This window comes from Pseudomonas sp. WS 5010 (assembly GCF_012985565.1).
In the GTDB taxonomy this organism is placed as follows: Bacteria; Pseudomonadota; Gammaproteobacteria; order Pseudomonadales; family Pseudomonadaceae; genus Aquipseudomonas.
Genome location: NZ_JAAQWQ010000005.1, coordinates 227,716 through 284,926, shown reverse-complemented (window position 1 = coordinate 284,926; position 57,211 = coordinate 227,716). Strand labels below are relative to the sequence as shown.

The window sequence follows — 57,211 nt, the reverse complement described above, 5'->3', positions numbered from 1 at the left end:
AATAGCGCGGGCGCTTGGGTTCGTCTTCATGCCATTTTTTCGCCACCGGGACGCCGGAAATCATCACATGCTCAATGCGATTGTCGGCCATGGCCTTGAGCAGCTTGTCCATGCCAGCTGTCTCCTGGAAGAAGTCGACGTAATGCAGGTGCGCGTCGCTGTAGGCATAGTCGCGGGCCTGTACGGCAAGGCTGCTGGCGGCAAGCAACAGGACGAGGGGCAGGCGGGTCAAGGGCACGGTAAAACCTCAACAGGGGATAAGTGCGGTAGACCTGCGACGGCGTGCCGGGGTTCATCCGATAAAAAACGCGGAACACTCAGGTGCCAGCATGCTCTATAACTGCATGACCTTCATCCTGCCACCTAGTGAGGCTTGCCATGCCTGTTATCGTCAATACGCTGAACACCGAGAATTTTCGCCATAGCGTCAACATCAATAACCATGAGCTGTTTACCGACCTGCCCAAGACCCTGGGTGGCGACGACTCGGCGCCCTCGCCCCACGATTACTTCGACGCGGCGCTGGCCTCGTGCAAGGCGCTGACCGTCAAGCTGTATGCGCAGAAAAAGGACATCCCCCTGACCGGTGTGACCGTGGAAGTCACCCACGACAGCACCGAGGAGCAAAAGGGCAAGTACAAACTCAACGTCAAGCTGACCCTCAAGGGCGTGCTCACCGATGAGCAGCGCGCCGAGCTGCATCGCGTGGCCGACAAGTGCCCGGTGCATAAACTGATGACCACCGCCGAGATCGGCATCGAGACCCGGCTTGCCGAAGGCGCGTTCAGCCAATAACACCGATTCCCTGTCTGGCGGGTTATGCTCAAGCCCTACAAACCCGCTCAGACAGGGACGCTCCATGACCACCGTGACCGTGATTCGCCCGCGCGCCGAAGATGTCGAAGGCCAACCGATCCTGCGCCCGCTGCCCTCGCGGGAATGCCGCAGCGTCGGGCCTTTCGTGTTTTTCGACCATATGCTCCGAACCCGCTACGCCCCCGGCAGTGGCATGAATATCCGCCAGCATCCGCATATCGGCTTGTCCACTCTCACCTACCTGTTTGAAGGCGAACTGCTGCACAAAGACAGCCTCGGCTCCGATCAAGTGGTGCAGGCCGGTGATGTCAGCTGGATGACCGCCGGCAGCGCCATTGCCCACGTCGAACGCACACCCGACGCGCTCAAGGCCAAGGGGTTCGAGCTGCATGGCCTGCAGGTGTGGCTGGCCTCGCCCAAGGCACACGAGCAAGGGCCGGGGCATTACAGCCATCACCCTGCCAACAGCTTGCCGGTCAGTGACAACCTCGGCGTGGCGATCCGCATGATCGCCGGCAATGGCTTTTGCCTGGAATCACCGGTGCCGGTGCTGTCGCCGACGCTGTATGCCGAGGCTCATATGCAGACCGCCACCACCCTGCTGATTCCTGATGAGCATGAGGAACGGGCGGTGTATGTGCTCGACGGTGATGCGCAGTTGGATGGCGAACCTTTGGCAGTCCATAGCTTGGTGGTGTTGCCGGCGGGCCAGAGCATGACGCTGTTTGCCGAAACCGACTGCCATCTGGTGATCTTCGGCGGCGCGCCGCTGGATGGGCCTCGGCGGATCAACTGGAACTTTGTCGCCAGTGATCCGGCGTTGATCGAACAGGCTCGCCAGCGCTGGGCGGCTGGGGATTGGCCGACGGTGCCAGGGGAGACAGGGAGAATTGAGTTGCCTCTGAGATAGCTATCGCGGGCAGCCCGCTCCCACACTTGGAATGCATTCCAAAATGTGGGAGCGGGCTGCCCGCGATGGGGCCAACTCAGGCGCTAAATATTCAGCCCTTGAACACTTCATCCAACAAATTATGCATCGCCTGGAACGCCCGCCCGGCAGTCTTGGCGTCGTACATCATCTTGCCCGGCACATTCGCCTGCGGGTCAGTGAACGAATGCACCGCGCCACCGTAGCTCAGCAATTGCCAATCCACCCCGGCCGCGTTCATCTCATCTTCAAAGGCAGGCAACTGCTCCCTGGGCACCAACGGGTCAGACGCTCCATGCAGCACCAGCACCGAACCCTTGATGCGCTTGGCATCCGCCGGGTTTGGCGTATCGAGGGTGCCATGGAACGACACCGCTGCCTTCAGCGGCGCCCCGGTACGTGCCAGCTCCAGTGAACAGCAACCGCCAAAACAGAAGCCAAAGGTCGCCAGCTTCGAGGTATCGACCGCGGCTTCGGCCTGACCTTGCAGTTGCGCAAAAGCCGCCTGCATGCGCTTGTTCAGCAAGCCACGGTCATTTTTCAACGGCATCATCGCGGCGCCAGCTTCATCGCCATTGGACGGGCGCACCTGTTGCCCGTACAGATCGGCGATCAACACCACATAGCCCTTGCCGGCCACGGCCTTGGCGATCTCTTCGGCGCCTGCGCTGACGCCCATCCAGTTCGGCGCCATCAACAGGCCCGGCAGCGGGTCCGTGTGGCTGGCATCGAAGGCCAGGCGGCTTTCATAAGACTGGCCATCAATCTGATAGACCACGGAACGCACGGTGACTTGGCTCATCATTTTCTCCAGTTGATATGCACGAGAACGAAAAACCCCGCCGAAGCGGGGTTTTCTTGCAGCGTTGTTAAACCGACAGTTCAACCAACAGCTTGTTCAGTCGGCGCACGTAGGCGGCCGGGTCTTTCAAGCTGTCCCCTGCGGCCAGGGCCGCCTGGTCGAAGAGGATGTGCGACAGGTCGCCAAAACGCTCTTCACTCTGCTCGCCGTCAAGTTTCTCGATCAGCGGGTGAGCCGGGTTGAATTCGAAGATCGGCTTGGAATCCGGCACCTTCTGCCCGCTGGCTTCAAGGATCTGGCGCATCTGCATGCCCAGGTCCTGCTCGCCGATGGCCAGGATCGCCGGGGAGTCGGTCAGACGGTGAGAAACCCGCACTTCGCTGACGGCATCGCCCAGGGCGGTCTTGATGCGCTCAACCAGGCCTTCTTTGGCCTTGGCCACTTCTTCGGCTTCTTTCTTCTCTTCTTCGGAGTCCAGGTTACCCAGGTCCAGGTCACCACGGGCCACGTCGACGAAGGACTTACCGTCGAACTCGCTGAGGTAGCTCATCAGCCACTCGTCGATACGGTCGGTGAGCAGCAGCACTTCGATGCCTTTCTTGCGGAAGACTTCCAGGTGCGGGCTGTTCTTGACCTGGGCGTAGGTTTCGCCGGTCAGGTAGTAGATCTTGTCCTGGCCTTCCTTGGCGCGCGCCAGGTACTCGGCCAGGGACACCACCTGCTCGCCGTCTTCGCCTTGAGTCGAGGCAAAACGCAGCAGGCCGGCGATTTTTTCCTTGTTGGCGAAATCTTCTGCCGGGCCTTCTTTCATGACCTGGCCGAAGTTTTTCCAGAAGCCCTTGTATTGCTCAGGCTCGTTCTTCGCCAGTTTTTCCAGCATGTCCAGCACACGCTTGGTCAGCGCCGACTTCATGGAATCGATGATCGGGTCTTTCTGCAGGATTTCCCGCGACACGTTCAGCGACAGGTCGTTGGAGTCGACCACGCCCTTGATAAAGCGCAGGTACAGCGGCAGGAAGGATTCCGCCTGATCCATCACGAATACGCGCTGCACATACAGCTTCAGGCCTTTCGGCGCTTCGCGCTGGTACAGGTCGAACGGAGCGCGGGCCGGGACGTACAGCAGCGAGCTGTATTCCAGCTTGCCTTCGACCTTGTTGTGGCTCCAGCTCAGCGGATTTTCGTAGTCATGGGCGATGTGCTTGTAGAACTCCTGGTACTCCTCGTCCTTGACCTCGGTACGCGGACGGGTCCACAGGGCGCTGGCGCGGTTGACCACTTCCCATTCCTGGGCAGGAGCCTCTTCGCCTTCGGCCGCCGCTTGTTCTTTCGGCAGTTCGATGGGCAGCGCGATGTGGTCGGAGTACTTCTTGATGATGTTGCGCAGGCGCCAGCCATCGGCGAATTCGTCTTCACCGGACTTCAGGTGCAGCACGATGCGGGTACCGCGATCAGCCTTATCGACGGTGGCGATTTCAAATTCGCCCTCGCCTTTGGAAGACCAGTGCACGCCTTCGCTGGCGTCGAGACCGGCGCGGCGGCTGAACACTTCAACTTTGTCGGCGACGATAAAGGCCGAGTAGAAGCCCACGCCGAACTGGCCGATCAGGTGCGAATCTTTCTTCTGATCGCCCGAGAGGTTCTTCATGAAGTCGGCGGTGCCGGATTTGGCGATGGTGCCCAAATGGGTAATCGCGTCTTCACGGCTCATGCCGATGCCGTTGTCTTCGAGCGTGACGGTCTTGGCGTCCTTGTCGAAGCTCACACGGATTTTCAGTTCTGCGCCACCTTCCAGCAACTCAGGCTTGGACAGGGCTTCGAAACGTAATTTGTCGACAGCGTCAGAGGCGTTCGAGATCAATTCGCGAAGGAAGATTTCCTTGTTGGAATACAGCGAATGGATCATGAGGTGCAGCAGTTGCTTCACCTCGGTCTGGAAGCCCAGGGTTTCCTTTTGAGTTTCCACACTCATGGTCATCAAACTCCAATTGGATGGCAGTGGCCGCGCCCTAGAGGGTTGGCGGCGGGTTGTCATCAAAGTTGGGGGCTAAGACCAGGATTTCAAGGGTGGCCCTGCTCCTGAATCTTGAAATGCGCGCGAGCGGTAGCGATGGGCTCGGCAGGGGTGCTCTGCCAGGCAGTGATCGCCACATTGGCCACCCGCCGTCCCTGGCGCCACACCTGGCAGGTTGCGTAGGTGTCGCGAAACTGCCCGGCCCGCAAGTAATCCAGGGAAAAATCGACGATCTTCGGCAGGCCTGTTTCAACCCGTGGGGTGCCTGTAGCCACCCATAGATGAAAGGCCGCCGACAACTCCATAAACCCTGCGATCACCCCGCCATGGATGGCCGGCAATATCGGGTTACCAATATTGTCCTTGTTCGCCGGCATGCGGAACAACAACTCATCCCCCAGTCGCGTGCACTCGACGCCGATCAGGCGGGCATAGGGAATCAACTCGAGCAACGCCTTATAGTCGCCGCGTTGGTGGGCCTGCTGCATCCGGGTCTTGAATTGATGGGTCATGCCTGTTCTCCCTTGATGCTACTGCCCAGCCCCTTGGTGCCCTTCAATCGCTTGCCCATGCGCATGAACGTGCCCACTACATGGGCAATCGGCTGCTGGGGATCGTCCTGGTAAGCAAAGCCCCGGGTGAAAATCACATCGGTGGTCACCCGATAACATTGGGCAAAGCCAAACACCGTCTTGTGCGGCTCGGCCGGGTGCATGTAGTCAATGCGCAGATCCAGGGTCGGGCAGACCTCGAACTCCGGCAGCACGCACAGGGTGGCCATGCCACAGGCGGTGTCCATCAGCGAGGTCAAGGCGCCGCCATGGATGATCCCGGTTTGCGGATCGCCGACGATCTGCGGGCTGTAGGGCAGGTACAAGGTCATGCCCTCGGTGTTTGCATCATGTACCTGGATCCCCAGCACCTGACAGTGGCGCAGGGCTGAGACAAAACGTGCGGCACGCTCTAAAAGGGGGCTATCGGTCATTGGATAAAGACTCTTATTAGTAGTGATCCGGCGAAACAAATACCCCGGAAGAAAGTTCCTTGGCAAAACGGCTTATATATCTGTGGGATTAAAGGAACTAATGCGTGCACCCCATGCTCGAAAGGCCAGTAGATATCTTCAATAAGGAGAAACACCCCATGCGCAAGACTTTCGCTGTTTCCTTGATGTTGGCTGCCGCCCTTGGCCTCGCTGCCTGCGATAAAAAATCCGAGGACAAAGCTCAGGATGCCAACCAGCATGCTGAACAAGCTCAGGAAAAAATGAGCGAAGCTCAGGATAAAGTGAACGACGCTGCAAAAGAAAACGCCGAAGCCGCCAAAGCCCAAGCTGAATCTGACGCTGCCGCCGCTAAAGAAGCTGCACCCGCTACACCTGCAACCGGTTCCTGATACCGCGGTTTAAATACCATGTTGCAAAAGAAAGCCCGCTTAATAGCGGGCTTTACTTTGCGCGAGACTTTTATCAGATCAGCAAAGTGCGAAATGTCGGACTAAGCATCAACAACAGCGAACACAGCAACCCCACCAGCCACACCAGGCTGCGTTGCCACGCCAAGTCCGCCCAATAACACGCAAGATAGACTACCCGCGCAATCACAAAGATGATCGCCAGCCAGTCAATCAGGTAGCCCTGAGTCTGGGTGGTATGGGCCATCAATACCCCCACCGCAAACAAAATAAACGCTTCAAAACTGTTTTGATGAGCAGCCACCGCCCGCGCGCCAAAGCCGGTCAGTTGTGCCTGTTGATGGCGAGGCAGATGGTTGTCATACCCGCCCTGCTCTTTCATGGCCTTGCCCACCGGCATGCGCGCCACGAAAATCAGCAACGCGCTGATAAACACACACCAGAACGGAATACTCACGATGTTGCCTCCTTGTTCGCTTCAGGCATCGGTGCCTCTGTAGGGGTATAGACCATGACTTCCAGAACGTCGGAATGAAATTCACGCCGATACAACACCAGCACCACCCCGCTGCTCATCAGCATGAACAGCCAGGGGCTGACAAACCAGGCGAGCATGGTCATCCCGAAGTAATAGGAACGCAGGCCGAAGTTGAACTGGTTGGCGGCCATGGAGATCACCCGCGCCGCCCGCGAGGCAAACGCCTTGCGCTCCTGCTCGGAGACGTGGCGTTCACCGACCATCGGCGCTGAGCCAATCAGGATGGCGGCGAAGTTGTACTGGCGCATGCACCAACTGAAGGTAAAGAAGGCATAGACAAACACCAGGGCCAGGCACAGCAGCTTGATCTCCGACATGCCCTGGGATGCCTGCTGCACCATGGGAATGTCCGCCAGCAGCGACACCGCGCGCTCCGAGGCTCCCAGCACGGTGAGGATACCGGCGAGGATGATCAGGGTGCTGGAGGCAAAGAACGAGGCGTTGCGCTCCAGGTTGCCGATCACGCTGGCATCGGCGATGCGGTTGTCGCGCAGGAGCATGCGGCGCATCCAGTCTTCGCGATACAGGTGCAACACACTGGCGAGGCAGGCAGTGTCACGGGCTTTCCAACTGGCGTAGCGGGTGTATCCGCCCCAGCAGATGACAAACCACAGCGCAGCAAGCAGGTGGATCAGGTTGGCTTCGACAAATGACATGCGGGTCCTCTAAACAATAGGGCTGGCTCACTCGGACAATGTAGGGCTTGCCTGCTCCCACACTGACCGTGTTCCTGATCTGGAAAACTCATAACCCCTTCGACGTTAGCCCGCAAAAAAAGACACCGCCGAGCGCCCATAAAAAATGCCCCGGATCGATAGATACGGGGCATTTCGATGTCAGCGTGTAACGAACGCTTTAAGCGATGGCTTCGCTGCGCTTGCCGAGCATGCGGTCGACCCCGAATGCAGCCACCAGGGTGATCACACAAGGCACCAGCCAGGCCAGGCCTTGTTCGCTCAATGGCAGGTTCGCCATTTGAGTGGGCATCCAGCCAGCCAGGCCTGCGCCCTTGAGTGCGTCAATGGTGCCGAAGATGAACGAAACCAGCATCACAGGGCCAAGGATACGGCCATGCTCATGCCAGAAATCCTTGCAGAAACTCAGGGCGACCAGAACGATGCACGGCGGGTAGATCGCGGTCAGGACCGGGATCGAGAACGCGATCAGCTTGGTCAGGCCCAGGTTGGACACCAGCAGCGAGAATGCAGCGAGGATCACCACCAGGGTCTTGTAGGACAGTGGCAACACACGGCTGAAGTACTCGGCGCAGGCACAAGTCAGGCCCACGGCTGTTACCAGGCACGCCAGGGAGATCAGCACCGCGAGGAAGCCGCTGCCCAGGGAGCCGAAGGTATGTTGTACGTAGGCGTGCAGTACCGCTGCGCCGTTGGCTGCACCGGCGGCCACTTCATGGCTGCCCGAACCGAGGCGGAACAGGCTGATGTACACCAGCGCCAGGCCGAGGCCGGCAATCAGTCCGGCAATGATCGCGTAACGGGTGATCAGCTGTGGCGATTCGACGCCACGGGAGCGGATAGCGTTGACAATCACGATGCCAAACACCAGTGCGCCCAGGGTATCCATGGTCAGGTAACCATTGATAAAGCCCTGGGAGAACGGTGCGGCGACGTACTCTGGCGTAGCAACGCCAATATCACCCGCAGGCAGGGCAAAGGCCGCGATGCCCAAGACCGCCAGCGCGATGATCTTCAGCGGCGCGAGGAAGCGGCCGACGGTATCCAAAAGGCGCCCTGGGTACAGGGAGATGAAGAACACCAGCAGGAAGTACACCGAGCTGTAGAGGAACAGTGCCAGCGGGCTTTCGCCGGTCAGTGGCGCCAGGCCGACTTCAAAGGAGACTGTTGCGGTACGTGGCGTGGCGAACAGCGGGCCGACTGCCAGGTAGCACGCTGCAGCCAGGATGCCACCGGCGACCTTGCCGATAGGGCTGCTCAATGCGTCCATGCCACCGCCGACCTTGGCCAGGGCGATGACCGTGACCACCGGCAGGCCGACTGCAGTGATCAGGAAGCCCAGCGCTGCCATCCAGACATGAGGCCCGGACTGCAAACCAACGATAGGCGGGAAGATGATGTTACCGGCGCCCACGAACAGCGCAAAAGTCATAAAGCCCAACGCCAGGATATCCTGGCCTTTCAACACTTTCATTTGAGGAAATACCACACTACTGAATCGGAATTTAGAGGGGGATTCCCTATGGATGAGGGAAATACTGCCGGCCCTTATGGGGACCGACCGGTCTAGCACGCGGCTTCCTTTTGGGATGCGGGCGCATAAAGAGGCGGCAAGAGTACCGAATTTGTCTGACAAACGCACTGTTGCAGGGCGGACTGTCCGATAAGCGACACTTTGATGTCGCGTTTTCATACTTAACTTGGTAATAGAAACAAATGTGGGAGCGGGCTTGCTCGCGAATGCGGTGGGTCAGCACCGAATGTATCAACTGATACACCGCATTCGCGAGCAAGCCCGCTCCCACATTTTGATCTTCAGCAACCTGCAGAATGCACAAAGGCCGCCCGAAGGTGGCCTTTGTGTGGTGAAGCGTCAGTTAAGCGCGAGGCTTACTTGATCGCCCAGCCAGTCAGCTCGGACAAAGCCTTGCCGATGTCTGCCAGCGAACGCACGGTTTTTACGCCTGCGTCTTCCAGGGCAGCAAACTTCTCGTCTGCAGTGCCTTTGCCGCCAGAGATGATTGCGCCAGCATGGCCCATGCGCTTGCCCGCAGGGGCAGTCACACCAGCGATGTAGGAAACAACCGGCTTGGTCACGTGTGCCTTGATGTAGGCAGCCGCTTCTTCTTCAGCCGAACCGCCGATCTCACCGATCATTACGATCGCTTCGGTCTTCGGGTCTTCCTGGAACAGTTTCAGGATGTCGATGAAGTTCGAGCCTGGGATCGGGTCACCGCCGATGCCAACGCAAGTCGACTGACCGAAACCGGCGTCAGTGGTCTGCTTCACAGCTTCGTAGGTCAGGGTGCCGGAACGGGAAACGATACCGACTTTACCTGGCAAGTGAATGTGACCTGGCATGATGCCGATCTTGCATTCGCCTGGAGTGATCACGCCTGGGCAGTTAGGGCCGATCAGGGTAACACCCAGCTCGTCGCACTTAACTTTAGCGTCCAGCATGTCCAGGGTAGGAATGCCTTCGGTGATGCAAACGATCAGCTTGATGCCGCCGAATGCTGCTTCCAGGATGGAATCCTTGCAGAAAGGAGCTGGAACGTAGATCACGCTGGCGGTGGCGCCAGTTTGAGCAACAGCTTCTTTCACGGTGTTGAACACTGGCAGGCCCAGGTGCTCGGTGCCGCCTTTGCCCGGAGTTACGCCACCGACCATCTTGGTGCCGTATTCGAGGGCTTGCTGGGTGTGGAAGCTACCTTGCGAACCGGTAATACCCTGGCAGATAACTTTGGTGTCTTTATTGATCAGGACGCTCATTATTTGCCCTCCGCAGCTTTGACAACTTGTTGAGCAGCGTCGGTCAGGCTGGTTGCAGCGATGATGTTCAAACCGCTTTCTGCCAGTACTTTAGCGCCCAGTTCAGCGTTGTTACCTTCAAGGCGTACAACAACCGGGATTTTCACGCCGACTTCTTTCACTGCACCGATGATGCCTTCGGCAATCATGTCGCAACGAACGATGCCGCCGAAGATGTTGACCAGTACTGCAGCGACGTTGGAGTCGGACAGGATGATCTTGAACGCTTCGGTAACGCGTTCTTTGGTAGCACCGCCGCCTACGTCGAGGAAGTTGGCTGGCTTGCCGCCATGCAGGTTGACGATGTCCATGGTACCCATGGCCAGGCCAGCACCGTTGACCATGCAACCGATGTTACCTTCCAGGGCTACGTAGTTCAGTTCGAACTTGGCAGCGTGCGCTTCGCGCGGATCGTCTTGCGACGGATCGTGGAAAGTCTTCAGCTTAGGCTGACGGTACATGGCGTTGGCGTCGATGTTGATCTTGGCATCGAGGCAATGCAGATCGCCGTCAGCCTTGATCACCAGCGGGTTCACTTCCAGCAGGGCCAGATCGTGATCCTGGAACAGTTTGGCCAGACCTACGAAGATCTTGGCGAACTGGGCAACTTGCTTGCCTTCCAGGCCCAGCTGGAAAGCCAGCTCGCGACCCTGGAATGGCTGAGCGCCAACCAGTGGATCGATAGTGGCTTTCAGAATTTTTTCTGGGGTTTCGTGAGCGATCTTCTCGATGTCCACGCCACCTTCGGTGGAAGCCATGAACACGATGCGACGGCTCGAACGGTCAACGACAGCGCCCAGGTACAGCTCTTTAGCGATATCAGTGCACGATTCAACCAGGATCTTGGTGACTGGCTGGCCATTGGCGTCAGTCTGGTAAGTCACCAGACGCTTGCCCAGCCACTGCTGTGCGAAGGCCTTGGCGTCTTCTTTGCTGCGAACCAGCTTAACGCCGCCCGCTTTACCGCGACCACCAGCGTGGACCTGGGCTTTGACAACCCATTCAGTGCCGCCGATTTTGTCGCAAGCTTCTGCTGCTGCTTCCGGGGTGTCTACTGCGTAGCCCTTGGAAACTGGCAGGCCGTACTCAGCGAACAGCTGCTTACCCTGATACTCGTGAAGATTCATGCTTTTTACCGTCTTCGTTAGGTACTGCGCATTCGGCGCTGCGCTCATTATGAGTGCCGCGCCACCTGTGACTGCTGCTTGCCCAACTTCGCCGCCCTAAGGCCGGCAAAGCTGCGCAAGACTGCGTCCAGCGGATATTCCGCGGTGAGTCTTGCGCGCAAGGCTCACGACGGGCAACCGCCGTGGTTTCTTATTATCTCGCTTAGCGCTTCTTCTTGTTGGCAATGTGGATGGCATGGCCATTCACTGCCAACGCGGCTTCGTGCAGCGCTTCAGACAGGGTCGGATGGGAGAAAACCATCATGCCGATGTCTTCGGCGCTGGTGCCGAATTCCATACCGATAGCGCCCTGCTGAACCAGTTCTGCTGCGCCTGGGCCAATTACGTGGACACCCAGTACGCGGTCAGTCTTGGCATCAGCGATGACTTTGACAAAACCGCCAGTGTCGTTCGCTGCCATGGCACGGCCAGAAGCGGCAAACGGGAAGGTGCCGACGTTAACTTCAACGCCTTCAGCTTTCAACTGCTGTTCGTTCTTGCCGACCCATGCAATTTCCGGGTGGGTGTAGATAACCGAAGGGATCAGGTCGTAGTTCATCTGGGTCTTGTGACCCTTGATCCGCTCAACCACCATGATGCCTTCTTCGGATGCCTTGTGTGCCAGCATCATGCCGCGAACCACGTCACCGATGGCATAGACGCCAGGCACGGTGGTAGCGCAGTGATCGTCGACGTGGACAAAACCACGCTCGTCGATGGTCACGCCGCTGTCAGAGGCCAGCAGATCAGCGGTCACTGGACGGCGACCAACGGCAACGATCAGCTTGTCGAAAGTGATGGTCTGTTCGCCATCCTTGTCGGTGTAGGTCACGACAACTTCTTCGCCGTTGACTTTCGAACCGGTCACGCGTGCGCCCAGCTTGATGTCCAGACCTTGTTTGGTCAGGGTTTTCAGCGCTTCTTTGGACACCGCGGTGTCGGCAGCCAGCAGGAACGTGTCCAGGGCTTCCAGCACGGTCACTTGCGAACCCAGGCGGGACCAGACCGAACCCAGCTCCAGGCCGATTACGCCAGCGCCAATCACGCCCAGGCGTTTCGGTACCGATTGGAATTCCAGGGCGCCGGTCGAATCGACGATCACGTTCTGATCAACAGGAGCCGGTGGAATGTCGATTGGACGCGAACCTGGAGCCAGGATCACGTTCTCGGCTTCGATGATTTCGGTCGAACCGTCTGGCTTGGTGATTTCAACTTTCTTGCCGGCCAGCAGTTTGCCATGACCTTGCAGGGAAGTGACGCCATTGGCCTTGAACAGGGTAGCAACGCCAGAGGTCAGGCCTTTGACGATGTTGGCCTTGCGGCCGACCATTGCTGGCACGTCCATGGTCACGCCAGCGTGGTTGATGCCGTGGATGGCAAAACCGTCCTGGGCTTCGTGGAATTTCCAGGAGCTGTCCAGCAGCGCCTTGGAAGGAATGCAACCGACGTTCAGGCAGGTACCGCCCAGGGCCAGTTTGCCTTCCTTGTCAGTGTATTTTTCGATGCACGCAGTCGAGAAGCCCAGTTGTGCGGCCTTGATGGCGGCCACGTAGCCGCCAGGGCCCGCACCGATCACTACAACGTCAAATTTCTGTGTCATGAAAATAGATCCTCTATTTGCGACAAGCTTTTAGCTCCAAGCTGCAAGCCAAGCTGATTTTTCCTACAGCTTGTAGCCCGCAACTTGAAGCTGCTTCTATCAGATATCCAGGAGCAGGCGAGCCGGGTCTTCCAGCAGATTCTTGATGGTCACCAGGAACGTAACGGCTTCCTTACCATCGATCAGGCGGTGATCGTAGGACAGCGCCAGGTACATCATCGGACGGATCACGACCTGGCCGTTGATGGCCATCGGACGCTGGATGATGTTGTGCATGCCCAGGATCGCAGCTTGCGGCGGGTTGACGATCGGGGTCGACATCATCGAGCCGAAAGTACCACCGTTAGTGATCGTGAAGGTACCGCCGGTCATCTCGTCGATGGTCAGCTTGCCGTCACGGGCTTTCTTGCCGAAGCCAGCGATGCCGCCTTCGATTTCAGCCAGGCTCATCAGTTCGGCGTTACGCAGGACCGGTACCACCAGGCCACGGTCGCTGGAGACGGCAACGCCGACGTCTGCATAACCGTGGTAAACGATGTCGCTGCCGTCGATGGAAGCGTTGACTGCCGGGAAACGCTTCAGCGCTTCGGTGGCCGCTTTCACGAAGAACGACATGAAGCCCAGGCGCACGCCGTTGTGGGACTTCTCGAACAGATCCTTGTACTTCGAACGCAGGGCCATGACTTCAGTCATGTCGACTTCGTTGAAAGTGGTCAGCATCGCCATGTTCGACTGTGCTTCAACCAGGCGCTTGGCCACGGTGGCACGCACACGGGTCATTGGCACGCGCTTCTCGGTGCGGTCGCCAGCGGCGAACACAGGCGCTGCGGCAGCCGGGGCAGCAGCCTTGGCAGGTGCGGCAGCCGGAGCGTTTTTCTTGGCTTCAACAGCAGCAACCACGTCTTCCTTGGTCACACGGCCGTCTTTGCCAGTGCCTTTGATGGAAGCCAGGTTGATGCCGTTTTCTTCAGCCAGCTGACGCGCAGCCGGTGCAGCGATTGGATCTTCACCACCAGCAGCCGGAGCGGCAGCAGCAGGTGCAGCAGCAGGTGCAGCAGCCGGAGCAGCAGCAGCGGCGGCTGGAGCGGCGGCGGCAGCGCTGCCCGCTTCGATCGAGCCCAGTACCTGGTTGGACAGGACGGTTGCACCTTCTTCGGCAACGATGGCGCCCAGGACGCCGTCGGCTTCGGCCAACACTTCCAGGACGACTTTGTCAGTCTCGATGTCGACGATCAGGTCGTCACGCTTGACGGCCTCGCCTGGTTTCTTGTGCCAGGTGGCAACGGTGCCATCGGCAACCGATTCCGGGAATGACGGGGCTTTGATTTCGATAGCCATTATCTGTGGGTCCTTAAAATTCGGTTTCAGTCAGCGCGAAGGCGTTAAACAGTGAAAGCATCTTGCAGCAGTTTTTCCTGCTGCTCGGCGTGCATCGACGCATAACCACACGCAGGTGCAGCAGAAGCATCACGACCGGCATACTCCAGGCCCAGGGCCTTGTTGTGGTTGCCGATGCTGCGACGCAGGTGATGCTGGCTGCTGTACCACGCGCCCTGGTTCATCGGTTCTTCCTGACACCACACCACATGGGTGAGGTTGGTGTAAGGCGCAATGGCCTCCATCAGGTCATCTTCCGGGAACGGGTAAAGCTGCTCGATACGCACGATGGCGATGTCTTCGCGGCCTTCGGCACGACGTTTTTCCAGCAAGTCGTAGTAAACCTTGCCGCTGCACAGGATCAGGCGAGTGACCTTGGCTGCATCCAGGGTGTCGATTTCCGGAATAACGGTCTGGAACGAACCATCGGCCAGATCTTCCAGGGTCGAGATGGCCAATTTGTGACGCAACAGCGATTTCGGAGTCAGCACTACCAGCGGCTTGCGCAGCGGGCGGATCACCTGGCGACGCAGCAAGTGGTAGATCTGGGCCGGGGTAGTCGGCACGCACACCTGGATATTGTGCTCGGCGCACAACTGCAGGTAACGCTCCAGACGGGCCGAGGAGTGCTCAGGACCCTGACCTTCATAACCGTGTGGCAGCAACATGGTCAGACCGCACAGACGGCCCCACTTGTGCTCGCCGCTGGTGATGAACTGGTCGATAACCACCTGGGCACCGTTGGCGAAGTCGCCGAACTGGGCTTCCCAGATCACCAGCGCGTTAGGCGTGGTGGTCGAGTAACCGTATTCGAACGCCAGTACGGCTTCTTCGGACAGGAACGAATCGTACAGGTCGAAACGTGGCTGGCCTTCATACAAGTGCTGCAACGGGATGTAGGTGCCCGCGTCTTTCTGGTTGTGCAATACCGCGTGACGGTGCGAGAACGTACCACGGCCGATGTCCTGGCCGGTCATGCGAATCGGGTGACCTTCGAACGCCAGGGTCGCGTACGCCATGGTTTCAGCGTAACCCCAGTTGATCGGCAGGCCGCCGGCTTGCATCTTCTGACGGTCTTCGTAGATCTTCGCAACCTGGCGCTGTACCACGAAGCCTTCCGGGATTTCCAGCAGCTTGGCGGACAGTTCCTGCAGGGTTTTCAGATCGAACGAAGTGTCGTGGCGCGCAGTCCAGGCGTGGCCCAGGTATGGACGCCAGTCCACGAACAGCTCTTTGTTCGGCTCTTTGACCAGGCTTTTTACTACATGCAGACCGTTGTCCAGCGCGTTGCGGTATTCATCGATTTTCGCCTGAACACGCGCTTCATCCAGCACGCCGGCCTTGGTCAGGCTTTCGGCGTACAGCTCACGGGTGGTGCGCTGCTTGGAGATCTGCTGGTACATCAACGGCTGGGTGCCGCTAGGCTCATCCGCTTCGTTGTGACCGCGACGGCGGTAGCAAACCAGGTCGATGACCACGTCACGCTTGAACTGCATGCGGTAGTCAATGGCCAGTTGGGTCACGAACAATACGGCTTCCGGATCATCCCCATTCACATGGAGGATCGGCGCCTGGATCATCTTGGCAACGTCGGTCGCGTACTCGGTAGAGCGTGCGTCCAGCGGGTTGCTGATGGTGAAACCCACCTGGTTGTTGATGACGATGTGAATGGTACCGCCGGTCTTGAAGCCGCGAGTCTGCGACATCTGGAACGTTTCCAGGACCACGCCTTGACCGGCGAATGCCGCGTCACCGTGGATGGAAATCGGCAGAACCTTCTCACCGGTGGAGTCGTTGCGACGATCCTGGCGAGCACGTACCGAACCCTCGACCACTGGAGAAACGATTTCCAGGTGGGATGGGTTGAACGCCATGGCCAGGTGGACTTCACCACCGGTGGTCATCACGTTGGACGAGAAGCCCTGGTGGTATTTAACGTCACCGGAACCCAGCTCGACCTTCTTCTTGCCTTCGAACTCGTCGAACAGCTCGCGCGGGTTCTTGCCGAAGGTGTTGACCAACACGTTCAGGCGACCACGGTGAGCCATGCCGATCACGATTTCCTTGGTGCCGTAGGAACCGGAACGCTGGATCAGCTCGTCAAGCATCGGAATCAGGCTCTCGCCGCCTTCCAGACCGAAACGCTTGGTGCCCGGGTATTTGGTGCCCAGGTATTTTTCAAGGCCTTCGGCAGCGGTGACGCGCTCAAGCAGGTGGCCACGCACATCGGCAGACAGCACCGGACGGCCACGCACGCCTTCCAGGCGATGCTGGAACCAGTGGCGCTGCTCGGAATCGGTGATGTGCGTAAATTCAGCGCCGATGGTGCGGCAATATGTCTGCTGCAACGCTTCGTGAATTTCGCGTAGGCTCGCTTCCTCTTTGCCGATGAACAGGTCGCCGGCACGGAAAATCGTATCAAGATCGGCATTGGTCAAGCCGTAGTGATTGATCGACAGGTCTGCAGGTGCAGGACGCTGCCACAGCCCCAGCGGATCAAGCTGGGCTGCCTGGTGGCCACGCATACGGTAGGCCTGGATCAGTCGCAATACTTCAACTTGCTTCTTCTCGTGCTCACTGCTCACGCTCCCGGCGGAAACCGGTTGGGCGCGGCGCTGGTTCTTTGCCAGCAGCACAAATTGATCGCGAATTGTTGCATGCGATACATCGGTGGCAGCGTTGCCGTCTGAAGACAACGTCTGAAATTTGGTGCGCCATTCTTCTGGCACAGCGTTAGGGTCGTGCAGGTAGAGCTCATAAAGCTCTTCCACATAGGCAGCGTTACCACCTGAAAGATAGCCGCTGTTCCACATGCGCTGCATCACGCTTTCTTGCATGCTTGGTCACCCTCGATTTGGGGACACCACCGGCGAAAACACCGAGTTTGCTTGCAAAAGGCCAAGTGCAGCGACCAAAACAAGCCACTTAGGATCACGCTGATAGTTCGGGTACCAACCCGAATGCCCCTGCTTGTCTCATTTCTTCAAAATAAGAGCTGCGGCTTTGTAAGTCGCTGCTCAAGTTAAAACTACGGCGCCGGTTGAAGCCTGCGCCGTAGCATTTACGGGCACAACGGTCCTGCTTTTACTACAACGTCTTACACGCCGCTTTGCAGCAGCATGTTACGGATGTGACCAATGGCCTTAGTCGGGTTCAGGCCTTTGGGACATACGTTGACGCAGTTCATGATCCCGCGGCAGCGGAATACGCTGAACGGGTCATCCAGTGAAGCCAGACGCTCGGACGTCTTGGTGTCACGGCTGTCTGCCAGGAAGCGATAGGCTTGCAGCAGTGCAGCTGGACCCAGGAACTTGTCCGGGTTCCACCAGAAGGACGGGCAAGAAGTCGAGCAGCAAGCGCACAGGATGCACTCGTACAGACCATCGAGCTTCTCGCGCTCTTCCGGGGACTGCAGACGCTCGATGGCCGGAGCCGGCGTGTCGTTCTGCAGGAATGGCTTCACCTTCTCGTATTGCTTGTAGAAGATGCTCATATCGACGACCAGGTCACGGATAACCGGCAAACCTGGCAGTGGACGTACAACAAGCTTGTTCTTCTTGACCACGGCCGACAGCGGCGTGACACAAGCCAGGCCGTTTTTGCCGTTGATGTTCATGCCGTCGGAGCCGCAGACACCTTCACGGCAAGAGCGACGATAGGAGAAACCTTCGTCCTGCTCTTTGATCAGGGCCAGCACATCCAGCACCATCAGGTCTTTACCACCGGTATCGACCTCAAATTCCTGCATGAACGGCGCAGCGTCCTGATCAGGGTTGTAGCGATAAACACTGACTTTCAACATGGCAGCCACCCTTAGTAAGTCCGAATCTTCGGTTCAAACGTCGGAACCGTCTTCGGCGAGAAGTTCACAGCACGCTTGGTTACGCGCTTGTCACCCGGGAAGTACAAGGTGTGGCACAACCAGTTTTCGTCATCGCGATCTTCAAAGTCTTCACGAGCGTGGGCACCACGGGATTCTTTACGAACCTCGGCGGCAATCGCAGTCGCTTCAGCCACTTCCAGCAGGTTTTGCAGCTCAAGGGCTTCGATACGAGCGGTGTTGAACGCCTGGCTCTTATCGTTGATCTTGACGTTGGCGATCCGCTTGCGCAGGTCAGCCAGCTGGGCAATACCCTTCTGCATGTATTCGCCAGTACGGAATACACCGAAGTAGTTCTGCATGCAGCTTTGCAGCTCGCGACGCAGGGTTGCTACGTCTTCGCCATCAGTGCGCTCGTTCAGCGCGTTCAGGCGTGCCAGGGCAGCTTCGATATTGGCGTCGGTCGCGTCATCGTATTCGATGCCGTCGGTCAGGGCTTTTTCCAGGTGCAGGCCGGCAGCGCGGCCGAATACCACCAGGTCGAGCAGCGAGTTGCCGCCCAGACGGTTGGCACCGTGAACCGATACGCAAGCCACTTCGCCTACAGCGAACAGACCATGGATGATCTCGTCCACGCCTTCGGCGTTCTGGGTGATCGCCTGGCCATGAATGTTGGTCGGCACGCCGCCCATCATATAGTGGCAAGTTGGAACTACTGGTACTGGAGCAACTACCGGGTCAACGTGTGCGAAAGTCTTGGACAGTTCGCAGATACCTGGCAGACGGCTGTGCAGCACTTCTTCGCCCAGGTGATCGAGCTTGAGCATCACGTGGTCGCCGTTCGGGCCGCAACCGTTGCCGGCGATGATTTCTTTAACCATCGAACGGGCAACCACATCACGACCGGCAAGGTCCTTGGCGTTCGGAGCATAACGCTCCATGAAACGCTCGCCGTGCTTGTTGATCAGGTAACCGCCTTCACCACGGCAGCCTTCTGTAACCAGTACACCGGCGCCGGCGATGCCGGTTGGGTGGAACTGCCACATTTCGATGTCTTGTACCGGAACGCCTGCACGCAGGGCCATGCCAACGCCGTCGCCGGTGTTGATCAGGGCGTTGGTGGTCGAAGCATAGATACGACCTGCACCGCCAGTCGCCAGAACGGTAGCCTTGGCGCGGATGTAGGTGGTTTCACCGGTTTCGATGCAGATAGCGATCACGCCGACGAATGCGCCGTCCTGGTTCTTCACCAGGTCAACTGCGTAGTACTCGTTCAGGAACGTGGTGCCGGCTTTCAGGTTGCCCTGATAAAGGGTGTGCAGCAGTGCGTGACCGGTACGGTCGGATGCCGCGCAGGTACGGGCAGCCTGGCCGCCTTTACCGTAATCCTTGGACTGGCCGCCGAACGGACGCTGGTAGATACGCCCCTGTTCGGTGCGGGAGAACGGCAGACCCATGTGGTCCAGCTCGAATACCGCAGCCGGGCCTTCCTGACACATGTACTCGATAGCGTCCTGGTCACCGATATAGTCGGAGCCCTTGACGGTATCGTACATGTGCCAGCGCCAGTCATCGTTCGGATCCGCAGAAGCGATGGCGCAGGTGATGCCACCCTGGGCCGATACGGTGTGGGAACGGGTCGGGAACACCTTGGTGATCACGGCTGTCTTGTGACCGCCCTGGGCCAGCTGCAGTGCAGCGCGCATGCCGGCGCCGCCACCACCAATAATGATGGCGTCAAAAGAAATCGTTGGAATGTTAGCCATGAATCAGATACCCCAGAGAATCTGCACACCCCAGACGAAGTAAGCGAACATCGCGACGCCGCATACTGCCTGGAAAAGGAAACGTACTGCAGTCGCGGACTTGCCCAGCGCCATCGGCGTCAGGTAGTCGGTCGCGATGGTCCACATGCCGACCCAGGCGTGAGCGCCCAGGGCCACAAGGGCGAGCAGACTGAAGATACGCATCCCGTTGTGGGAGAACAGACCGTGCCATTGGGCGTAGCCAATGCCAGGGTTTGCAACGAGGTACCCGATCAGGAAAATGAAATAAGCCGCGAGAACGACCGCAGACACTCGTTGTGCCATCCAGTCATAGAGGCCCGAACGCGAAAGGTTCGTAACGCTGGTTACCATATCCAAACTCCTGCCAGAACGATCAGCACCACGGAAATGGCGATGATGATTTTCGAGCCCAGGCGGCCGCCTTCCAGCGTCTCACCGATGCCCATGTCCATGATCAAGTGGCGCACACCGGCTACCAGGTGATACAGCAGAGCGGACAGGAGGCCCCATGCTACGAACTTGGCCAGCGGGCTGGTCAAGCATGCCTTCACCTCGGCGTATCCTTCCTCGGAACCCAGGGATTTGCTCAATGCATAAAGCATGATGCCCAAGCCCAGGAACAGGATGATGCCGGAAACACGGTGCAGGAACGACGTAACGCCGGTGATGGGGAGTTTGATGGTCCTTAGGTCTAGGTTTACAGGTCGTTGGCTATTCACGGCTTTTTTTCACACTGAAGAGCCCCTAACAATCAGGGCAAAGTTGTTGGGGAGTGCACTGGTCAGGTAAGCACCACCCAGGGAGTGCGACCCCCAATGAAAGCAAGCCCAAAAGCCCTTGGCGGTCGGTGGCCGAGTATAGACAGTTAGGCTACTAATGACAACGCGCGCTCCTCACCCTAATAGCTGATTGCGCTGACGGGATAAAAGGCGTAAACGGCAGGCAATTTCGAGGAAAAAGTACGGTTAAAGCCTTCTGGGGCAAGACTTTAGGCAAATTGACATCTGGATTTATATCAATATAGTGGTGCGGGCCCTGCGTGGGGGGTCTGTCTGATGATTTGAAGCATAAATAGGAGGCCACATGGCTGACAAAAAAGCGCAGTTGATCATCGAGGGCGCAGCCCCCGTCGAGCTGCCCATTTTAACCGGCACCGTTGGTCCCGATGTTATCGACGTACGGGGCCTGACGGCCACGGGCCGTTTCACTTTCGACCCAGGCTTCATGTCGACCGCTTCTTGCGAGTCGAAGATTACCTATATCGATGGCGATAATGGCATTTTGCTACATCGCGGCTACCCGATCGAACAACTGGCCGAGAAATCGGACTACCTGGAAACCTGCTACCTGCTGCTAAATGGCGAATTGCCAACAGCCGAGCAAAAGGCCCAGTTTGTCAGCACCGTGAAGAACCACACCATGGTTCACGAGCAGTTGAAGACCTTCTTCAACGGCTTCCGTCGCGACGCCCACCCGATGGCCGTCATGTGCGGTGTAGTCGGCGCCCTGTCGGCCTTCTATCACGACTCCCTGGACATCAATAACCCGCAGCATCGCGAAATCTCCGCGATCCGCCTGGTTGCGAAGATGCCCACCCTGGCCGCAATGGTTTACAAGTACTCCATGGGCCAGCCCATGATGTACCCGCGCAACGACCTGACGTACGCGGAAAACTTCCTGCACATGATGTTCAACACCCCGTGCGAGATCAAACCGATCAGCCCGGTGCTGGCCAAGGCCATGGACCGGATCTTCATCCTCCATGCCGACCACGAACAGAACGCCTCGACGTCCACCGTGCGCCTGGCAGGCTCCTCGGGTGCCAATCCGTTCGCCTGTATCGCCGCCGGCATCGCCGCACTGTGGGGCCCTGCCCACGGCGGTGCGAACGAAGCCGTATTGACCATGCTCGATGAAATCGGCGATGTGTCCAACATCGACAAGTTCATCGCCAAGGCCAAGGACAAGAACGATCCGTTCAAGCTGATGGGCTTCGGCCACCGGGTCTACAAGAACCGCGACCCGCGCGCCACCGTCATGAAGCAGACCTGCGACGAAGTGCTGAAGGAACTGGGCATCAACAACGATCCGCAACTCGAACTGGCCATGCGCCTGGAAGAGATCGCGCTGACCGACCCGTACTTCATCGAGCGCTCGCTGTACCCGAACGTCGACTTCTACTCGGGGATCATCCTCAAGGCGATCGGCATTCCAACCAGCATGTTCACCGTGATCTTCGCCCTGGCGCGGACCGTGGGCTGGATCTCCCACTGGAAAGAAATGCTCTCCAGCCCGTACAAGATTGGCCGCCCGCGCCAGCTGTACACCGGCTACGAGTCGCGTGACATTACCAAGCTGGAAGACCGCAAGTAAGCATTCAACTGCTTAGCTGCATTGAGAACGGCCTCCCTTAGTGGAGGCCGTTTTTGTTTGTGCTGCCTGACAGACCGCTTTCGCGAGTAAGCCCGCTCCCACAGTTGACCACATTTCAAAGGATGAACGCGGTCAACTGTGGGAGCGGGCTTGCTCGCGAAAGCAATAGCCCAGGCAACACAGAACCCCAGGCAAAAAAATACCCCGGCCTTTCGACCGGGGCATTTCTTATTGAGCTACAAGCTTAGTGGTTAACCGCCCCGCTCGCCCCCAGGCCAGTCTGCGAACGCACAAACTGCGGGAAGTACAGCGCACGCTCTTTCACCGCCGCCGCCGACTTGTCGGTGATGGAGAAGAACCAGATACCCACGAACGCGATGATCATCGAGAACAGCGCCGGGTATTCGTACGGGAAGATCGCTTTTTCATGGTGCAGGATCGAGACCCAGATGGTTGGACCCAGGATCATCAAGCCAACAGCGCTGACCAGGCCCAGCCAGCCGCCAATCATCGCGCCACGGGTGGTGAGGTTCTTCCAGTACATGGAAAGCAGCAACACCGGGAAGTTACAGCTGGCAGCAATGGAGAACGCCAGGCCGACCATGAACGCAATGTTCTGGCTTTCGAACAGGATACCCAAGCCAATCGCCAGGACTGCCAGGGCGATAGTGGTGATCTTCGACACGCGAATCTCATCCTTCTCGTTGGCCTTGCCCTTCTTGATCACGCTGGCATACAGGTCATGGGACACCGCCGAAGCACCGGCCAGGGTCAAGCCGGCAACCACCGCGAGGATGGTGGCAAACGCCACGGCCGAGATGAAGCCCAGGAAGATACTGCCGCCCACCGCATTGGCCAGGTGCACCGCCGCCATGTTGTTACCACCGAGCAAGGCGCCTGCTGCATCCTTGAACGCCGGGTTGGTGCTGACCAGCAGAATCGCGCCGAAGCCGATGATAAAGGTCAGGATATAGAAGTAGCCGATGAAACCTGTGGCATACAGCACGCTCTTGCGGGCTTCTTTAGCGTCACTCACGGTGAAGAAGCGCATCAGGATATGTGGCAGGCCAGCGGTACCGAACATCAGGGCCAGGCCCAGGGAGAACGCCGAGATCGGATCTTTCACCAGGCCGCCAGGACTCATGATCGCCTCACCTTTAGGGTGAACCTTGATCGCCTCGGAGAACAGCATGTTGAAGTCGAAGTTGACGTGCTTCATCACCATCAGCGCCATGAAAGAGGCACCGGACAGCAGCAGCACTGCCTTGATGATCTGCACCCAGGTGGTGGCCAGCATGCCGCCGAACAACACATAAAGGCACATCAAGATACCCACCAGGATCACCGCCACATGGTAATCAAGGCCGAACAGCAGTTGGATCAGCTTGCCCGCGCCGACCATCTGCGCGATCAGGTAGAACGCCACCACCACCAGCGAACCGCAAGCCGACAGGCTGCGAATCTGGGTTTGCCCGAGGCGGTAGGACGCCACGTCGGCAAAGGTGTACTTGCCCAGGTTACGCAGGCGCTCGGCGATCAGGAACAGAATGATCGGCCAGCCCACCAGGAAGCCGATCGAGTAGATCAGGCCATCGTAGCCAGAGGTGAACACCAGCGCGGAAATCCCCAGGAAGGACGCCGCCGACATGTAGTCGCCAGCGATCGCCAGGCCGTTCTGGAAACCGGTGATCTTGCCACCAGCGGCATAGTAGTCGGCCGCCGAGTTGTTACGTTTGGACGCCCAGTAGGTAATGCACAATGTTGCGCCGACGAAGGCGACAAACATCAGGATCGCCGCAATGTTCAGCGGTTGCTTGTGCACTTCACCGGTCAATGCGTCCGCCGCCCAAACGGCAGGAGCAAAAAGCGAAGCGCCGAATACAGCCAATAGACGACGGATCATTGCGCAGCCTCCTTGAGAATCGCATTGTTCAGGTCGTCGAATTCGCCATTGGCGCGTCGCACGTAGATGCCTGTGAGAACGAAGGCCGAGACAATCAGCCCGACCCCGATAGGGATTCCCCAGGTTATGGACGATTCAGGACTGATCTTGGCCCCCAGGACTTGCGGTCCATAGGCGATCAACAGGATGAATCCGGAGTACAGCCCAAGCATGATCGCCGAGAGAATCCAGGCGAACTTTTCCCTTTTTCTCACCAGCTCCTTGAAGCGCGGGCTGTTTTGAATCGAGAGGTAAATGCTGTCGTTCATTGTTTTTATCCTCGCAGCACAGCTTTTTTATTATTGGAACGTATCCACTGTATGCGGCTGCAGGACAGGTTCCAGACGACCTTAGTCTTAGAACCAGTGTAGCGAGGGTTTGGCAGGGGCCAGAAACAATTGCGCGAGCGAGCTTATGTGGCAGCGGGCTTGCCCGCGATGGCGGTGAATCAGTCAGGTATCCATCAACTGACCCACCGTAATCGCGGGCAAGCCCGCTCCTACACAAAGTGCGTTCCCACCGTTTTTGGGGGTGTTACGGAGCGGTCCACTCGGCCACACGCTCAGGGTGTTTGGCCACCCAATCCTTGGCCGCCACATCAGGCTTGGCACCTTCCTGGATGGCCAGCATGACTTCGCCGATTTCATCCTTGGAGGCCCACTGGAATTTCTTCAGGAACGCCGCGACTTCCGGGGCTTTCTTTTCCAGGCCCTTGCTGCCGATGCTATTAACCGTCTCGGCGGCGCCATAGATGCCTTTGGGATCATCAAGAAAGCGCAGTTTCCACTTGGCGAACATCCAGTGCGGCACCCAGCCGGTCACTGCGATGGAGTCTTGCTTGTCTTCGGCACGGGTCAATTCGGCGATCATTGCCGCCCCGGAACTGGCTTGCAGCTTGTAGTCCAGGCCGTATTGCTTGATGGCTTCGTCGGTCTTGAGCATCACGCCTGAACCGGCATCGATGCCCACGATCTTGTTTTTGAAGGTGGTGTCGGTCTTCAAGTCCTCGATGGACTTGGCCTTGACGTACTCCGGCACGATCAAGCCGATCTTCGCATCCTTGAAGTTGGGGCCGTAGTCGACCACCTTGTCCTTGTTCTTGGTCCAGTACTCACCATGGGTCACCGGCAGCCAGGCCGAAAGCATGGCGTCGAGCTTGCCGGTGGCCACGCCCTGCCACATGATCCCGGTGGCAACTGCCTGCAGTTTCACGTCATAGCCGAGCTTTTGCTTGATCACTTCAGCCGCCACGTGGGTGGTGGCGACACTGTCCGACCAGCCGTCCACATAGCCGATGCTCAGGGTCTTGCTGTCGGCGCTGGCCAGTGTGGAACCCATCGCAACTACCAACGTGGCAGCTGCGCCCAAGAGTCGTCGCATCTTCATAGTGCTTCCCCGAAAGTGCTGCGCCCGGCGGATGCCGAGCGACGTCAACCTGTTGTCAGGTGGTGCCTTTGGATCATCAACCTGCCGCCCCTGCGGACCTGCTCTGACTACGACCTCAGCGGAGCAAGAAACGACATCACAAAGCCAGCAGGACAATTTGTAGGAACTCGCGTCAAAATCCCGCTCGAACTTTGCATGTCAAAATTATGCGGCTCCACTGAAAACCGGCAAATGCAGGTAAGATGCGCGCCTTTGCTCCTACACGGCCTGACCATGACCGCGACCGCCCGCTTCCCCTTCCTGCCTTATATATTTGCCTTGCTGCTCGGCCTGTTCGCACTCGGTGGCTACTGGTATGGCCTCGGCCAGCCAGTGGTACTGCCGGATGTGGCCAGCGCCAGCCACAAGCTGCAATGCGCGTCCTACACGCCCTTCGACAAGGACCAATCGCCGTTCGACCAGCCGTTCAAACTGCGCCCCGAGCGCATGGACGCCGACCTGGCACTGCTGGCCACGCGCTTTGAGTGCATCCGCACCTACTCCATGACCGGCCTCGAAGCCCTGCCGGACCTGGCGCGCAAACACGGCCTGAAGTTGATGATCGGGGCCTGGATCAACAGCAACCCGGTGGACAATGCCAAGGAAGTCGACCTGCTGATCGCCTCGGCCAACGCCAACCCTGACGTGGTCACGTCGGTGATCGTCGGCAACGAAGCGCTGCTGCGCAAGGAAATCACCGCCACGCAACTGGTGAAGCTGATCGAAAAGGTCAAAAGCCAGATCCAGCAGCCGGTCACCTACGCCGACGTCTGGGAGTTCTGGCTGCAACACCCGGAAATCGCCCCGGCGGTGGATTTCCTGACCATCCACCTGTTGCCGTATTGGGAAGATGACCCTGCCGGCATCGACCAGGCCCTGCGCCATGTCGGTGATATCCGCCAGACCTTCGGCAACCGCTTCGCCCCCAAGGACGTGATGATTGGCGAAACCGGCTGGCCCAGCGAAGGCCGCCAGCGGGAAACCGCCGTGCCGAGCAGAGTCAACGAAGCCAAGTTCATTCGCGGTTTTGTCGCCATGGCCGAAGCCAATGGCTGGCACTACAACCTGATCGAAGCCTTTGACCAACCGTGGAAACGCGCCAGCGAAGGTGCGGTTGGCGGTTACTGGGGCCTGTTTGACGCCGATCGCCAGGACAAGGGCATCCTCGCAGGCCCAGTCACCAACGTGCCGTACTGGCCGCTATGGCTGGGCGTTGGCGGGCTGATCCTGCTGGGTACCCTGGCGCTCGGCGGACGGGTTCGCAGCACCCGCGCCGCGCTGTTGCTGCCGCTGTTGGGTGCGGTCGCGGCGGGTTCGATTGGCAGTTGGGCCGAACTGACCCGGGTGACCGCGCGTTTCACTGATGAATGGATCTGGGCCGGGCTGTTGCTGGCCCTTAACCTGTTGGTGCTGGCCCATGGGGCCCTGGCCTTGAGCGCTCGCCAGGGTTGGCGCGACCGGGCTTTCGCCTGGCTGGAGCAACGCGCCGGCTGGCTGATCGCATTTGCCGGGTTCGCCACGGCGGTGATGATGCTGGCGCTGGTATTCGACCCGCGTTACCGCAGCTTCCCCAGCGCCGCCCTGCTACTGCCAGCCCTGGTTTACCTGCTGCGCCCGGTCAACGGGCCACGCCGGGAAATTGCCCTGCTGACCTTCATCATCGGCGCCGGCATTGCACCGCAGCTGTATCGCGAAGGCTTGATGAACCAGCAGGCCCTGGGTTGGGCGCTGGTCAGTGGGTTGATGGTTGCAGCCTTGTGGCGCTGCCTGCGGGTGCGCAATCCCTGAGATCGCTATCGCACCGCTCCCACATTTTGATCTGTGAATACATTCAAATGTGGGAGCTGGCTGGCCTGCGGTTGGCCCTATCAGACAGCCCGAGCCGCCCTGACCAACCGCAACCCGGCAATCACCAACGCAAACACCGCAAAATTGGTGTTGTACAACGCCAGCGCCGGAATCCCGAACGCCAGCCCCAGCACCGCCAAGCCCCATCCCGCGCGGCCTGGCAGCAAAAACGCGAGCACCGACGTGACCAACGCCGCCCAGCCCATGACCTTGAAGTGGATCATCAACCCCAGATTGGCCCGCAACTGGCATTCCCAGCGGCTGGCGTCGTCCGCGCAGATGCCCACCCACTGCCCATCCTCCATAAACCCATAACGGGCGCCATAACTGGCAGCCAGCCATAACGGCAAGGCCAACAGCAGCAGAATCAGCGGCAAACGAGGGGACATAAGGGCACTCCGATAGGCGAAAACGGCGCCCAGCTTAATCTCCCCGGGGCCATTGGCAAGGGCTGCACACAGATAACTATTCATCAAAGCGTGCCAAAGTGTATCGTCTGGCTACTATTAGCTCGATTCCTACGCTTATTTCCGATATTTAGTGCCGATGGCTGGCACTTCGGCGATAGCGCGGTGGTCATAGCCTGCGAACTTCATTCAGCACGTTTTCCTCTTAGGGATTTAGTCATGCTCCGTTCCTTGCGCTGCGCTGCCCTGTTGGGTGGCCTTTTTTTGAGTGCGTCAGCACTGGCGGTCGATGTCGATCCGGCCAGCTATGGCTACCCTTTGACCAACCCGTTCGAGGCGACCATCGCCACGACACCACCGGACCTGCGGCCGGATCTGCCATCCATCGATGACATCAACCAGTCCGACTACACCCTGACCATGCGCCCGGAGCGTGAATTCAGCCTGCCCGAAAACTTCTGGCCGGTGAAGAAGCTCACCTACCGCATTGCCAAGCAAGACCGCGCCGCGCCGCTGATCTTCCTGATCGCCGGCACCGGTGCACGCTTTGACAGCAGCCTCAACGAATACCTGAAAAAGCTGTACTACAAGGCCGGCTACCATGTCGTCCAATTGTCATCGCCCACCAGCTTCGACTTCATCAGCGCCGCCTCGCGCTTTGCCACGCCCGGCATCACCCAGGAAGACGCCGAGGACATGTACCGCGTGATGCAGGCCGTACGCGCGCAAAATGCCTCGTTGCCCGTCACCGACTTCTACCTCACCGGCTACAGCCTGGGCGCGCTGGACGCGGCGTTCGTCAGCAAGCTGGACGAAACCCGCCGCAGCTTCAACTTCAAGAAAGTGTTGCTGCTCAACCCGCCGGTCAACCTCTACACCTCCATCACCAACCTCGACAAACTGGTGCAGACCGAGGTCAAGGGCATCAACAACAGCACCACCTTCTATGAACTGGTGTTGAACAAGCTGACCCGCTACTTCCAGCAAAAAGGCTACATCGACCTCAACGACGCCCTGCTCTACGACTTCCAGAGCTCCAAGGAGCACCTGACCAACGAGCAGATGGCGATGCTGATCGGCACCTCGTTCCGCTTCTCGGCGGCGGATATCGCCTTCACCTCGGACCTGATCAACCGCCGCGGCCTGATCATCCCACCCAAGTACCCGATTACCGAAAGCACCAGCCTCACGCCGTTCCTCAAGCGTGCGCTGCAATGTGATTTCGACTGCTACCTCACCGAACAAGTGATCCCGATGTGGCGCGCCCGCTCCGACGGCGGCAGCCTGCTGCAACTGATCGACCAGGTCAGCCTGTACGCCCTTGAGGATTACCTGCGCGACAGCCCGAAAATCGCCGTGATGCACAACGCCGACGACGTGATCCTCGGCCCCGGCGACCTGGGCTTCCTGCGCAAGACCTTCGGCGATCGCTTGACCGTCTACCCACTGGGCGGCCACTGCGGCAACCTCAATTACCGCGTCAACGCCGACGCCATGCTGGAGTTCTTCCGTGGCTAAACATCTCCTGCTTCTTGCGGCCTTACTCTGCGCAGGCGTTGCCCACGCGGACAACAGCAAGGCTCACGCACCGACCGTGGTCGATCAGGATGGCTTCAAGGAGCCCTTGAGCAAACTCAAGTTCAACCCTGGCCTGGACCAGCGCGAGTTCGAGCGCTCGACCCTCAACGCCCTCAACGTCTACGACCCGCTGGAGTCGTGGAACCGTCGGGTGTACCACTTCAACTATCGCTTCGACCAGTGGGTATTCCTGCCGGTGGTCGACGGTTATCGCTACGTCACCCCAAGCTTCCTGCGCACCGGTGTCAGCAACTTCTTCAACAACCTGGGCGATGTGCCCAACCTAATGAACAGCCTGCTGCAACTCAAGGGCCACCGCTCCCTGGAAACCACCGGCCGCCTGCTGGTCAACACCACCCTCGGCATCGCCGGCCTGTGGGACCCGGCCACCGCCATGGGCCTGCCGCGCCAGAGCGAAGATTTCGGCCAGACCCTGGGCTTCTACGGCGTTCCCGGCGGCGCCTACCTGATCCTGCCGATCCTCGGCCCGTCCAACCTGCGCGACACCGGCGGCCTGTTGGTGGACTACACCGCAGAAACCCAGATCAACTACCTCAACGTCGCCGAAGTCAGCTCCAACCACCCGGAAATCTGGGCCCTGCGTGCGGTGGACAAGCGCTACCAGACGAGCTTTCGCTACGGCCAGATGAACTCGCCGTTCGAGTATGAAAAAGTGCGGTATGTGTATACCGAGTCGCGCAAGTTGCAGATTGCCGAGTAACCTGTAGCCATCGCAGGCCGCGGCTGTTCGCAGCCCGGCCCTGCCCCCGAGGTCAATGGAACATCCTTGCATCCCGCCCACTTATCTAAACGCGTTATTCCTACGAATCTCATCCATTAAGTCAACGCTTATCTATCGCCCCCCTACAAACTACTTTTATAGTTAATCATCACAACAAAACCTGATTAACATCTGAAATAAAAGAAGTGGAACCACACGACATCGCCCACCACTTAAATCAAGAAAGTTAACAGCTGTCGCCTTGCGCCCATTAAATTCCAGCACTAAAAACCCAGTAAGAAGGATACGCTTATGGACATCAGATTTTTTACCGGGCTCGGTATTATTCAGCAATTACTATCCAACCAAGTTTGCAACATAAACACCAACACTAGCCAGGCAACATGTCCTGAGCGTTCAACTCCTGAGACTCTTCAACCGCCAGCCTTGGGAGATCTCGACAGCGCGACGCGCCCCACCGCGGCAACCGGTCGACCAGCAGGAGATCGCCGAACGGCGGAGCAAATCATCAATGCCAACCCCACTCTTAAACACCTGGAAATGCGACCAAGTATTTACCGACGTGGCCCAGAGCACAGACCCCTGCCCGACGCCTACAAGCAAGGTATCTACAAACATACCGGCGACTGGACAATCGCCAACAAGGACCCGCAAGCCCGCGCCGATGCGGCTTACAATGCTGCGCGCCTGTTCAACTTCATTGACTCCAAAGACGCGCATGCCGTACTGGCAAGCCAACACAACGATGGTTTTCTCAGTGGTTATTCTGGTAACGAACAGATTGTACCGTTCAAGAAACAACACCCAGACGAAGCGATCTACCCTCCATTTCGTGAACCATCCATCCGAAAGGACTCCGAACACGCGCTGCTCACAAAATTTATCGAACATGGCTACGCCAGCCTGGAGTTCAAAGGTGAGCAGCAGATTTATGTAAGGCCAACCCACGCCACGGGGCGACCCCGTGGCGATCATCGAAGCGCCGAGGATATCTTGAGGGACAATCCATTACTTGCTACAGCAGATCGGATTGTCAACGCACTGGTTAAATCCGGCGAAAACCTTAAAGAACTTCAGAAACATATCGGAGACTGGAGTAAAAACAACAAAGACCCTGAGGCACGGGCAGATGCAGCGTACAACCTTGCCTATATAGCCAACTACATTGATAGTCTAAATGAACCGACTACAAATATTAGTCTAAAGTCCCCAGCTTTTAATCACGGTAATGTGTGGGCCCACAAAGACACCGCAGATAAGAGCTATTTGCTTCAAGTAACCTTAAAGGATGGCTATGAGTTACTCAACTCATCCACAGCGCCGAACGAAACCCCTTAAATACCATACACCCCGCACCTTACCGAGCGACGCCCCCCACCACCAGGAACCATTTCGTACCTGTTTGCCACTGAAAACCCAGGCACGCGCGCAGGTCAGCCTGACACAAAACAGGCTGACTTCCCGCTACCCACCTCGAACTTTCCAGTGGAACTTCAACATGACGATATCGGTTTCCCACCCCCCCATCACGGCACCCAGCACCCCCGCTACTCCCGCCGCAGAGTCCCAAGCCTCAACAAAACCTTCTCTGGACGCCCCCAGAGGCGCCTATGGTCGACCGGCCGGCGATGATCGCAGCGCAGGACAAATCTTCAAGGACACGCCGATCCTCAAGGACATCCTCAAGCAAGACGGTCCTTTCGCGAGCAACTTCATCAATCAGCTCAAGCAGCAAACCGGCGATTGGGGCGCAGCCAATCGAAACCCCGACTCACGCGCCAACGCCGCCTATAACCTGGCGCAAGTGGCAACCTACATTGATGGCCGCGAAGGCTTGGAGCGTCAGGGCCCGAGCCAGCAAAGCGATCAGCACGCTCAGGGTTTCGGCCAGTTCGGCAGTGTTTCAGCAGGCTCGGAAGCGCAACTGCTCAAGGCATTCAGCGAAAAAGGCTACAGCGCGTTGCAATAGCACCTAACCCCTCAAGGCACGCCACGCCTTGCTCGCCACCGACACCAGCGCCAGCACCACCGCCCCGGCGATGATCCCCGCGATGGCATTGAGCAAGGTCGGCATCAGCCAACTGATGCCACCGATGCTCTGGCTCACACTCTCAATCCAGTGATGCACCACCGGCACGCCGTGGGTCAGGATGCCGCCACCGACCATGAACATCGCCGCCGTGCCGATCACCGACAGGCTTTTCATCATGTACGGTGTGGTTCGTACAAACCCGTTGCCGATATCGCGCACCAGTTGGCCGGGCTTTTGCGCCATCCACAGGCCCAGGTCGTCGAGCTTGACGATACCGGCGACCAGGCCGTACACGCCGATGGTCATGACCAGAGCGATGCCCGACAGCACGATCACTTGTTGCATCAACGGTGCATCAGCCACGGTGCCCAGGGTGATGGCGATGATTTCGGCGGAGAGGATAAAGTCGGTGCGGATCGCGCCCTTGATCTTGTCTTTCTCGAACGCCACCAGGTCGGTTGCGGGGTCGGCCACGGCTTCGACCAACTGGGCATGTGCAGCCTGATCATCGGCCTTGCTGTGCAGGAATTTATGGGCGAGTTTTTCAAAGCCTTCGAAACACAGATAAGCGCCGCCGAGCATCAACAGTGGCGTGACCGCCCATGGCGCGAAGGCGCTGATCAACAGCGCGGCGGGAACCAGGATCAGCTTGTTGATAAACGAGCCCTTGGCAACGGCCCACACCACCGGGATTTCCCGCTCGGCGCGTACACCAGAAACCTGCTGCGCATTGAGCGCCAAGTCATCCCCCAGCACCCCGGCGGTTTTCTTGGCGGCCATTTTGGTCATCAAGGCCACGTCATCGAGGACGGCGGCGATGTCATCGATCAATACCAACAAGCTGCTTCCTGCCATGAATCGGACGTCCTAAATGTGGGATATTTCGCAGCATAGCGTGGTACAAAGCGTCGCGGGCAGATTCTTGAGGCGCGCGGATCGCCGGTGCTACCATGCGCAACCGCCTGTCCTGGCAAGGAATCATCTGGTCTATGAGCACCATTCGCGAGCGCAACAAAGAACTGATCCTGCGGGCTGCCAGCGAGGAGTTTGCCGACAAGGGCTTCGCCGCGACCAAAACCAGCGACATCGCCGCCAAGGCCGGGCTGCCCAAGCCCAACGTTTATTACTACTTCAAGTCCAAGGACAACCTCTACCGCGAGGTGCTCGAAAGCATCATCGAGCCAATCCTGGCCGCCTCCACTCCCTTCAACCCGGACGGTGACCCCAAGCAGGTGCTGAGCGGCTATATCCGCTCGAAAATCAGCATCTCCCGCGACCTGCCCTTTGCCTCGAAAGTGTTCGCCAGCGAAATCATGCACGGCGCCCCGCACCTGAGCCCCGAGCAGGTGCAGCAACTCAACGCCCAGGCCAAGCACAATATCGATTGCATCCAGAGCTGGGTCGATCGCGGCCTGATCGCCGCCATTGATCCTCATCACCTGATGTTCAGCATCTGGGCAGCGACCCAGACCTATGCGGACTTTGACTGGCAGATCTCGGCGGTGACCGGCAAGGCCAAGCTGGATGAGGCCGATTATGAAGCGGCGGCGCAGACGATTATTCGGTTGGTGTTGAAGGGGTGTGAGCCGGACTGATGGACTGTGGTGTGGCTATCGCAGGCAAGCCAGCTCCCACAGGTCCCGTGCCAGACACAAAATGTACAAACACCGAAAGTCCACTGTGGGAGCGGGCTTGCCCGCGATAGCATCGCTCAGACACATCCTGCCAAAAGCCTGCTCACCCAACTCAGCCTCCCAGATCTAGCCTCTCAGAACACCTTCTGGAGAGGGGCAATGGAATGCCTGACCTACCTGCATCAAACCGCCTGCGCATCGGGCGCTACAACGAACCTAATCAAATCTATCACCTCACCACCAATACACTGGATCGCACCCCGATATTCGAGGATTTCAGATTAGGTCGATTGGTGGTTCAGCAATTCATAATCGCTCAAAGGCAAGGGTTAGCGACTTCGCTGGCCTGGGTAGTCATGCCTGATCACTTCCATTGGCTGATTTCACTGGATAAGGGCTCTCTGGCCGATTTGATGCGCCAGGTGAAATCCAAGAGCACCCGGGTGGTCAATGCAGTAGCTGGTCGACAGGGACGCCTGTGGCAACCCGGCTTTTATGATCATGCTGTGCGCCGGGAAGAAAGCCTTGAAGGCATCGCTCGATACATCGTCGCAAATCCTCTAAGAGCAGGACTTGTCAAAAAATATGGTGACTACCCGCTTTGGGATGCCATTTGGCTTTGACTTGAGACCTATTCGCCTGCATCGCAGGCAAGCCCGCTCCCACATTTTGACCGTGTTCACAGGTCAAAATGTGGGAGCGGGCTTGCCTGCGATGAGGTTCTTACAAGCCCGGAGAAATCAAGCACTCACCCCCGCATCCGCCAACAACCCCACCCCTTCAATCGCGCTGATCGCGCATTGCTCATCAATATCCGACGTATCCCCACTGATCCCGATCGCCCCCAGCACCACCCCCTCCTGATCCCGAATCAACACCCCGCCCGGCGCCGGCACCACGCCGCCCTGCCCCAGGCTGTTCAGTGCAGCGATAAATGCCGGCCGTTGCTGGGCATCCAGCGCCAGCAAACGCGAGCCCTTGCCCAGGGCAATCGCGCCCCAGGCCTTGCCGATAGCAATTTGCGGGCGCAGCAGGCTGGCGCCGTCTTCCCGTTGCAGGGTGATCAGGTGCCCGCCGCTGTCGAGCACTGCGATGGTCAGCGGTGCAGCGGCAATGGTGCGGCCTGCGGTGATGGCCTGGCTGACCAGGTTGACTGCGACTTTCAAGGTTAGAGCGCTCATGGGTGCCGTCCTTATCTTGTTATTGAGAAAGCCTTGGGGCTCTGATTGATCAGAAACCGGATGCAACAAATAGAACACAATAGATTTATTTTTTGTATACAATATTTCGAAACATACGCACCACACGTCGAAATACTCCCGCTAAAAAGCCTTCCGACGAATGCACAGGCCCGAGAACAAAATGGATTGACCTGCGTAGCTCGCCGTGAATACACTTTGAAGCAACACCACTTGTATACAATTACAAAACGCAAGAGGCACCAAAACCATGAGCAAAATGAGAGCAATCGAAGCCGCTGTCCTGGTGATGCGTCGTGAGGGTGTAGATACCGCCTTCGGCATCCCAGGCGCTGCGATCAACCCGTTGTATTCGGCCCTGCAAAAGGTCGGCGGCATCGATCACGTCCTCGCTCGCCACGTGGAAGGCGCTTCGCACATGGCCGAGGGGTATACCCGCACCAAGGCCGGCAATATCGGCGTGTGCATCGGCACTTCGGGCCCGGCGGGCACCGACATGGTCACCGGCCTGTACAGCGCCTCGGCCGATTCGATCCCGATCCTGTGCATCACCGGGCAAGCGCCCCGTGCCCGCATGCACAAGGAAGACTTCCAGGCCGTGGACATCACCAGCATCGTCAAGCCAGTGACCAAGTGGGCAACCACCGTGCTGGAACCTGGCCAGGTGCCGTATGCGTTCCAGAAAGCCTTCTATGAAATGCGCTCCGGCCGCCCCGGCCCGGTGCTGATCGACTTGCCATTCGATGTGCAGATGGCCGAGATCGAGTTCGACATCGACGCCTACCAGCCGCTGCCCCTGGCCAAGCCACTGGCCACGCGGATCCAGGTCGAGAAGGCCCTGGCGATGCTCGATCAGGCCGAGCGCCCGCTGCTGGTCAGCGGTGGCGGCGTGATCAATGCCGACGCCAGCGAACTGTTGGTGGAATTCGCCGAGCTGACCGGTATCCCGGTGATCCCGACGCTGATGGGCTGGGGCACCATTCCCGACGATCACCCGCTGATGGTGGGCATGGTCGGCCTGCAAACCTCGCACCGTTATGGCAACGCTACGATGCTCAAGTCCGACGTGGTCCTGGGTGTCGGCAACCGTTGGGCCAACCGTCACACCGGCTCGGTGGAGGTGTACACCGAGGGTCGCAAGTTCATTCACGTCGACATCGAACCGACGCAAATCGGCCGGGTGTTCACCCCGGACCTGGGCATCGTGTCCGACGCCGGTGCCGCGCTGACGATGTTTATCGAAGTGGCCCGCGAGTGGAAAGCCGCCGGCAAGCTCAAGGACCGCAGCGCCTGGCTGCACGATTGCCAGCAGCGCAAAGCCACCCTGCACCGCAAGACCCACTTCGACAACGTCCCGGTCAAGCCGCAACGGGTGTACGAAGAGATGAACCAGGTGTTCGGCAAAGACACCTGCTACGTCAGCACCATTGGCCTGTCGCAGATTGCCGGTGCGCAGTTCCTGCACGTCTACAAGCCACGCCACTGGATCAACTGCGGCCAGGCCGGCCCGCTGGGCTGGACCATCCCCGCTGCGCTGGGCGTGGTCAAGGCCGACCCGAGCCGCAAGGTAGTGGCGCTGTCCGGCGACTATGACTTCCAGTTCATGATCGAAGAGCTGGCCGTGGGCGCGCAGTTCAAGCTGCCGTACATCCACGTGGTGGTGAACAACTCCTACCTGGGGCTGATCCGCCAGGCCCAACGCGGGTTTGAAATGGACTACTGCGTACAGTTGTCTTTCGACAACCTCAACGCCCCGGAACTCAACGGTTATGGCGTCGACCACGTTGCCGTCGCCGAAGGCCTGGGTTGCAAGGCCCTGCGTGTGTTCGAGCCGGGCCAGATCCAGCCCGCGCTGCGCAAGGCCCAGGAAATGATCGAAGAGTTCAAGGTGCCGGTGATTGTCGAGATCATCCTGGAGCGCGTGACCAATATTTCCATGGGCACCGAGATCAACGCCGTCAATGAATTCGAAGATCTGGCACTGGTGGGCAACGACGCACCGACTGCCATTTCATTGCTCGATTAAGGAGAACCCCATGCCGCGTTTTGCCGCCAACCTGTCCATGCTGTTCACCGAACAGGACTTTCTCGCCCGCTTCAAAGCCGCCGCCGATGCCGGTTTCAGCGGGGTGGAATACCTGTTCCCCTATGAGTTCAGCTCCGCCGAAATCAAGGCGCAGCTCGACGCCCACGGCTTGACCCAAGTGCTGTTCAACCTGCCCGCCGGTGACTGGGCCAGCGGCGAGCGCGGCCTGGCCTGCCACCCGGACCGGGTCGAGGAGTTTCGCGCTGGGGTCAACCTGGCCATCGCCTACGCCCAGGTACTGGGCAATACCCAGATCAACTGCCTGGCGGGGATTCGCCCTGCCGGCGTGGACGACGCCACCCTGGAAAAAACCTTCGTCGCCAACCTCAAGTACGCAGCCGACAAGCTGCAAGCGGTGGGCATCAAGCTGGTGATGGAAGCGATCAACACCCGCGACATTCCCGGCTTCTACCTGAACAACACCGCACAGGCCCTGGCGATTCGCGAACAGGTGGGCAGCGCCAACCTGTTCCTGCAATACGACATCTATCACATGCAAATCATGGAAGGCGACCTGGCCCGCACCATGGCCACGCACCTGGATCAGATCAACCATATCCAGCTGGCGGACAACCCGGGGCGCAACGAGCCGGGCACCGGTGAAATCAACTACCGGTTCCTGTTCGAGCATCTGGAGCGCATTGGCTATCAGGGTTGGGTCGGCTGTGAGTACAAGCCGTTGACCACTACCGAGGCTGGTCTTGGCTGGCTCAAGAGCCATAACGCGATCTGACCAACACCATAAAAACCTGTAGGAGCTGGCTTGCCTGCGATGCAGACACCTCGGTGTATCAGGCATACCCAGGTGGCGCCATCGCAGGCAAGCCAGCTCCCACGGGGGCAGTGCAAAACCTGCATAACGAATAAAAAGAGGACTTCATCATGGCTAAAATCGGCTTTATCGGCACCGGCATCATGGGCCAACCCATGGCCGCGAACCTGCAGAAAGCAGGTCACCAACTGTTCCTCTCCGAGCACCACGGCAAGGCGCCCGCCGAGCTGGTCGCCGCCGGTGCCGTGGCCCTGGCCAACCCGCAGCAAGTGGCCCAGGAAGCGGAATTCATCATCGTCATGGTGCCCGATACCCCCCAGGTCGATGACGTGCTGTTCCGCGCCGACGGCGTAGCGGCTGGCCTGTCGCCGAACAAAGTGGTGATCGACATGAGTTCGATCTCGCCCACCGCCACCAAGGCCTTTGCCGCCAAGATCAACGCCACTGGCGCGCAGTACCTCGACGCACCGGTGTCCGGCGGTGAAGTCGGCGCCAAGGCCGCGACCCTGAGCATCATGGTCGGTGGCGAGCCGCAGACCTTCGAACGCGCCCTGGCGCTGTTCCAGAGCATGGGCAAGAACATCACCCTGGTGGGTGGCAATGGCGATGGCCAGACCGCCAAGGTGGCGAACCAGATCATCGTTGCCCTGAACATCCAGGCGGTGGCCGAAGCGCTGCTGTTCGCCGCGAAAAACGGCGCCGATCCGGCCAAGGTCCGCGAAGCGCTGATGGGCGGCTTCGCCTCCTCGAAGATTCTCGAAGTGCATGGCGAGCGGATGATCAAGGGCACCTTCGACCCGGGTTTCCGGATCAACCTGCACCAGAAGGACCTGAACCTGGCCCTGGCCGGCGCCAAGGAGCTGGGGATCAACCTGCCCAATACCGCCGGCACCCAGCAAGTGTTCAGCACCTGCACCGCGATTGGCGGCGGCAACTGGGACCATTCGGCGCTGATCAAGGGCCTGGAACATATGGCGAATTTCTCGATTCGCGATAAGTAACCGCCCCTTTTTCAATGCAATCCCTGGTAGGAGCTGGCTTGCCTGCGATAGCGGTCGTTCAGTGACAGATTAATCGCCTGACACACCGCCATCGCAGGCAAGCCAGCTCCCACATTTGGCCCTCATTCCACGTTGCAAACCCAATAACAAGAACCCGGGAGCCCGCTTATGTCGGTCGATCCGCAACACCTGCTTCGCGAGCTGTTTGCCACAGCCATCGACGCTGCCCACCCCCGGCAAGTCCTCGAACCTTATCTGCCCGCCGACCGCAGCGGCCGCGTGATCGTGATCGGCGCGGGTAAAGCTGCGGCCGCCATGGCCCTGGTCGTGGAAAACAGCTGGCAGGGCGAGGTTTCGGGACTGGTGGTCACACGCTACGGCCACGGCGCGCCCTGCCAGAAAATCGAAGTGGTCGAAGCCGCGCACCCCGTGCCCGATGCCGCTGGCCAGGCCGTGGCCAAGCGCGTGCTGGAACTGATCAGCAACCTTGGCGAAGACGACCGTGTGATCTTCCTCCTGTCCGGCGGCGGTTCGGCGCTGCTGGCGTTGCCGGCGGCGGGTATCACCCTGGCCGACAAACAAGCCATCAACAAAGCCCTGCTCAAATCCGGCGCGACCATCGGCGAGATGAATTGCGTGCGCAAGCACCTCTCGGCGATCAAGGGCGGGCGACTGGCCAAGGCCGCCTGGCCGGCCACGGTCTACACCTACGCGATTTCCGATGTGCCGGGCGACCAGGCCACGGTGATTGCCTCCGGCCCGACCGTCGGCGACCCGAGCACCTCGCAACAGGCCCTGGCGATCCTCAAGCGTTACCAGATCGAAGTGCCAGCCTCGGTGCGCAGTTGGTTGCAGAACCCGGAGTCAGAGACCGTCAAACCCGGTGACCCGTGCCTGGCGCGCAGCCATTTCCAATTGATCGCGCGGCCGCAACAGTCCTTGGAAGCGGTGGCGGTCAAAGTGCGCCAGGCCGGCTTCAGCCCGCTGATCCTCGGCGACCTGGAAGGCGAAGCGCGGGATGTGGCCAAGGTCCACGCCGGCATCGCCCGGCAGATCGTGCAGCACGGCCAGCCGCTGGCGGCGCCCTGCGTGATCCTCTCCGGCGGCGAGACCACCGTGACCGTGCGCGGCAATGGCCGTGGCGGACGCAACGCCGAGTTCCTGCTGAGCCTGACCGACAGCCTCAAGGGCCTGCCTGGCGTGTACGCCCTGGCCGGTGATACCGACGGCATCGACGGTTCCGAAGACAACGCCGGGGCAATCATGACCCCCACCAGCTACGCCCGCGCCGAGGCCCTGGGCCTGTCGGCCAGCGATGAGTTGGACAATAACAATGGCTACGGCTATTTCGCGGCACTCGACGCGCTGATCGTCACCGAGCCGACCCGTACCAACGTCAACGACTTCCGCGCCATTTTGATACTTGAGACTGCTGCCCATGACGCCTGACAAGAAAGTCAAAATCCTCGCCACCCTGGGGCCGGCCACCGACGGTATCGATGACATCCGCGAGCTGGTGGAAGCCGGGGTGAATATCTTCCGCCTGAACTTCAGCCATGGCGATCACGCCGACCATGCCCAGCGCTACCAGTGGATCCGCCAGGTCGAGCGCCAGCTCAATTACCCGCTGGGGATCCTGATGGACCTGCAAGGGCCGAAGCTGCGGGTCGGGCGTTTCGCCGAGGGCAAGGTGCAACTGGTGCGTGGCCAGGCGTTGCGCCTGGACCTCGACCCCACGCCGGGCGACCAGCGGCGGGTCAACCTGCCCCACCCGGAAATCATCAAGGCCCTGGAACCGGGCATGGACCTGTTGCTCGATGATGGCAAGCTGCGCCTGCGGGTGATTACCAAGCATGCCGATGCGATCGACACCACGGTGTTGAATGGCGGCGAACTGTCCGACCGTAAAGGGGTGAACGTCCCACAAGCCTTGTTGGAGCTCAGCCCACTGACCGCCAAGGACCGCCGCGACCTGAGTTTCGGCTTGGAACTGGGTGTGGACTGGGTGGCACTGTCGTTTGTGCAACGCCCCGAAGACATCCGTGAAGCGCGCGAACTGATCGGCGACAAGGCGTTCTTGATGGCGAAGATCGAGAAGCCCTCGGCGGTGCGCCACCTGCAGGAAATCGCCGAGCTGAGCGATGCGATCATGGTCGCCAGAGGCGATCTGGGTGTGGAAGTGCCGGCCGAAAGCGTGCCGCAAATCCAGAAAGACATCATCAGCACCTGCCGCCAACTGGGCAAACCGGTGGTGGTGGCCACGCAGATGCTCGAATCCATGCGTTTCTCGCCGGCCCCGACCCGCGCCGAAGTCACGGACGTGGCCAATGCCGTGGCCGAGGGCACCGATGCGGTGATGCTCTCGGCCGAAACCGCGTCCGGCGAATACCCGCTGGAAGCCGTGCAGATGATGAGCAAGATCATCCGCCAGGTGGAGAACGGCCCGGACTACCAGACCCAACTGGATGTAAGCCGGCCCAAGGCCGACGCCACCGTGTCCGATGCCATCAGCTGCGCGATCCGCCGGATCAGCAGCATCCTGCCGGTGGCGGTGCTGGTGAACTACAGCGAGTCGGGCAGCTCCAGCCTGCGCGCGGCGCGGGAGCGGCCGGCGGTGCCGATCCTCAACCTCACGCCGAACCTGTCCACCGCGCGCCGCTTGAGCGTGGCCTGGGGCGTGCATTCGGTGGTCAATGACCGCTTGCGGCAGGTGGACGAGGTGTGTTCCACAGCGCTGGAAATCGCCCAGGCCCAAGGCATGGCGCAGCGTGGGGATACGCTGTTGATCACCGCGGGGGTGCCGTTTGGGCAGCCGGGGTCGACCAACTCGCTGCGTATCGAGACGTTGATCTAGCGTCTGTTCGGGCCTTATCGCGGGCAAGCCCGCTCCCACATTTGACCGTGTTCGCAGATCAAAATGTGGGAGCGGGGTTGCTCGCGATGGGGGCAACTCGGTCTTACTGACTTACCCACCATGCCCAACCCAACCTGCCCCGACTGGGCCGAAGCCCTGCTCAACGGCTTCAGCCAGATCTTCCTGCAACGCCACCCGCTGTGTGGCCTGCTCTGCCTGCTGGCGATCCTCGCCTGCGCCCCGGCCCTGCTCGGCGGTGCGCTGCTGGGCGGGGTCGCCGGCCTGCTCACGGCCCAGCGCCGCGACTATCCCAAGGCCGAGCGCCAGGCCGGGCTCTATAGCTATAACGGTGTGTTACTGGGGCTGCTGATCGGCCAGCACTTTGCCTGGTCAGCATTGCTGCCGCCGCTGATCCTGGCGTGCGGCGGCCTGAGTGCGATCCTGACCCGGCAATGGGTCAAGCGCATGGCCCATGGCGATGACCTGCCCGCCTATACGGTGCCCTTCGTCGGGTTAGGCTGGCTGCTGCTCGGCACGGTCTCACCGGCCACCCTGCCCCTCATTGCCGCCACTCCCCTGGACTGGCTGAGCGCGCCACTGGTCGGGCTGGGCCAGGTCGTGCTGCTGGATCGACCGCTGGCCGGCCTGCTGATAGCCCTTGGCCTGCTGTTGGCCAGTCCTCGCGCGGCGCTGTGGGCGATGCTCGGGGCCGGCAGCGGCGTGGTGCTCGGCCTGCTGCTCGACGACCCCGCCGGCGCCCTGCTCGGCCTGCACAGCTATAACCCGGCACTTGCCGCCCTGGCCCTCAGCCACTACCGGCGCCAACCCTGGCTGCCGTTGCTCGGCATCCTCCTGGCCAGCCTGCTTGCCCCGGGTTTTGCCGGCCTGCACCTGGCGCCGCTGACTGCACCGTTTATCCTCGCCTGCTGGTTGGTGCGCGCGACGTTGCGCCTGCGGCACAGGGTCAACGTGGACAGCCCGTTCGAATCCCCCTAGGCTTCGCAGACCTACGATTCAGGCGGACTTCATGGACAGCAACAACGACTGGCGCCAGCGGCTCTACGTCATGGTATTTCAGAGCGACACGGTGGCCGGGCGGCGTTTTGACGGCATCTTGCTGCTGATCATCCTCGCCAGCCTGGTGATCGTGATGCTCGACAGCATCGACCAGATCCACCAGAACTACGCCGATGTGCTGGCCTATATCGAGTGGGGCTTCACGCTGATTTTCCTCATCGAGTACGGCCTGCGCCTGTATTGCTCGCCCAAACCGTTGCGGTATGCCTTCAGTTTCTACGGGCTGGTGGACTTGCTGGCCATCGTCCCCGGCATCCTGGCCCTGTACTACAGCGACGCCCAGTACCTGCTGATTATCCGCATCATCCGCATGTTGCGGATCTTCCGGGTGCTCAAGCTCGGCCCCTACCTCAAGCAGGCCAACTACCTGATGTCGGCGCTGCGCGGCAGCAAGCAGAAGATCGTGGTGTTCCTGGTCAGCGTCTGCACCCTGGTAACGGTGTTCGGCACCCTGATGTACGTGATCGAAGGCCCGGAGCACGGCTTTACCAGCATCCCCAAGGGCATCTACTGGGCTATCGTGACCCTGACCACCGTGGGGTTTGGCGACATCGTGCCCAAGACCCCGCTGGGCCAGGTGATCTCCTCGCTGGTGATGATCACCGGCTACTCGATCATCGCCGTGCCCACCGGGATCTTTACCGCCGAACTGGCCAACGCCATGCGCGGCGAGCAACTGCAACACGACTGCCCGGTGTGCCAGAAAAGCAGCCACGAACCCAATGCGGCCTTCTGTTCACGCTGTGGCAACGGCCTCTATAAAAAAGTGGAATAAGCAAAGTTCTTTTTAATCTTTAAGCGTCTATGCCGCCCCGGCTATAGTCGTGGGCTATAAGCCACTACCTTCTCGAACAACAAGGAATGAGCAGTGAAAAAACTTGTTAGCGCTTCGCTCCTGGCCGCAGGCCTCGCACTGTCTGTCGGCGCCCAGGCCGCCTCGACCACCCTGCTCAACGTCTCCTATGACGTGATGCGTGACTTCTACAAGGACTACAACGCGGCGTTCCAGAAGCACTGGCAAGCCGAACACCCGAACGACAAGCTGACCTTGCAGATGTCCTTCGGCGGTTCCAGCAAACAGGCGCGCTCGGTCATCGACGGCCTGCCGGCTGACGTGATCACCATGAACATGGCCACCGACATCAATGCCCTGGCGGACAACGGCAAACTGGTGCCCGACAACTGGGTCACCCGCCTGCCGAACAACAGCGCACCGTTCACGTCCGCCACCGTGTTTATCGTGCGCAAGGGCAACCCCAAGGCCCTCAAAGACTGGCCGGACTTGCTCAAAGATGGCGTGCAGGTGATCGTGCCCAACCCCAAGACCTCCGGCAACGGGCGCTACACCTACCTGTCGGCCTGGGGCTATGTGCTCAAGAACGGCGGCGATGAAAACAAGGCCAAGGACTTTGTCGGCAAGCTGTTCAAGCAAGCTCCGGTGCTCGATACCGGTGGCCGTGCCGCGACCACTACCTTCATGACCAACCAGATCGGCGACGTGCTGGTGACCTTTGAAAACGAAGCGGAAATGATTGCCCGTGAATTCGGCCGCGACCAGTTCGAAGTGATCTACCCAAGCGTCTCTGCCGAAGCCGAGCCGCCGGTGTCGGTGGTCGACAAAGTGGTCGATAAAAAGGGCACCCGTGCAGTGGCCGATGACTACCTGAAATACCTGTGGTCGGCCGAAGGCCAGGAAATTGCAGCCAACAACTACCTGCGTCCACGGGACCCGAAGGTGCTGGCCAAGTACACCGATCGCTTCCCGAAAGTCGACTTCCTGTCGGTGGAGAAGACCTTTGGTGACTGGCGCACCGTGCAGAAGACCCACTTCAATGATGGTGGAGTGTTCGACCAGATCTACAACGGCCAGTAACTGACCGGACACGCTCAACAATGTGGGAGCGGGCTTGTCGGATCGCCGCATCGTCGCGACAGCGGTGTATCAGCCAGGTATTTCTAACCTGATACGCTGCCATCGCGCGCAAGCCCGCTCCCACATTGGGTTGTGCGCAAGACATTAATGCCAGGCATGTCTGAAATCATCAGTAACACTTACCTCGTCCCTCGCCTACCCTTTACCCTTCGCATCCTCCTTCCCCGTTTTAACGAGAACACCATGACCGCTACTCCGCCCGCGACCGCCACCATGACCCGTGGCATGGTGCTGCTGTTCGCGTTCTGCTGCGGCGCTATCGTCGCCAATATCTACTACGCCCAACCGATCATTGAACTGATTGCCCCGGACATCGGCCTGACGCCGGCCATGGCCAGCCTGATCGTGTCCCTGACCCAGATCGGCTACGCCCTGGGCCTTTTTTTCCTGGTGCCGCTGGGCGACCTGTTGGAAAACCGCCGGCTGATGATCACCACCACCGTGGTCGCCATTGCCAGCCTGCTGGGCGCGGCCTTTGCCGAGCAGCCGAACCTGTTCCTGCTGGTGTCGTTGCTGATCGGCTTCAGCTCCGTGTCGGTGCAGATTCTGATTCCCCTGGCCGCGCACCTGGCGCCCGCCGAATCCCGTGGCCGGGTGGTGGGCAGCATCATGGGCGGCCTGTTGCTGGGCATCCTGCTGGCACGGCCGGTGTCCAGCCTGGTGGCTGACCACTTCGGCTGGCGCGCGATGTTCATGGCGGCGGCGGCAATGATGGTCCTGATCAGCGTGGTACTGCTGTTGACCGTGCCCAAGCGCCAGCCGGATCACAGCGCCAGCTATGCCCAGTTGCTGCGTTCGTTGGGCACCTTGCTGCGCGAACAACCGTTGCTTCGTCAACGGGCGTTCTACCAGGGTTGCCTGTTTGCGGCCTTCAGCCTGTTCTGGACCGCCGTGCCCCTGGAGCTGTCGCGTAACCATGGGCTGAGCCAAAGCGAAATTGCCCTGTTTGCCCTGGTCGGTGCCCTCGGCGCCATTGCCGCCCCTATCAGCGGGCGCCTGGCCGATGCTGGCCATACCCACCGCGCCTCGCTGCTGGCGATGCTGTTTGCCGCGCTGAGTTTTCTGCCGGCGTTTATCCACCCGATCTACAGCGTGATTGGCCTGGCGGTGACCGGCGTGGTCCTGGACTTCTGCGTGCAGATGAACATGGTCCTTGGCCAGCGCAGCATCTACGCCCTCGACGCCCATAGCCGCAGCCGCCTGAACGCGCTGTACATGACCAGCATTTTCATCGGCGGCGCCTTCGGCTCAGCGATTGCCAGCAGCGTGTATGAGCACGGCGGCTGGCTTGGGGTGATCGTGGTGGGCAGCCTGTTCCCGCTGGTGGCGCTGTTGCGGTTCTTGAGTGTGTCTCGGGCGGCATCGGCGGTGAGCGCCTGACGTTCGACACGACGCCAGTACGCTCGGGCCCCGGCCTGGGGTTCACCGGTGGCTCTTCTCCAGCATGCGCAAGAGCGACTGGAACAGGGTGAGGGTTTGCTGGAGAAAACTCGCTACCGTCGCAAGGAGCGAAGCGCTGGTTCCTGGCTCCGGTACGGGGGCCGGCGTAGGCGTAGGTCGCGGCGACGGAGTGGGCGCCTGCCCTCCCGTCACGATATCGGCCTGTGCGATTTTGCCGGTGGTGATCACCAGCAGATCAGGTTTGCCATTGCCGTTCATATCAATCGCCAGGCTGCCACGCCCGGTACTCTCCTGGTAGCTGAGCACCGCATTGCCGGGCTTCCCGGTGAATTGACTGGAGAACGTGAGGCCCTTGATACCGGCTTCTCTCAGGGCCCCGGACACATCGATCTTGTCGGTACCACTAGTAAAATCCGCGATCCGATCAGGGTTGCGCGGCGTGGAGTCACTGGCCTTGTCGTAAACGAAAGTGTCAGCGCCCTCCCCCCCGCGCAGCCTGTCTGCCCCGGCGCCGCCCTTGAGGCGATTGTCCGCATCATTGCCCGTCAGCACATCATTGCCAGAACCGCCGACGGCATTTTCCAGGGTCACGCCCTTGGCGATGGAGACGTTACCGCGCAGGCCGCCGACGTCCGAGAATGATTCTGCATTGAGGTCGATCTTCTGGTTCTGCCCATACCCGGAAAAATCCAGGGTGTCGTTGCCGCCCCCGTCCCACACACAAAACAGCGCCGCCTCGCGTGCATTCTTGAGGCTCAGGACGTCACGCCCGGTATCGGAGTTGAAGCCGTAGGTTGTGTCTGTGCTACGGGTTTTGTGGTTGGCCCCATACATTTTCTGAATCGCCGCGATGTCATGCATCATCGGTGCCGAGGGCATCAGCCCCCGGAAGTCATGACCGGCGTGCTTGGTCTCGGCCCAGTAACTCATGACCGTGCCGGCCCGGGTGTCCTGCGCGAACGTCGCATCCCTTTCGTACGTCCCCCCGCCGTTGTACTCCCCGGGGTGGGCCAGCCCCAGGCAATGGCCGATCTCATGCACCATGGTGGTGTTGAAATAACTCCCTTCCTGAGGTGCATGTGCCGCCCGGCGTGTCCCGATCATGGCGCGCGCGCCGGAGTTATGCCGATCAGGACCCCATGCCACGCCACTTTCCATGCGATTGGAACCAGTGACTTGAATCGATCCATCTGCCTTGCGCGCATTTTCATGAAAGCTGATATCGGCTACGTCCTGCCAAGCCTCCATGGCCCGGCGGGCACAGCCTTTCTGTGGTTCGGTGAACCCGCGAAGATTGAAAGAAACCTGGGTCTTGCCGTCCCGGTCTCGATCGTAAAAGCGCATACCACTGCGCGTCAGGTGCCTTGCGACCTGATCGGTGTTCAAGGAGCGTTTTCCACGGCCGTAAAACTGCGCCTTGGACGGCGGGTCCGTTTCTGCTGGATGGTGAGCTGGGTGAGTACCTGCGTGGCCTATCTGACACATGGCGATCTCCGAAACGATTAGTGGCTGGAGTAACAGCGCCCAACATCAGTGAAAACTGCCTGGACCACCGTCATCTGCGGCTAATCTTTCATGCAGGAAACCTGCCTTGCCACCTGGGTTTTAAGTCTGATTGAAACGTTTTGGCCTGCTGTGGGATTTGCTCACAAAACACATGGACTCTTACACTCCAGCCCCGTGAATCGACCTCGAAAAAACCCGTTCAAGTGGCTGACGGCGATTAAAAAAATGCCAGCAAAAGCCGAATGCCCTACGGGACATGTTCTCCATCCCGAGAAATATTCGCTCGCCATTTTCAGCGTAACCCCAAGGTCCCCCTTGAGCTAGAGCACCCGCCCATCCCAACCCACCGTCACATGCGGCGGCAGTTCACTGCGATGCTGCAACAGCCAGGCATCCAGGGTGTGCCCGACGTGGGTCAGTACGCCAAGCTCGGCGCCGCACGCGTCGATGCATTGCAGGGCCAATGTCAGGTCATTGTGATTGCGCGGCGCCTGGGGTTGCGGTGGCATCGAGCAGTCGATGACCAGCACGTCCAGGGGCTCACGCCGCAGCCAGTCGACGGTCGCCGGGGGCAGGCCCGTGGTGTCGGTCAGATACGCCAGGCGCCGTCCCTGGCCTTGCAGCAGGTAGCCGAAGGTCGGCTTGGAATGTTGCAGGGGCAACGCGGTGACCGCCATCTCGCCAAATTGCCGGGTCTCGAACTCGGCAAAGGGCTGGCTGAAATCGAGGATGCCGGGGTGTTTGTAGAGGTCCGACAAGCCCTCGGGGTCTGCCGGGCCATGCACCGGGATGATCAGGCCCTGGCCCCAGCGCAGATGCAGCAGGCCCTGGGCATGATCGGCGTGGTAGTGGGTCTGCAAAATGCCGTTGAAACTGCGGGGCGGGAAACGCTCGGTCAGGTCCGTCAGGCCGCTGTCGATCAACCAGCGCTGGTCGCCGCATTCGATCAGCGCGCTGCACTCGCGGCGGCGCAAACGCTCATCGCTGCGCGCCAGGACGCAGGCCGCGCATTCGCAGCCATACACCGGGACTTGGCGGGCGTCGCCGGTGCCCAGCAGGGTCAGGCGCATGCCGAGTGCCCCTCGTCCAGACACTCGAGCAACCGGGCGACGGTGTGCGCCAACGGCCCGGAGTTATCCAGCAGCAATACCCCGGGCGCGGCCTGCAGGCTGTCGCGAAACTGCGCATTGCGTGCCAGGCGCGCGTCGATTTCTGCCACCGACTCACGCCCCCGCGCCAGCAAGCGTTGGCGCAATACCGCCTGGTCCACGGTCAGCAAGACCACCAACAACGTCGGATAACGCGCGCGGGTTTGCGCCAGATGGCCACGGGAGCCATTGACCAGCACATCGTCGCCAGCCGCCAGCCAGTCGTCGATCTGCCGTGGAATGCCATAAGACAAGCCATTGGCATGCCAACTGAGGGCAAAGCCGCCCTCGGTCTGCAGCGCGGCGAATTGCTCGGGGCTCACACCCTGGGCGGCCTCGCCCACCGCTTCGGCCGAACGGGTGATGACCCGTCGCACAATGCGGCAACCGCGCTCGGCCAATGGCCCGCGCGCGGCATCCAACAGGCTGTCCTTGCCCGAACCCGATGGCCCGATGAGATAGATCAACCTGCCCGCCATCAAAACACCCTCTTGGCTTGTCGCCAGACTTGTTGGACTACCGGCAGCCCGCCCTGGGCCCTGGCTTGCACCAGGTCCGCGCGCAGGCCCAGGGCAATTTCCCCGCGATCCCTGAGGCCCGCCGCGTGCGCAGGGGCCAGGCTGATCATTTGGATCGCCTGGGGCAGATCGCAGTCATTGTCCTGGGCCGCCAGGGCAAAGGCCGCTGGCAACAGGCTAGCCGGGTAGTAGTCACTGGAAAGTATATCCAGCAATCCTTCCGCGGCCAGGCCGGCGGCGGCCACATTACCCGAGTGGGACCCGCCACGCACCACGTTCGGCGCGCCCATCAGCACTTTCATGCCCAATTGCCGGCATCCGCGCGCCGCTTCCAGGGTGGTGGGGAACTCGGCGATGTTCATGCCGTAGCGCGCCGACTCCTCGACATGGGCCAGGGTCGCGTCGTCATGGCTGGCCACCGACAAGCCACGCGCCAGGCAATGCTCGACGATGGCTGAGCGATAGCGGTCGCTGTAGGTCTTGGAGTTGGCCATTTGCAGCACCACGAACGCATCCATGGTTGCCTCGTCCAGGTGGTACTTGCCCATGTAGTACTCGCGGTACTTGGACTGCAGCACAAACTGGCGCTGGCCCGGCGAGTGGTCCATCACCGACACCAATTGCACCAGCGGGTTTTCCACCAGATCGCGGAACACGCTCAAGGTGTCCGGGTGGCACAACTCGCAACGCAAGTGCAGGCGGTGTTCGGCGCGGGTCAGGCCGGCCTCTTGCGCCGAGGCAATGGCATTGAGCATCGCCGGCAGTTTCTGCATGCGATTGCCCTTGGGGTTCACGTCGCCGATGGACACCGCATCAAACACCGTGGTGATACCGGCCGCGATGATCTGCGCGTCATGGCTGAGCACCGCCGAGATCGACGGCCAGTCCACGCCGGGCCGCGGGGTCATGTGTTTTTCCAGGTTGTCGGTGTGCAACTCCACCAACCCCGGCAGCAGGAAATCACCGCCCAGGTCCTGGGCCTGGGGCAGCTGGCTGCGGCCTTCGGCGAGGTCGACGATCACCCCGTCACGCAGCACCAGGCTGCCGAGAAATACACGATCAGCGGTAACCAACTGGGCATTACTGAGGATCTGTTCAGCGGGCATCGGCGTAGTCCTCATCGGTGATCACAGCGGGCGTCATGTCCAAATGGCGGTCGGCCACCGCCTCACGGGCGGCACGGTCATGGAAGATGCCGATCAGTGCGGCACCGCCGGCCTTGGCTTCGTTGATCAGTTCCAGGACAACCTGGCGGTTGCGCTCATCCAGGGAGGCTGTCGGTTCGTCCAGCAACATCACCGGCCAAGCCACCATGAAGCCACGCGCGATATTGACCCGCTGCTGCTCGCCCCCGGAGAACGTGCCCGGCGCCAGTTGCCACAGGCGCCGGGGGATATTCAGGCGCGCCAGCAAATGCTCGGCACGGGCCTGGGCGTCAGCCTTCGTCCAGCCACGGGCCAGCGCGGGCTCCATCACCACATCCAGGCAGGCAACCCGGGGGATCACCCGCAAAAACTGGCTGACATAGCCCAGGGTCTGCTGGCGTACCTGGAGAATGTCCCGGGGGGCTGCGCCCACCAGTTCCAGCCATTGCCCGGCATGCCACACGCGGATGCTGCCTCCGGCCGGCAGGTAGTTGCCATACAAGGTGCGCAGCAAGGTGCTTTTACCGGCACCGGACTGGCCGTGCAGCACCAGGCATTCACCGCCCTGCACGCTGAACGCCACCCCGCGCAGTACGTTGAGCACCACGCCGTTCTGCTGGTGCAAGGTGAAGGTTTTCGAGAGGTCGCGGACCTCGATCAAGGCACTTGTCATGGCTGCAATACCGAGGACACCAGCAGTTGAGAGTAAGGGTGCTGTGGATCGTCGAGGATCTGGTCCGTAAGCCCGGTTTCCACCACCCGCGAGCGGCGCATCACGATCAGGCGATCGGCCAGCAGGCGCGCCACCGCCAGGTCGTGGGTGACGATCACCACCGCCAGGTCCAGCTCGCGCACCAGGCCGCGCAGCAGGTCGAGCAGGCGCGCCTGCACCGACACATCGAGGCCACCGGTGGGCTCGTCCATAAACACCAGGCGCGGGCTGGAAACGAGGTTGCGCGCGATTTGCAGGCGCTGCTGCATGCCGCCAGAGAAAGTGCGCGGCAGGTCGTCGATGCGCTGCGGGTCGATCTCCACCTGGCCCAGCCAATCCAGGCCGGCGCCGCGCAGTTGCTGGTAGTTGCGCACGCCCTGGGCCATCAGGCGCTCGCCAATGTTGGCGCCGGCCGACACGCCCATGCGCAGGCCGTCGCGAGGGTTCTGCTCAACGAAGCCCCATTCGGTGCGCAACAAAGTGCGGCGTTCGGCTTCGCTGGCGCTATAGAGGTCCAGCCATTCGCCGTCCTTGCTGCGATAGCCGACGCTGCCGGCCTGGGGCGGCAAGCGCCCGCTCAACAGCGAGAGCAAGGTGGATTTACCCGAACCGGACTCGCCGACAATCCCCAGCACTTCGCCGGGGTACAGATCAAAACTCACCTCCTGGCAGCCCTTCTGCGGGCCATACAGCAGGGACAGGTCGCGCACTTGCAATAACGGCTGGCTCACTGGTTGTTCTCCTTGACCCGTTGGGCGCAGTACCAGGTGTCGGAACACACAAAACTCTGGGTGCCGGCGTCATCGAGAATCAGCTCGTCGAGGAACGATTCATGGCTGCCACAGATGGCGCAGTGGTGTTCCCATTTCTGCACCTCAAAGGGGTGGTCCTCGAAGTCCAGGCTGCTGACCTGGGTGTACGGCGGCACCGCGTACAGGCGCTTTTCGCGGCCGGCACCGAACAGCATCAGCGCCGGGCTCATGTCGAGTTTCGGGTTGTCGAATTTGGGGATCGGCGAGGGGTCCATCACATAGCGCTCGTCGACCATCACCGGGTAGGCATAGGCGGTGGCGATGTGGCCGAAGGTGGCGATGTCTTCGTAGAGTTTTACGTGCATCACCCCGTAATCGTTGAGGGCGTGCATGGTGCGGGTCTCGGTTTCCGAAGGCTCGATAAAGCGCAGCGGCTCGGGGATCGGCACCTGGTAGACCATGATCTGCCCGGCCTGCAGCGGGGTTTCCGGGATGCGGTGGCGAGTCTGGATCACCGTGGCGTCGGGGGTGGCTTCGGTGGTGGCGATGCCGGCGGTGCGCGCAAAAAAGCGCCGGATGGACACGGCGTTGGTGGTGTCGTCGGCGCCCTGGTCGATGACCTTGAGCACGTCGTCGGCGCCGAGGATCGCCGCTGTCAATTGCATGCCGCCGGTGCCCCAGCCGTAGGGCAACGGCATCTCGCGGCCACCGAACGGCACTTGGTAACCGGGAATCGCCACGGCCTTGAGCAAGGCGCGACGGATCATGCGTTTGGTCTGTTCGTCGAGGTAGGCGAAGTTGTAGGCGGCGTCATTCATGGCGGGTGCCCTCGGCCGGTTGGCGCAGTTTGCGGATCAGTTCCAGTTCGGCCTGGAAGTCCACGTAGTGAGGCAATTTGAGGTGCGAGACAAAACCGGCCGCCTCGACGTTGTCGCAGTGGGCCAGCACGAATTCTTCGCGCTGGGCCGGCGAGACAATCTCTTCGCTGTACTCCTCGGCACGCAGCGAGCGATCCACCAGGGCCATGCCCATGGCCTTGCGCTCGGCATGCCCGAACGCCAGGCCATAGCCGCGGGTGAACTGCGCCAACTCGGTGGCTGAGCCGACGAACTGGTTGACCATCTCGCACTCGGTGACTTCGATGCTGCCCAGGCAAATGGCAAAGCCCAGCTCTTCGGGATCGATCCAGACCTCTACGTCACCGATACGAATCTCCCCGGCAAACGGGTGATTGCGCCCGTAGCCACGCTGGGTCGAATAGCCCAGCGCCAACAAAAACCCTTCATCGCCACGGGCCAGGGCTTGCAGGCGTTCGGCACGGCTGGCGGGGAACTCCAGCGGGTCGCGGGTGATGTCAGCGACGCGGGCGTGGTCGTCGGCCTCGTGCTTGATCAGGCCTTCCTTGGCCAGCAACCCCAGCACCCGTGGACACGGTTCGAGTTGCGCATCCGCCGTGGTCTGCGGGCCTGGATACTCACCCTCGGCCAGCAGTGCGAAATCCAGCAGGCGATGGGTGTAGTCGAAGGTCGGGCCGAGCAACTGGCCGCCGGGCACATCCTTGAAGGTGGCCGACAACCGCCGGCTCAACGACATCTGCGCGGTATCGATCGGCAGGCTCGGGCTGAAACGCGGCAACGTGGTGCGGTAGGCGCGCAGCAGGAAGATCGCTTCTACCAGGTCCCCCGCCGCCTGCTTGATTGCCAGCGCGGCCAGCTCTTCGTCGTACAGCGAGCCTTCACTCATCACCCGCGCCACGGCCAGGGGCAGTTGCTGGCGGATCTGCTCGACGCGCAGCTCCGGCACGGCCGGGTCGCCCCGGCGTTTTTTCGCCAGCAGGCGGTGGGCATTGTCGATGGCCTGTTCGCCACCCTTGACGGCTACGTACATCAGGCGTGCTCCTGTGTGATGCGGCTGCTGCGCGGCAGGCCGAGCAGGTGATGGCCGGCGCTGAACAACACGTCCAGGCCACGGGGGAAGGCTTCACGGCGCTGGCGCTCCAGCCAGAACACCGGCGGCACCGGCACCTGCACCCGGCGCTGGGCCTGGATGCCCGGGCCGCGCCAGAGCAAGGCGCGCCCGGCGTCCAGGTCAGTAAGCTGGACCAGCAAGGTGCAGGACTGGTCGGGGTAGCGATCATTGCCGTGGTCGAAGCCGCTGAGGTCGAACAGGTCCGGCTCGCCGAGCAAGGCAAACGCAGCCTCCTCCCGGCGCGCGACCAACGGGCAGCCGCAGTGGAAGGCCAGGTTGGCGCGGATCAGCGGCGTGTCGAAGCCAGGTGCCAGCCACAGCGGCGTGTCGACATCCAGCAGCGCCAGGCACAAGGCATAGGTGGCGGGCGCCAGGCCATCGAGGTGCGGGGCTGCCGGCAAGTGCTGGAGCAAACCCGGCTCGGCCAAGGCCTTGAGCGCCGCGCGAAAACTGCGCTGGGCATCCAGTACCGGGTCGACAAACGCCGGTTGCAATAATTGAGCGTGCATCAGTTTTCTCCTCGCACCAGGGTGAAGAACTCGACCTTGGTGGCCGCGGTGTCGGCTTCTTTTTGCGCGCGACGCCGGGCCTGGGCCTGGGCCAGGGCGCTGATCAAATCCGTGAGCCAAGGGCTCGGCTGCGCGTTTTGCAGATGGGCATCGGCCAGGGCCGCCAGTTCGGCGTGGACCTTGTCGCGCCCCGCCAGGTAGCTGTAGCCGGTGCGGCCATCGGCCAGGCGCACCACACAGCGGGTCACCGTCATTTCGCCGACGTTGAACGGCGCGCCATTGCCGCCCATGCGCCCGCGCACCAGGGTCATGCCGATTTCCGGGGCGCGGATCAGTTGGTACTCGGCGTCCTTCAATGCCGCTTCGTGGGGTTGCAGTTCATTGAGCTGGGCGCGGGCAAGTACGCCAATCCAATGCTGACGCGGGGACAGATTCATCGGGGTCTCCATCAAGTCACCACCTGGTACTGGAAGCGATCCGAACGGCTGGTGGACTGCGCCAGCTCCACCGGGCGGCCATCGCGATCGCGGGAAAGGGTGAATACGGTCAAGGCCGGCAAGTGCCGGGGCATCATCAGCAGCGCGGCTTCATCACGGTTGGGCAGGCGCGCACCGATCAGGCTCAGGGTGCGGGTCAGCGGCAGGTCGCGCTCGCGCAGGTACTGGCGCAGGGAGCCGCCGTTGTAGTGCGCCAGCAACGGCGCGTGGCTGGCGCAGTAGCGATGGCGGATCAGGCTGACGGGCTGCTGGTCGAGCTTGCGCAGGGTTTGCAGCTCGATCATCGGTGCCATTTCGGCGATGCCCAGGTGCTGCGCTTCTTCGCGGCTGGCGTAGCAGTAGCGGCGCTTGAGCAGCAGCGCCTGCACGCCATGCCCCAGGGCCGACAGCGATTGGCTGTAGGCGGTGTCGGCGCCCATCGGGTAGATCAGCGGCCGGTCCAGCACCTGGGTGCCTTTGCCCTGCTGGCGCAGCAGGCTGCCTTCGAACACCAGTTCATCAATGGCGCGGCGCAGGGTGTGGCGGTTGACGCCAAAGCGTTCGGCCAACTGCACCTCGCCCGGCAGGAACTCCCCGGCCTGGTAGCCGCTGAGTTCGCGGCGCAGGATATCGGCGAGTTCGCGGTACACCGGCTCATCTTGTCTAGACAACTGCATGCTTTAAAAAAAGCGCCCGCAGGCACCCCTCCAAGGTCAGATAAACCGCTTGCGCAGGCGCTGGGACAGCACGTCGATCAGGCTTACCACCACGATGATCACCAGCAGCACCGCGCAGGTCTGCACGAACTGGAAGGCGCGGATGTTCTCCCACAGGATCACGCCGATGCCGCCCGCGCCGACCATGCCCACCACCGTCGCCGAGCGCACATTGGCCTCGAAGCGGTACAGCGCGTAGCTCACCCACAGCGGCATGACTTGCGGGATCACGCCGTAGATCACCTCTTGCAAGGCGCTGGCACCGGTGGCGCGCACCCCTTCCACCGGGCCTGGGTCGATGGCCTCGACGGCTTCGGCAAACAGCTTGGCAAGTACCCCGGTGGTGCTGATCCACAGGGCCAACACACCGGCAAACGGACCAAGCCCGACCGCCACCACGAACAACATGGCAAACACCATTTCGTTGATCGAACGGAAGGCATCCATCACCCGGCGCAGGGGTTGGTGAATCCACCAGGGGGTGATGTTGTCGGCGCAGAGGATGCCCAGGGGCACCGAGCAGACAATCGCCAGCACCGTGCCCCAGAGGGCGATTTGCACGGTGACGATCATTTCCTTGAGGTAGGAGCGCCATTCGTGGAAGTCCGGCGGGAAGAAGTCGGCGGCGAAGGTCGCCATGTTTCCCGAGTCGCGGTACAGCGCCAGCGGGTTCATTTCTGCGCCTTTCCAGGCCCAGGCCAGCAGCACCAGGAACAGGCCCCAGCCGAGGTATTGCGGCCAGGTTCTTTTACCCACGGCTTCAGCGTGCAAGGTCGTCATGGATCACTCTCGATAATGGTTGGAGCTGGGCCTATGTGTGTGTGTGTGGGAGCGGGCTTGCTCGCGAAAGCGGTGTGTCATTCAACACATCCAGCGACTGACTCACCGCTTTCGCGAGCAAGCCCGCTCCCACACAAGCCCGTTCACACATAGGCTCAGTTCACACATAGGCTCCGGTCCCACAGGGGGGTTAGCCGTTGGCGGCGGGTTTCTTGTCCAGCTCGCTCAGGCGCTGTTGCAGCGTGGCCAGGTCGGCGTCGATCTGCGCCAGCTTCTTGGCTTTATCTGCCTCGGCCAGCTTGCTGTCGGCACTGATGGTGGTGCGTTGCTTGAACAGTTCCAGCTGGCGGATCGGCAGCAACTGGTCGTCAGTGGACGCGAGGAACTTGCCCAACTGCATGTTCTTGAGCACCGCCTTCTCTTCATCGGTGTCGCCGTAGCTGAAGATGAAATCGCGGATCTTGCTCTTCTCGCTGTCAGTCAGGGCCTTGCTCCACACCAGCGGGTCGGCGGGGATCAGCGGCGACTTCCAGATCACCTTGAGTTGGGCGGCCTTGTCCGGCTGGGTCACTTCCAGGCGGTCCCAGCTTTCGGTGTTGAAGGTGGCCACGTCCAACTGCCCCTTGGCCACGCTCAGTGCGTTGACTTCATGGCTGGAATTGAGCGTGCGCTTGAAGGCGGTGGCGGCATCCACATTGTTCTTGGCGAACACGTAGTAGCCCGGCACCAGGTAGCCCGAGGTGGAGTTCGGGTCGCCATTGCCGAAGGTCAGGTTCTTGGCGTTCTTGAGCATGTCTTCGACGGAGTTGAGCGGGCTGTCCTTGCGTACGATCAGCAGGCTCCAGTAGCCGGCGGCGCCGTTGGCAGCGGCGGTCTGGGCGAAGATCTCGCCGTTGGAGCGGTCCACCGC

The 57,211-nt window shown here is 60.4% G+C and carries 56 protein-coding genes (2 of these 56 running past the window's edge); 20 read left to right on the top strand and 36 right to left on the bottom strand.

All coding sequences use genetic code 11. The features are described 5' to 3' along the window. Positions 1-238: the 5' portion of an amidohydrolase family protein gene (locus HBO11_RS18175; RefSeq protein ID WP_169956498.1), read on the bottom strand. The gene continues 767 nt to the left of window position 1, outside the view; the window shows 238 of its 1,005 coding nt (coding positions 1-238); it begins with the start codon at positions 236-238; the stop codon falls past the left edge of the window. 140 nt (positions 239-378) lie between these two features. Between HBO11_RS18175 and HBO11_RS18170 the strand changes: the two genes are divergently transcribed. Together HBO11_RS18170 and HBO11_RS18165 are read left to right on the top strand one after the other, a co-directional pair. After that, positions 379-795: an OsmC family protein gene (locus HBO11_RS18170; RefSeq protein ID WP_169956496.1), complete on the top strand. Its 417-nt coding sequence runs from the start codon at positions 379-381 to the stop codon at positions 793-795. Between the two features lie 64 nt (positions 796-859). Then, complete coding sequence (locus HBO11_RS18165) at positions 860-1,726, top strand: pirin family protein (RefSeq protein ID WP_169956494.1); 867 nt, start codon at positions 860-862, stop codon at positions 1,724-1,726. A 91-nt stretch (positions 1,727-1,817) separates the two neighbouring features. Here the strand turns inward: HBO11_RS18165 and HBO11_RS18160 are convergent, their stop codons facing one another. The 4 genes from HBO11_RS18160 to HBO11_RS18145 all read right to left on the bottom strand — a co-directional run bounded on the left by HBO11_RS18160 (position 1,818) and on the right by HBO11_RS18145 (position 5,545). Then, entirely contained in the window at positions 1,818-2,546 is a 729-nt protein-coding gene (locus HBO11_RS18160; RefSeq protein ID WP_169956492.1) for a dienelactone hydrolase family protein, read from the bottom strand. Between the two features lie 67 nt (positions 2,547-2,613). Next, positions 2,614-4,518: a molecular chaperone HtpG gene (htpG, locus tag HBO11_RS18155; RefSeq protein WP_169956490.1), complete on the bottom strand. Its 1,905-nt coding sequence runs from the start codon at positions 4,516-4,518 to the stop codon at positions 2,614-2,616. Positions 4,519-4,607: 89 nt separating this feature from the next. Continuing rightward, on the bottom strand, positions 4,608-5,072 hold the full coding sequence (locus tag HBO11_RS18150) for a PaaI family thioesterase (protein WP_169956488.1): 465 nt from the start codon (positions 5,070-5,072) through the stop codon (positions 4,608-4,610). Then, the gene (locus HBO11_RS18145) at positions 5,069-5,545 is read right to left on the bottom strand and encodes a PaaI family thioesterase (RefSeq protein WP_169956486.1); all 477 of its coding nucleotides are present in this window, start codon (positions 5,543-5,545) and stop codon (positions 5,069-5,071) included. The genes HBO11_RS18150 and HBO11_RS18145 overlap by 4 nt, the downstream gene beginning before the upstream one ends. A gap of 158 nt (positions 5,546-5,703) precedes the next feature. Between HBO11_RS18145 and HBO11_RS18140 the strand changes: the two genes are divergently transcribed. Continuing rightward, positions 5,704-5,955 (top strand): hypothetical protein, encoded by a 252-nt coding sequence (locus HBO11_RS18140; protein WP_029292691.1) that lies wholly within the window; start codon positions 5,704-5,706, stop codon positions 5,953-5,955. Positions 5,956-6,028: 73 nt separating this feature from the next. On the opposite strand, the gene HBO11_RS18135 is transcribed toward HBO11_RS18140, so the two are convergent. The 12 genes from HBO11_RS18135 to sdhC form a co-directional block, all read right to left on the bottom strand. Further along, positions 6,029-6,430: an MAPEG family protein gene (locus HBO11_RS18135; protein WP_169956484.1), complete on the bottom strand. Its 402-nt coding sequence runs from the start codon at positions 6,428-6,430 to the stop codon at positions 6,029-6,031. Beyond that, on the bottom strand, positions 6,427-7,167 hold the full coding sequence (locus tag HBO11_RS18130; RefSeq protein WP_169956482.1) for a DUF599 family protein: 741 nt from the start codon (positions 7,165-7,167) through the stop codon (positions 6,427-6,429). Before HBO11_RS18130 ends, HBO11_RS18135 begins: the two co-directional genes overlap by 4 nt. A gap of 199 nt (positions 7,168-7,366) precedes the next feature. Then, complete coding sequence (gene brnQ / locus HBO11_RS18125) at positions 7,367-8,680, bottom strand: branched-chain amino acid transport system II carrier protein (protein WP_169956480.1); 1,314 nt, start codon at positions 8,678-8,680, stop codon at positions 7,367-7,369. 416 nt (positions 8,681-9,096) lie between these two features. Then, positions 9,097-9,978, bottom strand: coding sequence for a succinate--CoA ligase subunit alpha (gene sucD / locus HBO11_RS18120; RefSeq protein ID WP_057438865.1), 882 nt, complete (start codon positions 9,976-9,978; stop codon positions 9,097-9,099). Further along, positions 9,978-11,144, bottom strand: coding sequence for an ADP-forming succinate--CoA ligase subunit beta (gene sucC, locus HBO11_RS18115; protein WP_003233235.1), 1,167 nt, complete (start codon positions 11,142-11,144; stop codon positions 9,978-9,980). The genes sucD and sucC overlap by 1 nt, the downstream gene beginning before the upstream one ends. A gap of 202 nt (positions 11,145-11,346) precedes the next feature. After that, on the bottom strand, positions 11,347-12,783 hold the full coding sequence (lpdA, locus tag HBO11_RS18110; protein ID WP_169956478.1) for a dihydrolipoyl dehydrogenase: 1,437 nt from the start codon (positions 12,781-12,783) through the stop codon (positions 11,347-11,349). Between the two features lie 99 nt (positions 12,784-12,882). Further along, on the bottom strand, positions 12,883-14,121 hold the full coding sequence (odhB, locus tag HBO11_RS18105; protein WP_169956476.1) for a 2-oxoglutarate dehydrogenase complex dihydrolipoyllysine-residue succinyltransferase: 1,239 nt from the start codon (positions 14,119-14,121) through the stop codon (positions 12,883-12,885). Positions 14,122-14,165: 44 nt separating this feature from the next. Next, positions 14,166-16,997, bottom strand: coding sequence for a 2-oxoglutarate dehydrogenase E1 component (locus HBO11_RS18100; protein ID WP_169956474.1), 2,832 nt, complete (start codon positions 16,995-16,997; stop codon positions 14,166-14,168). A 260-nt stretch (positions 16,998-17,257) separates the two neighbouring features. Then, positions 17,258-17,962: a succinate dehydrogenase iron-sulfur subunit gene (locus tag HBO11_RS18095; RefSeq protein WP_169956472.1), complete on the bottom strand. Its 705-nt coding sequence runs from the start codon at positions 17,960-17,962 to the stop codon at positions 17,258-17,260. A gap of 11 nt (positions 17,963-17,973) precedes the next feature. Next, positions 17,974-19,746 (bottom strand): succinate dehydrogenase flavoprotein subunit, encoded by a 1,773-nt coding sequence (gene sdhA, locus HBO11_RS18090; RefSeq protein WP_076963916.1) that lies wholly within the window; start codon positions 19,744-19,746, stop codon positions 17,974-17,976. Between the two features lie 3 nt (positions 19,747-19,749). Beyond that, the gene (sdhD, locus tag HBO11_RS18085; protein ID WP_029292670.1) at positions 19,750-20,118 is read right to left on the bottom strand and encodes a succinate dehydrogenase, hydrophobic membrane anchor protein; all 369 of its coding nucleotides are present in this window, start codon (positions 20,116-20,118) and stop codon (positions 19,750-19,752) included. Continuing rightward, complete coding sequence (sdhC, locus tag HBO11_RS18080; RefSeq protein WP_003172804.1) at positions 20,112-20,486, bottom strand: succinate dehydrogenase, cytochrome b556 subunit; 375 nt, start codon at positions 20,484-20,486, stop codon at positions 20,112-20,114. Before sdhC ends, sdhD begins: the two co-directional genes overlap by 7 nt. A gap of 364 nt (positions 20,487-20,850) precedes the next feature. Here sdhC and gltA point away from each other — a divergent pair, with 364 nt between their 5' ends. Then, entirely contained in the window at positions 20,851-22,140 is a 1,290-nt protein-coding gene (gltA, locus tag HBO11_RS18075) for a citrate synthase (protein ID WP_003222994.1), read from the top strand. Between the two features lie 244 nt (positions 22,141-22,384). Here gltA and HBO11_RS18070 read toward each other — a convergent pair whose 3' ends face one another. From HBO11_RS18070 to HBO11_RS18060, 3 genes are all read right to left on the bottom strand, one after another. Next, positions 22,385-24,043: a cation acetate symporter gene (locus HBO11_RS18070; RefSeq protein ID WP_133714242.1), complete on the bottom strand. Its 1,659-nt coding sequence runs from the start codon at positions 24,041-24,043 to the stop codon at positions 22,385-22,387. Then, on the bottom strand, positions 24,040-24,351 hold the full coding sequence (locus HBO11_RS18065) for a DUF485 domain-containing protein (protein WP_029292656.1): 312 nt from the start codon (positions 24,349-24,351) through the stop codon (positions 24,040-24,042). The genes HBO11_RS18070 and HBO11_RS18065 overlap by 4 nt, the downstream gene beginning before the upstream one ends. Before the next feature lie 265 nt (positions 24,352-24,616). After that, a complete protein-coding gene (locus HBO11_RS18060; RefSeq protein ID WP_169956470.1) occupies positions 24,617-25,468 on the bottom strand; it encodes a glycine betaine ABC transporter substrate-binding protein in 852 nt (283 codons plus the stop codon). 273 nt (positions 25,469-25,741) lie between these two features. Here HBO11_RS18060 and HBO11_RS18055 point away from each other — a divergent pair, with 273 nt between their 5' ends. Continuing rightward, on the top strand, positions 25,742-27,295 hold the full coding sequence (locus tag HBO11_RS18055; RefSeq protein WP_169956468.1) for a glycosyl hydrolase family 17 protein: 1,554 nt from the start codon (positions 25,742-25,744) through the stop codon (positions 27,293-27,295). Between the two features lie 80 nt (positions 27,296-27,375). Here the strand turns inward: HBO11_RS18055 and HBO11_RS18050 are convergent, their stop codons facing one another. Beyond that, positions 27,376-27,744 (bottom strand): hypothetical protein, encoded by a 369-nt coding sequence (locus tag HBO11_RS18050; protein ID WP_169956466.1) that lies wholly within the window; start codon positions 27,742-27,744, stop codon positions 27,376-27,378. A 237-nt stretch (positions 27,745-27,981) separates the two neighbouring features. On the opposite strand from HBO11_RS18050, the gene HBO11_RS18045 reads away from it, so the two are divergent. The 4 genes from HBO11_RS18045 to HBO11_RS18030 all read left to right on the top strand — a co-directional run bounded on the left by HBO11_RS18045 (position 27,982) and on the right by HBO11_RS18030 (position 32,051). Next, the gene (locus tag HBO11_RS18045) at positions 27,982-29,280 is read left to right on the top strand and encodes a serine/threonine protein kinase (RefSeq protein WP_169956465.1); all 1,299 of its coding nucleotides are present in this window, start codon (positions 27,982-27,984) and stop codon (positions 29,278-29,280) included. Next, the gene (locus HBO11_RS18040) at positions 29,273-30,061 is read left to right on the top strand and encodes a VacJ family lipoprotein (RefSeq protein ID WP_169956463.1); all 789 of its coding nucleotides are present in this window, start codon (positions 29,273-29,275) and stop codon (positions 30,059-30,061) included. Before HBO11_RS18045 ends, HBO11_RS18040 begins: the two co-directional genes overlap by 8 nt. A gap of 312 nt (positions 30,062-30,373) precedes the next feature. Continuing rightward, the gene (locus HBO11_RS18035) at positions 30,374-31,420 is read left to right on the top strand and encodes a hypothetical protein (RefSeq protein ID WP_169956461.1); all 1,047 of its coding nucleotides are present in this window, start codon (positions 30,374-30,376) and stop codon (positions 31,418-31,420) included. A 160-nt stretch (positions 31,421-31,580) separates the two neighbouring features. Then, complete coding sequence (locus HBO11_RS18030) at positions 31,581-32,051, top strand: hypothetical protein (RefSeq protein ID WP_169956459.1); 471 nt, start codon at positions 31,581-31,583, stop codon at positions 32,049-32,051. Positions 32,052-32,054: 3 nt separating this feature from the next. Here the strand turns inward: HBO11_RS18030 and HBO11_RS18025 are convergent, their stop codons facing one another. Continuing rightward, entirely contained in the window at positions 32,055-32,969 is a 915-nt protein-coding gene (locus HBO11_RS18025) for a DUF808 domain-containing protein (protein ID WP_169956457.1), read from the bottom strand. Between the two features lie 134 nt (positions 32,970-33,103). Between HBO11_RS18025 and HBO11_RS18020 the strand changes: the two genes are divergently transcribed. Both HBO11_RS18020 and HBO11_RS18015 read left to right on the top strand, forming a co-directional pair. Next, entirely contained in the window at positions 33,104-33,709 is a 606-nt protein-coding gene (locus HBO11_RS18020; protein WP_029292641.1) for a TetR/AcrR family transcriptional regulator, read from the top strand. Positions 33,710-33,912: 203 nt separating this feature from the next. Then, on the top strand, positions 33,913-34,371 hold the full coding sequence (locus tag HBO11_RS18015) for a transposase (protein WP_169956455.1): 459 nt from the start codon (positions 33,913-33,915) through the stop codon (positions 34,369-34,371). A 117-nt stretch (positions 34,372-34,488) separates the two neighbouring features. Here HBO11_RS18015 and HBO11_RS18010 read toward each other — a convergent pair whose 3' ends face one another. Further along, complete coding sequence (locus HBO11_RS18010; RefSeq protein ID WP_169956453.1) at positions 34,489-34,929, bottom strand: heme-binding protein; 441 nt, start codon at positions 34,927-34,929, stop codon at positions 34,489-34,491. 268 nt (positions 34,930-35,197) lie between these two features. Between HBO11_RS18010 and gcl the strand changes: the two genes are divergently transcribed. From gcl to HBO11_RS17965, 9 genes are all read left to right on the top strand, one after another. After that, positions 35,198-36,973 carry a glyoxylate carboligase gene (gcl, locus tag HBO11_RS18005; protein ID WP_057438849.1) on the top strand — a complete coding sequence of 592 codons (1,776 nt, stop codon included), beginning with the start codon at positions 35,198-35,200 and terminating at the stop codon, positions 36,971-36,973. 10 nt (positions 36,974-36,983) lie between these two features. Beyond that, a complete protein-coding gene (gene hyi / locus HBO11_RS18000) occupies positions 36,984-37,766 on the top strand; it encodes a hydroxypyruvate isomerase (protein WP_169956451.1) in 783 nt (260 codons plus the stop codon). Positions 37,767-37,915: 149 nt separating this feature from the next. Continuing rightward, a complete protein-coding gene (locus HBO11_RS17995) occupies positions 37,916-38,806 on the top strand; it encodes a 2-hydroxy-3-oxopropionate reductase (RefSeq protein WP_169956449.1) in 891 nt (296 codons plus the stop codon). A 168-nt stretch (positions 38,807-38,974) separates the two neighbouring features. Further along, a complete protein-coding gene (locus tag HBO11_RS17990; protein ID WP_169956447.1) occupies positions 38,975-40,255 on the top strand; it encodes a glycerate kinase in 1,281 nt (426 codons plus the stop codon). Beyond that, a complete protein-coding gene (pyk, locus tag HBO11_RS17985; protein ID WP_169956445.1) occupies positions 40,245-41,660 on the top strand; it encodes a pyruvate kinase in 1,416 nt (471 codons plus the stop codon). Before HBO11_RS17990 ends, pyk begins: the two co-directional genes overlap by 11 nt. 120 nt (positions 41,661-41,780) lie before the next feature. Beyond that, on the top strand, positions 41,781-42,656 hold the full coding sequence (locus HBO11_RS17980; protein ID WP_169956443.1) for an urea transporter: 876 nt from the start codon (positions 41,781-41,783) through the stop codon (positions 42,654-42,656). 31 nt (positions 42,657-42,687) lie between these two features. Continuing rightward, positions 42,688-43,512 (top strand): ion transporter, encoded by an 825-nt coding sequence (locus HBO11_RS17975; RefSeq protein ID WP_169956441.1) that lies wholly within the window; start codon positions 42,688-42,690, stop codon positions 43,510-43,512. Between the two features lie 93 nt (positions 43,513-43,605). Further along, entirely contained in the window at positions 43,606-44,610 is a 1,005-nt protein-coding gene (locus tag HBO11_RS17970) for a sulfate ABC transporter substrate-binding protein (protein WP_169956439.1), read from the top strand. Positions 44,611-44,853: 243 nt separating this feature from the next. After that, a complete protein-coding gene (locus HBO11_RS17965) occupies positions 44,854-46,050 on the top strand; it encodes an MFS transporter (RefSeq protein WP_169956437.1) in 1,197 nt (398 codons plus the stop codon). A gap of 42 nt (positions 46,051-46,092) precedes the next feature. Here the strand turns inward: HBO11_RS17965 and HBO11_RS17960 are convergent, their stop codons facing one another. The 13 genes from HBO11_RS17960 to phnD form a co-directional block, all read right to left on the bottom strand. Beyond that, complete coding sequence (locus tag HBO11_RS17960; protein WP_169956435.1) at positions 46,093-47,457, bottom strand: M10 family metallopeptidase C-terminal domain-containing protein; 1,365 nt, start codon at positions 47,455-47,457, stop codon at positions 46,093-46,095. A 440-nt stretch (positions 47,458-47,897) separates the two neighbouring features. Further along, a complete protein-coding gene (gene phnP / locus HBO11_RS17955; RefSeq protein ID WP_169956433.1) occupies positions 47,898-48,647 on the bottom strand; it encodes a phosphonate metabolism protein PhnP in 750 nt (249 codons plus the stop codon). Continuing rightward, positions 48,638-49,204, bottom strand: a complete 567-nt coding sequence (gene phnN, locus HBO11_RS17950; RefSeq protein ID WP_169956431.1) for a phosphonate metabolism protein/1,5-bisphosphokinase (PRPP-forming) PhnN — start codon at positions 49,202-49,204, stop codon at positions 48,638-48,640. The genes phnP and phnN overlap by 10 nt, the downstream gene beginning before the upstream one ends. After that, positions 49,204-50,349, bottom strand: coding sequence for an alpha-D-ribose 1-methylphosphonate 5-triphosphate diphosphatase (locus HBO11_RS17945; protein WP_169956429.1), 1,146 nt, complete (start codon positions 50,347-50,349; stop codon positions 49,204-49,206). Before HBO11_RS17945 ends, phnN begins: the two co-directional genes overlap by 1 nt. Continuing rightward, complete coding sequence (phnL, locus tag HBO11_RS17940) at positions 50,339-51,061, bottom strand: phosphonate C-P lyase system protein PhnL (protein WP_169956427.1); 723 nt, start codon at positions 51,059-51,061, stop codon at positions 50,339-50,341. The genes HBO11_RS17945 and phnL overlap by 11 nt, the downstream gene beginning before the upstream one ends. Further along, positions 51,058-51,867 (bottom strand): phosphonate C-P lyase system protein PhnK, encoded by an 810-nt coding sequence (gene phnK, locus HBO11_RS17935; protein WP_169956506.1) that lies wholly within the window; start codon positions 51,865-51,867, stop codon positions 51,058-51,060. The genes phnL and phnK overlap by 4 nt, the downstream gene beginning before the upstream one ends. Next, on the bottom strand, positions 51,828-52,670 hold the full coding sequence (locus tag HBO11_RS17930) for an alpha-D-ribose 1-methylphosphonate 5-phosphate C-P-lyase PhnJ (protein ID WP_169956425.1): 843 nt from the start codon (positions 52,668-52,670) through the stop codon (positions 51,828-51,830). Before HBO11_RS17930 ends, phnK begins: the two co-directional genes overlap by 40 nt. Next, positions 52,663-53,739: a carbon-phosphorus lyase complex subunit PhnI gene (locus HBO11_RS17925; protein WP_169956423.1), complete on the bottom strand. Its 1,077-nt coding sequence runs from the start codon at positions 53,737-53,739 to the stop codon at positions 52,663-52,665. Before HBO11_RS17925 ends, HBO11_RS17930 begins: the two co-directional genes overlap by 8 nt. Beyond that, entirely contained in the window at positions 53,739-54,329 is a 591-nt protein-coding gene (gene phnH / locus HBO11_RS17920) for a phosphonate C-P lyase system protein PhnH (protein ID WP_169956421.1), read from the bottom strand. The genes HBO11_RS17925 and phnH overlap by 1 nt, the downstream gene beginning before the upstream one ends. Continuing rightward, positions 54,329-54,766 (bottom strand): phosphonate C-P lyase system protein PhnG, encoded by a 438-nt coding sequence (gene phnG, locus HBO11_RS17915; RefSeq protein ID WP_169956419.1) that lies wholly within the window; start codon positions 54,764-54,766, stop codon positions 54,329-54,331. The genes phnH and phnG overlap by 1 nt, the downstream gene beginning before the upstream one ends. Positions 54,767-54,777: 11 nt before the next feature. Then, entirely contained in the window at positions 54,778-55,482 is a 705-nt protein-coding gene (gene phnF / locus HBO11_RS17910; RefSeq protein ID WP_169956417.1) for a phosphonate metabolism transcriptional regulator PhnF, read from the bottom strand. Between the two features lie 36 nt (positions 55,483-55,518). Next, on the bottom strand, positions 55,519-56,301 hold the full coding sequence (phnE, locus tag HBO11_RS17905) for a phosphonate ABC transporter, permease protein PhnE (RefSeq protein WP_032859104.1): 783 nt from the start codon (positions 56,299-56,301) through the stop codon (positions 55,519-55,521). Between the two features lie 190 nt (positions 56,302-56,491). Then, on the bottom strand, positions 56,492-57,211 hold the 3' portion of the coding sequence (phnD, locus tag HBO11_RS17900; protein ID WP_169956413.1) for a phosphonate ABC transporter substrate-binding protein. It continues 282 nt past the right edge of the window; the window shows 720 of its 1,002 coding nt (coding positions 283-1,002); its start codon lies beyond the right edge, outside the window — the gene reads right to left on this strand; the stop codon is at positions 56,492-56,494.

Coding starts and splice junctions, on each gene's coding strand:
- HBO11_RS18170 (WP_169956496.1), top strand. CDS start 379: ATGCCTGTTATCGTCAATACGCTGAACACCGAGAATTTTCGCCATAGC.
- HBO11_RS18165 (WP_169956494.1), top strand. CDS start 860: ATGACCACCGTGACCGTGATTCGCCCGCGCGCCGAAGATGTCGAAGGC.
- HBO11_RS18160 (WP_169956492.1), bottom strand. CDS start 2,546: ATGAGCCAAGTCACCGTGCGTTCCGTGGTCTATCAGATTGATGGCCAG.
- htpG (WP_169956490.1), bottom strand. CDS start 4,518: ATGAGTGTGGAAACTCAAAAGGAAACCCTGGGCTTCCAGACCGAGGTG.
- HBO11_RS18150 (WP_169956488.1), bottom strand. CDS start 5,072: ATGACCCATCAATTCAAGACCCGGATGCAGCAGGCCCACCAACGCGGC.
- HBO11_RS18145 (WP_169956486.1), bottom strand. CDS start 5,545: ATGACCGATAGCCCCCTTTTAGAGCGTGCCGCACGTTTTGTCTCAGCC.
- HBO11_RS18140 (WP_029292691.1), top strand. CDS start 5,704: ATGCGCAAGACTTTCGCTGTTTCCTTGATGTTGGCTGCCGCCCTTGGC.
- HBO11_RS18130 (WP_169956482.1), bottom strand. CDS start 7,167: ATGTCATTTGTCGAAGCCAACCTGATCCACCTGCTTGCTGCGCTGTGG.
- brnQ (WP_169956480.1), bottom strand. CDS start 8,680: ATGAAAGTGTTGAAAGGCCAGGATATCCTGGCGTTGGGCTTTATGACT.
- sucD (WP_057438865.1), bottom strand. CDS start 9,978: ATGAGCGTCCTGATCAATAAAGACACCAAAGTTATCTGCCAGGGTATT.
- sucC (WP_003233235.1), bottom strand. CDS start 11,144: ATGAATCTTCACGAGTATCAGGGTAAGCAGCTGTTCGCTGAGTACGGC.
- lpdA (WP_169956478.1), bottom strand. CDS start 12,783: ATGACACAGAAATTTGACGTTGTAGTGATCGGTGCGGGCCCTGGCGGC.
- odhB (WP_169956476.1), bottom strand. CDS start 14,121: ATGGCTATCGAAATCAAAGCCCCGTCATTCCCGGAATCGGTTGCCGAT.
- HBO11_RS18100 (WP_169956474.1), bottom strand. CDS start 16,997: ATGCAAGAAAGCGTGATGCAGCGCATGTGGAACAGCGGCTATCTTTCA.
- HBO11_RS18095 (WP_169956472.1), bottom strand. CDS start 17,962: ATGTTGAAAGTCAGTGTTTATCGCTACAACCCTGATCAGGACGCTGCG.
- sdhA (WP_076963916.1), bottom strand. CDS start 19,746: ATGGCTAACATTCCAACGATTTCTTTTGACGCCATCATTATTGGTGGT.
- sdhD (WP_029292670.1), bottom strand. CDS start 20,118: ATGGTAACCAGCGTTACGAACCTTTCGCGTTCGGGCCTCTATGACTGG.
- gltA (WP_003222994.1), top strand. CDS start 20,851: ATGGCTGACAAAAAAGCGCAGTTGATCATCGAGGGCGCAGCCCCCGTC.
- HBO11_RS18070 (WP_133714242.1), bottom strand. CDS start 24,043: ATGATCCGTCGTCTATTGGCTGTATTCGGCGCTTCGCTTTTTGCTCCT.
- HBO11_RS18065 (WP_029292656.1), bottom strand. CDS start 24,351: ATGAACGACAGCATTTACCTCTCGATTCAAAACAGCCCGCGCTTCAAG.
- HBO11_RS18060 (WP_169956470.1), bottom strand. CDS start 25,468: ATGAAGATGCGACGACTCTTGGGCGCAGCTGCCACGTTGGTAGTTGCG.
- HBO11_RS18055 (WP_169956468.1), top strand. CDS start 25,742: ATGACCGCGACCGCCCGCTTCCCCTTCCTGCCTTATATATTTGCCTTG.
- HBO11_RS18050 (WP_169956466.1), bottom strand. CDS start 27,744: ATGTCCCCTCGTTTGCCGCTGATTCTGCTGCTGTTGGCCTTGCCGTTA.
- HBO11_RS18045 (WP_169956465.1), top strand. CDS start 27,982: ATGCTCCGTTCCTTGCGCTGCGCTGCCCTGTTGGGTGGCCTTTTTTTG.
- HBO11_RS18035 (WP_169956461.1), top strand. CDS start 30,374: ATGGACATCAGATTTTTTACCGGGCTCGGTATTATTCAGCAATTACTA.
- HBO11_RS18030 (WP_169956459.1), top strand. CDS start 31,581: ATGACGATATCGGTTTCCCACCCCCCCATCACGGCACCCAGCACCCCC.
- HBO11_RS18025 (WP_169956457.1), bottom strand. CDS start 32,969: ATGGCAGGAAGCAGCTTGTTGGTATTGATCGATGACATCGCCGCCGTC.
- HBO11_RS18020 (WP_029292641.1), top strand. CDS start 33,104: ATGAGCACCATTCGCGAGCGCAACAAAGAACTGATCCTGCGGGCTGCC.
- HBO11_RS18015 (WP_169956455.1), top strand. CDS start 33,913: ATGCCTGACCTACCTGCATCAAACCGCCTGCGCATCGGGCGCTACAAC.
- HBO11_RS18010 (WP_169956453.1), bottom strand. CDS start 34,929: ATGAGCGCTCTAACCTTGAAAGTCGCAGTCAACCTGGTCAGCCAGGCC.
- gcl (WP_057438849.1), top strand. CDS start 35,198: ATGAGCAAAATGAGAGCAATCGAAGCCGCTGTCCTGGTGATGCGTCGT.
- hyi (WP_169956451.1), top strand. CDS start 36,984: ATGCCGCGTTTTGCCGCCAACCTGTCCATGCTGTTCACCGAACAGGAC.
- HBO11_RS17995 (WP_169956449.1), top strand. CDS start 37,916: ATGGCTAAAATCGGCTTTATCGGCACCGGCATCATGGGCCAACCCATG.
- HBO11_RS17990 (WP_169956447.1), top strand. CDS start 38,975: ATGTCGGTCGATCCGCAACACCTGCTTCGCGAGCTGTTTGCCACAGCC.
- pyk (WP_169956445.1), top strand. CDS start 40,245: ATGACGCCTGACAAGAAAGTCAAAATCCTCGCCACCCTGGGGCCGGCC.
- HBO11_RS17980 (WP_169956443.1), top strand. CDS start 41,781: ATGCCCAACCCAACCTGCCCCGACTGGGCCGAAGCCCTGCTCAACGGC.
- HBO11_RS17975 (WP_169956441.1), top strand. CDS start 42,688: ATGGACAGCAACAACGACTGGCGCCAGCGGCTCTACGTCATGGTATTT.
- HBO11_RS17965 (WP_169956437.1), top strand. CDS start 44,854: ATGACCGCTACTCCGCCCGCGACCGCCACCATGACCCGTGGCATGGTG.
- phnP (WP_169956433.1), bottom strand. CDS start 48,647: ATGCGCCTGACCCTGCTGGGCACCGGCGACGCCCGCCAAGTCCCGGTG.
- phnN (WP_169956431.1), bottom strand. CDS start 49,204: ATGGCGGGCAGGTTGATCTATCTCATCGGGCCATCGGGTTCGGGCAAG.
- HBO11_RS17945 (WP_169956429.1), bottom strand. CDS start 50,349: ATGCCCGCTGAACAGATCCTCAGTAATGCCCAGTTGGTTACCGCTGAT.
- phnL (WP_169956427.1), bottom strand. CDS start 51,061: ATGACAAGTGCCTTGATCGAGGTCCGCGACCTCTCGAAAACCTTCACC.
- HBO11_RS17930 (WP_169956425.1), bottom strand. CDS start 52,670: ATGAATGACGCCGCCTACAACTTCGCCTACCTCGACGAACAGACCAAA.
- HBO11_RS17925 (WP_169956423.1), bottom strand. CDS start 53,739: ATGTACGTAGCCGTCAAGGGTGGCGAACAGGCCATCGACAATGCCCAC.
- phnH (WP_169956421.1), bottom strand. CDS start 54,329: ATGCACGCTCAATTATTGCAACCGGCGTTTGTCGACCCGGTACTGGAT.
- phnG (WP_169956419.1), bottom strand. CDS start 54,766: ATGAATCTGTCCCCGCGTCAGCATTGGATTGGCGTACTTGCCCGCGCC.
- phnF (WP_169956417.1), bottom strand. CDS start 55,482: ATGCAGTTGTCTAGACAAGATGAGCCGGTGTACCGCGAACTCGCCGAT.
- phnE (WP_032859104.1), bottom strand. CDS start 56,301: ATGACGACCTTGCACGCTGAAGCCGTGGGTAAAAGAACCTGGCCGCAA.